At 62.3% G+C, this 46,441-nt stretch carries 46 protein-coding genes, 1 other RNA gene and 1 pseudogene; 14 read left to right on the top strand and 34 right to left on the bottom strand.

Annotated features, from left to right (window positions below):
• The 12 genes and pseudogenes from VHB27_RS04645 to VHB27_RS04590 all read right to left on the bottom strand — a co-directional run.
• A pseudogene (locus tag VHB27_RS04645) lies at window positions 1-870 on the bottom strand (hypothetical protein); the annotation flags it as partial.
• Window positions 860-1,309, bottom strand: coding sequence for a hypothetical protein (locus tag VHB27_RS04640; RefSeq protein ID WP_325597760.1), 450 nt, complete (start codon window positions 1,307-1,309; stop codon window positions 860-862). The pseudogene VHB27_RS04645 and the gene VHB27_RS04640, both read right to left, overlap by 11 nt.
• A 336-nt stretch (window positions 1,310-1,645) precedes the next feature.
• Window positions 1,646-2,893 (bottom strand): AAA family ATPase, encoded by a 1,248-nt coding sequence (locus VHB27_RS04635; protein ID WP_325597759.1) that lies wholly within the window; start codon window positions 2,891-2,893, stop codon window positions 1,646-1,648.
• Window positions 2,893-3,774, bottom strand: coding sequence for a bifunctional DNA primase/polymerase (locus VHB27_RS04630; RefSeq protein WP_325597758.1), 882 nt, complete (start codon window positions 3,772-3,774; stop codon window positions 2,893-2,895). The genes VHB27_RS04635 and VHB27_RS04630 overlap by 1 nt, the downstream gene beginning before the upstream one ends.
• A 269-nt stretch (window positions 3,775-4,043) precedes the next feature.
• Window positions 4,044-4,283 (bottom strand): hypothetical protein, encoded by a 240-nt coding sequence (locus VHB27_RS04625; protein ID WP_325597757.1) that lies wholly within the window; start codon window positions 4,281-4,283, stop codon window positions 4,044-4,046.
• 77 nt (window positions 4,284-4,360) lie between these two features.
• Window positions 4,361-5,077 carry a hypothetical protein gene (locus VHB27_RS04620; RefSeq protein WP_325597756.1) on the bottom strand — a complete coding sequence of 239 codons (717 nt, stop codon included), beginning with the start codon at window positions 5,075-5,077 and terminating at the stop codon, window positions 4,361-4,363.
• Complete coding sequence (locus VHB27_RS04615; RefSeq protein WP_325597755.1) at window positions 5,074-6,255, bottom strand: tyrosine-type recombinase/integrase; 1,182 nt, start codon at window positions 6,253-6,255, stop codon at window positions 5,074-5,076. The genes VHB27_RS04620 and VHB27_RS04615 overlap by 4 nt, the downstream gene beginning before the upstream one ends.
• 287 nt (window positions 6,256-6,542) lie before the next feature.
• Window positions 6,543-6,700: non-coding RNA, 6S RNA (gene ssrS / locus VHB27_RS04610), on the bottom strand.
• A gap of 41 nt (window positions 6,701-6,741) precedes the next feature.
• Entirely contained in the window at window positions 6,742-7,938 is a 1,197-nt protein-coding gene (locus VHB27_RS04605) for a CaiB/BaiF CoA transferase family protein (RefSeq protein ID WP_325597761.1), read from the bottom strand.
• Between the two features lie 96 nt (window positions 7,939-8,034).
• Window positions 8,035-8,808 carry a hypothetical protein gene (locus VHB27_RS04600; RefSeq protein WP_325597754.1) on the bottom strand — a complete coding sequence of 258 codons (774 nt, stop codon included), beginning with the start codon at window positions 8,806-8,808 and terminating at the stop codon, window positions 8,035-8,037.
• Window positions 8,809-8,812: 4 nt separating this feature from the next.
• Window positions 8,813-10,024 carry an OpgC family protein gene (locus VHB27_RS04595; RefSeq protein WP_325597753.1) on the bottom strand — a complete coding sequence of 404 codons (1,212 nt, stop codon included), beginning with the start codon at window positions 10,022-10,024 and terminating at the stop codon, window positions 8,813-8,815.
• Window positions 10,025-10,097: 73 nt separating this feature from the next.
• Window positions 10,098-10,922: a TIGR03619 family F420-dependent LLM class oxidoreductase gene (locus VHB27_RS04590; RefSeq protein ID WP_325597752.1), complete on the bottom strand. Its 825-nt coding sequence runs from the start codon at window positions 10,920-10,922 to the stop codon at window positions 10,098-10,100.
• Window positions 10,923-11,179: 257 nt separating this feature from the next.
• Here VHB27_RS04590 and VHB27_RS04585 point away from each other — a divergent pair, with 257 nt between their 5' ends.
• From VHB27_RS04585 to VHB27_RS04575, 3 genes are all read left to right on the top strand, one after another.
• Window positions 11,180-12,226, top strand: coding sequence for a bifunctional GNAT family N-acetyltransferase/(deoxy)nucleoside triphosphate pyrophosphohydrolase (locus tag VHB27_RS04585; RefSeq protein WP_325597751.1), 1,047 nt, complete (start codon window positions 11,180-11,182; stop codon window positions 12,224-12,226).
• Window positions 12,227-12,240: 14 nt separating this feature from the next.
• Window positions 12,241-13,005 (top strand): competence/damage-inducible protein A, encoded by a 765-nt coding sequence (locus VHB27_RS04580; protein WP_325597750.1) that lies wholly within the window; start codon window positions 12,241-12,243, stop codon window positions 13,003-13,005.
• Window positions 13,006-13,204: 199 nt separating this feature from the next.
• Window positions 13,205-13,816 carry a DUF4412 domain-containing protein gene (locus tag VHB27_RS04575; RefSeq protein ID WP_325597749.1) on the top strand — a complete coding sequence of 204 codons (612 nt, stop codon included), beginning with the start codon at window positions 13,205-13,207 and terminating at the stop codon, window positions 13,814-13,816.
• Between the two features lie 7 nt (window positions 13,817-13,823).
• On the opposite strand, the gene VHB27_RS04570 is transcribed toward VHB27_RS04575, so the two are convergent.
• The 6 genes from VHB27_RS04570 to VHB27_RS04545 all read right to left on the bottom strand — a co-directional run bounded on the left by VHB27_RS04570 (window position 13,824) and on the right by VHB27_RS04545 (window position 20,398).
• Entirely contained in the window at window positions 13,824-14,600 is a 777-nt protein-coding gene (locus VHB27_RS04570) for an ABC transporter permease (RefSeq protein ID WP_325597748.1), read from the bottom strand.
• Window positions 14,597-15,415, bottom strand: coding sequence for an ABC transporter permease (locus VHB27_RS04565; protein ID WP_325597747.1), 819 nt, complete (start codon window positions 15,413-15,415; stop codon window positions 14,597-14,599). Before VHB27_RS04565 ends, VHB27_RS04570 begins: the two co-directional genes overlap by 4 nt.
• Window positions 15,416-15,510: 95 nt before the next feature.
• The gene (locus VHB27_RS04560; protein WP_325597746.1) at window positions 15,511-16,587 is read right to left on the bottom strand and encodes an ABC transporter ATP-binding protein; all 1,077 of its coding nucleotides are present in this window, start codon (window positions 16,585-16,587) and stop codon (window positions 15,511-15,513) included.
• Window positions 16,584-17,678, bottom strand: coding sequence for an ABC transporter substrate-binding protein (locus VHB27_RS04555; RefSeq protein WP_325597745.1), 1,095 nt, complete (start codon window positions 17,676-17,678; stop codon window positions 16,584-16,586). The genes VHB27_RS04560 and VHB27_RS04555 overlap by 4 nt, the downstream gene beginning before the upstream one ends.
• Window positions 17,679-17,680: 2 nt before the next feature.
• On the bottom strand, window positions 17,681-18,997 hold the full coding sequence (locus VHB27_RS04550; protein ID WP_325597744.1) for an NtaA/DmoA family FMN-dependent monooxygenase: 1,317 nt from the start codon (window positions 18,995-18,997) through the stop codon (window positions 17,681-17,683).
• 48 nt (window positions 18,998-19,045) lie between these two features.
• Window positions 19,046-20,398, bottom strand: coding sequence for an NAD(P)/FAD-dependent oxidoreductase (locus VHB27_RS04545; protein WP_325597743.1), 1,353 nt, complete (start codon window positions 20,396-20,398; stop codon window positions 19,046-19,048).
• Window positions 20,399-20,413: 15 nt separating this feature from the next.
• Between VHB27_RS04545 and VHB27_RS04540 the strand changes: the two genes are divergently transcribed.
• A complete protein-coding gene (locus VHB27_RS04540; RefSeq protein WP_325597742.1) occupies window positions 20,414-21,082 on the top strand; it encodes an RraA family protein in 669 nt (222 codons plus the stop codon).
• Here the strand turns inward: VHB27_RS04540 and VHB27_RS04535 are convergent, their stop codons facing one another.
• The 8 genes from VHB27_RS04535 to VHB27_RS04500 are packed head-to-tail and all read right to left on the bottom strand — an operon-like array spanning window position 21,083 to window position 31,261.
• Window positions 21,083-22,060 carry an ABC transporter ATP-binding protein gene (locus VHB27_RS04535; protein WP_325597741.1) on the bottom strand — a complete coding sequence of 326 codons (978 nt, stop codon included), beginning with the start codon at window positions 22,058-22,060 and terminating at the stop codon, window positions 21,083-21,085. It abuts the gene before it with no gap.
• Window positions 22,057-23,022 carry an ABC transporter ATP-binding protein gene (locus VHB27_RS04530; RefSeq protein WP_325597740.1) on the bottom strand — a complete coding sequence of 322 codons (966 nt, stop codon included), beginning with the start codon at window positions 23,020-23,022 and terminating at the stop codon, window positions 22,057-22,059. The genes VHB27_RS04535 and VHB27_RS04530 overlap by 4 nt, the downstream gene beginning before the upstream one ends.
• Window positions 23,019-23,900 (bottom strand): ABC transporter permease, encoded by an 882-nt coding sequence (locus VHB27_RS04525; RefSeq protein ID WP_325597739.1) that lies wholly within the window; start codon window positions 23,898-23,900, stop codon window positions 23,019-23,021. The genes VHB27_RS04530 and VHB27_RS04525 overlap by 4 nt, the downstream gene beginning before the upstream one ends.
• Entirely contained in the window at window positions 23,900-24,850 is a 951-nt protein-coding gene (locus VHB27_RS04520; RefSeq protein ID WP_325597738.1) for an ABC transporter permease, read from the bottom strand. The genes VHB27_RS04525 and VHB27_RS04520 overlap by 1 nt, the downstream gene beginning before the upstream one ends.
• Window positions 24,850-26,436 (bottom strand): ABC transporter substrate-binding protein, encoded by a 1,587-nt coding sequence (locus VHB27_RS04515; protein WP_325597737.1) that lies wholly within the window; start codon window positions 26,434-26,436, stop codon window positions 24,850-24,852. Before VHB27_RS04515 ends, VHB27_RS04520 begins: the two co-directional genes overlap by 1 nt.
• Complete coding sequence (locus tag VHB27_RS04510) at window positions 26,433-28,166, bottom strand: hydantoinase B/oxoprolinase family protein (RefSeq protein WP_325597736.1); 1,734 nt, start codon at window positions 28,164-28,166, stop codon at window positions 26,433-26,435. Before VHB27_RS04510 ends, VHB27_RS04515 begins: the two co-directional genes overlap by 4 nt.
• Entirely contained in the window at window positions 28,166-30,238 is a 2,073-nt protein-coding gene (locus VHB27_RS04505) for a hydantoinase/oxoprolinase family protein (protein ID WP_325597735.1), read from the bottom strand. The genes VHB27_RS04510 and VHB27_RS04505 overlap by 1 nt, the downstream gene beginning before the upstream one ends.
• Window positions 30,239-30,286: 48 nt before the next feature.
• On the bottom strand, window positions 30,287-31,261 hold the full coding sequence (locus VHB27_RS04500; protein ID WP_325597734.1) for an isopenicillin N synthase family dioxygenase: 975 nt from the start codon (window positions 31,259-31,261) through the stop codon (window positions 30,287-30,289).
• A 117-nt stretch (window positions 31,262-31,378) separates the two neighbouring features.
• Between VHB27_RS04500 and rutA the strand changes: the two genes are divergently transcribed.
• Both rutA and VHB27_RS04490 read left to right on the top strand, forming a co-directional pair.
• A complete protein-coding gene (gene rutA, locus VHB27_RS04495) occupies window positions 31,379-32,593 on the top strand; it encodes a pyrimidine utilization protein A (protein ID WP_325597733.1) in 1,215 nt (404 codons plus the stop codon).
• 82 nt (window positions 32,594-32,675) lie between these two features.
• Window positions 32,676-33,323, top strand: coding sequence for a flavin reductase family protein (locus VHB27_RS04490; protein ID WP_325597732.1), 648 nt, complete (start codon window positions 32,676-32,678; stop codon window positions 33,321-33,323).
• Between the two features lie 15 nt (window positions 33,324-33,338).
• Here the strand turns inward: VHB27_RS04490 and VHB27_RS04485 are convergent, their stop codons facing one another.
• Window positions 33,339-34,082 carry an orotate phosphoribosyltransferase gene (locus VHB27_RS04485; protein ID WP_325597731.1) on the bottom strand — a complete coding sequence of 248 codons (744 nt, stop codon included), beginning with the start codon at window positions 34,080-34,082 and terminating at the stop codon, window positions 33,339-33,341.
• 118 nt (window positions 34,083-34,200) lie between these two features.
• Between VHB27_RS04485 and VHB27_RS04480 the strand changes: the two genes are divergently transcribed.
• Genes VHB27_RS04480 through VHB27_RS04470 form a run of 3 tightly spaced genes read left to right on the top strand, consistent with a single transcriptional unit; the run spans window position 34,201 to window position 35,887 of the window.
• Window positions 34,201-34,911 (top strand): biotin--[acetyl-CoA-carboxylase] ligase, encoded by a 711-nt coding sequence (locus VHB27_RS04480; protein WP_325597730.1) that lies wholly within the window; start codon window positions 34,201-34,203, stop codon window positions 34,909-34,911.
• Window positions 34,912-34,964: 53 nt separating this feature from the next.
• Window positions 34,965-35,699 carry a hypothetical protein gene (locus tag VHB27_RS04475; protein WP_325597729.1) on the top strand — a complete coding sequence of 245 codons (735 nt, stop codon included), beginning with the start codon at window positions 34,965-34,967 and terminating at the stop codon, window positions 35,697-35,699.
• Window positions 35,696-35,887, top strand: a complete 192-nt coding sequence (locus VHB27_RS04470; protein ID WP_325597728.1) for a hypothetical protein — start codon at window positions 35,696-35,698, stop codon at window positions 35,885-35,887. Before VHB27_RS04475 ends, VHB27_RS04470 begins: the two co-directional genes overlap by 4 nt.
• On the opposite strand, the gene VHB27_RS04465 is transcribed toward VHB27_RS04470, so the two are convergent.
• The 3 genes from VHB27_RS04465 to VHB27_RS04455 all read right to left on the bottom strand — a co-directional run bounded on the left by VHB27_RS04465 (window position 35,884) and on the right by VHB27_RS04455 (window position 39,263).
• Complete coding sequence (locus tag VHB27_RS04465; RefSeq protein ID WP_325597727.1) at window positions 35,884-37,215, bottom strand: amidase; 1,332 nt, start codon at window positions 37,213-37,215, stop codon at window positions 35,884-35,886. The genes VHB27_RS04470 and VHB27_RS04465 overlap by 4 nt on opposite strands.
• A gap of 104 nt (window positions 37,216-37,319) precedes the next feature.
• Entirely contained in the window at window positions 37,320-38,069 is a 750-nt protein-coding gene (locus VHB27_RS04460) for an alpha/beta fold hydrolase (protein WP_325597726.1), read from the bottom strand.
• Between the two features lie 9 nt (window positions 38,070-38,078).
• Entirely contained in the window at window positions 38,079-39,263 is a 1,185-nt protein-coding gene (locus VHB27_RS04455; RefSeq protein WP_325597725.1) for an alpha-hydroxy acid oxidase, read from the bottom strand.
• A gap of 171 nt (window positions 39,264-39,434) precedes the next feature.
• On the opposite strand from VHB27_RS04455, the gene VHB27_RS04450 reads away from it, so the two are divergent.
• Window positions 39,435-40,766 (top strand): TldD/PmbA family protein, encoded by a 1,332-nt coding sequence (locus VHB27_RS04450; protein ID WP_325597724.1) that lies wholly within the window; start codon window positions 39,435-39,437, stop codon window positions 40,764-40,766.
• A 9-nt stretch (window positions 40,767-40,775) separates the two neighbouring features.
• Here VHB27_RS04450 and VHB27_RS04445 read toward each other — a convergent pair whose 3' ends face one another.
• Window positions 40,776-41,204: a VOC family protein gene (locus VHB27_RS04445; protein ID WP_325597723.1), complete on the bottom strand. Its 429-nt coding sequence runs from the start codon at window positions 41,202-41,204 to the stop codon at window positions 40,776-40,778.
• Between the two features lie 67 nt (window positions 41,205-41,271).
• On the bottom strand, window positions 41,272-42,045 hold the full coding sequence (locus VHB27_RS04440; RefSeq protein WP_325597722.1) for an SDR family NAD(P)-dependent oxidoreductase: 774 nt from the start codon (window positions 42,043-42,045) through the stop codon (window positions 41,272-41,274).
• Between the two features lie 113 nt (window positions 42,046-42,158).
• On the opposite strand from VHB27_RS04440, the gene VHB27_RS04435 reads away from it, so the two are divergent.
• Genes VHB27_RS04435 through VHB27_RS04420 form a run of 4 tightly spaced genes read left to right on the top strand, consistent with a single transcriptional unit; the run spans window position 42,159 to window position 45,147 of the window.
• The gene (locus VHB27_RS04435) at window positions 42,159-42,953 is read left to right on the top strand and encodes a hypothetical protein (protein WP_325597721.1); all 795 of its coding nucleotides are present in this window, start codon (window positions 42,159-42,161) and stop codon (window positions 42,951-42,953) included.
• Window positions 42,954-43,007: 54 nt separating this feature from the next.
• Window positions 43,008-43,208, top strand: a complete 201-nt coding sequence (locus VHB27_RS04430) for a DUF3311 domain-containing protein (protein WP_325597720.1) — start codon at window positions 43,008-43,010, stop codon at window positions 43,206-43,208.
• Window positions 43,205-44,659, top strand: a complete 1,455-nt coding sequence (locus VHB27_RS04425; protein ID WP_325597719.1) for a sodium:solute symporter family protein — start codon at window positions 43,205-43,207, stop codon at window positions 44,657-44,659. The genes VHB27_RS04430 and VHB27_RS04425 overlap by 4 nt, the downstream gene beginning before the upstream one ends.
• Window positions 44,659-45,147 (top strand): flavodoxin family protein, encoded by a 489-nt coding sequence (locus VHB27_RS04420; RefSeq protein WP_325597718.1) that lies wholly within the window; start codon window positions 44,659-44,661, stop codon window positions 45,145-45,147. Before VHB27_RS04425 ends, VHB27_RS04420 begins: the two co-directional genes overlap by 1 nt.
• Window positions 45,148-45,159: 12 nt before the next feature.
• Here VHB27_RS04420 and VHB27_RS04415 read toward each other — a convergent pair whose 3' ends face one another.
• Entirely contained in the window at window positions 45,160-46,014 is an 855-nt protein-coding gene (locus tag VHB27_RS04415; RefSeq protein ID WP_325597717.1) for a transporter substrate-binding domain-containing protein, read from the bottom strand.
• Window positions 46,015-46,059: 45 nt separating this feature from the next.
• A partial coding sequence (locus VHB27_RS04410; RefSeq protein WP_325597716.1) for an RlmE family RNA methyltransferase occupies window positions 46,060-46,441 on the bottom strand: 382 nt, incomplete at its 5' end.

The following is a 46,441-nucleotide window of genomic DNA, read 5'->3' as shown; positions in this document are numbered from 1 at the left end:
CAGCGCGCGGTCGAACAGGTCGGAGATGCCCTCGCGCCACTCTGCCAGGTATTCGCTGGCCGCCGCCTCTGGATCAACCTCCATTCGCGCATCGACAATGCGCTGCGGCAGTGTGCTATTGAAAGTGCGAGACGCGCCGCGCACCACCAGCACGTCGTTGTCGGGCTTTCCATAGTGCTGCCGCCACTTGTTGAACAAGAGGCCCTTCCGCCGGTACGGCGAGCTGATGCCGACCAGGATCGACGTTGGGATCGTCGCCATCGCGGGTTCCAGCGCCGCATAAAGGTCAACATCACTCGATGCCGCGCCGTCATCCCTGAAGAACGCGACCTCGTCGAGGATGGCAACCGCTATGGTGCGACCGCGTATGGCGCGAAAGTTGTTCGTCGATATGACGATCTCGACACAGTTATGCAGTTCCAACGCGTCGTCCGTCTCGCGCGCTACCAGGGACTTCAGGATCGGGATCGAGGCGAAGTAGCCAGTGACGTAGCGGTGGATGATTGCCGCCTGATCGCGGGATGTAGCCAGGCACGCGATCGTCGCGCGCTCGCCCGTGCGCAAGTGCTGCGTGTAGTCCTCCAGGGCGCCGCTGACGGCAATGGCGGCTGCCGTGCTGTCTTTGCCGCCACGACGTCCCACAATGGCCCACAACTCCCGGACCCGTTGGGCCGGCGGGTCGCGCTCGGCCACCTCTCGGAAGGAGGCCACCTCGCCCTCGGTCATGGGTTCAGCCCAGGCCGCCTTCAGGACGGCCCGCCAGAGGTCCCAGGACGGGCCATGGAAGTCGTGCGCCAGCAGGCCGCCTTCAGCCATCAGCGCCGCTGGCGTGCCTGTCGGGGCCGGCGCCGGGGTGGCCTTACGCGGCATCGTCGGTCTCGGTCTGCCGTGGGGCGTGCATTAGGCGGATGGCGGCCAGGGCCTCTTCTGGCGTGAGTTTCCGTGCGGCCGCCGCTTCCAGGCCCAGGCGAGCCAAGCAGCGTCCCAGCGTGTTCGCCAGCTTGTCCGCACGTTCCAGCATATCGATCGTCTCTGCTCCCGAGGCGCGGGCGGCGAGGCGGTCAAGCTGCATGCTCTGCCATTCGAGATTGATGATGCGGTCGATCAGGATCGCCTGTGTGGCACTCGGGGCAGTCCCGCAGTGCGCGATCAGCGTCGCCCGGCGGACACGGAGCGCCTTGCCTTCTCGTGTCCGAGCGTTTGGGATTGCAAGGAATGGGTCTGGGGTGGGGCGCCGCTTGTAGGGCTGAAAGCGCCGTTTCCGGGTAGTCGGCTTGTCTGGCAGGGGAGGTTGATGGTCTGTCGTCATGATGCTGTCAGGCTGTTGGATTGCTGTGCAACATGTATGCGACATGGCTCAATAATTCCACCGAAAACAATATGCTAAGCAATGACAAGGGGACTAAATATCCCTCGGTCAATTGCATTCGCTACCGATGATTGACGAACGGTCGCGAAGCCGAAGGCCGCAGCGTTGATTTTTCGGACGCGAAGCCGAGGCGTTGCCCCCCGTCTCTCACCTCCACCGGGCTGCTTTGCTTTTGCTTCGGATTTTGCCGCCTCTATAGGCGGCCAAAAGCATCCGAAGCACGAAGCAGATTTCAGAACCGTTTACAAAGCGGTCCGAAGCAATCCGAAGCAGCGGTCAACTCTCCCAGACGCACATGCGGTCGAAGTCGATAAAGCCGTTGCGCTTCAATGTGGTTAGCGCATTATTCTCTTTAGGGTATCCGCTTCGTAAGAGTTCTATTCCATCCGAAGCAGTCCGAAGCATACTGTCTGGAAACCACCCCTTTTCGACCAGCTTTTGGCGCAGTGCTTCGCGTGATACAGCGCGACATCCGAAGCAGCCGCCTGGGGGTGTATAAGGTGCCCCGGAGACGGCCAGCAGCCTCCGGAATTCGGCAAGAAACAAAGCCGTTTGGGAATTGAGCTTGTTCTCCTTGGCTCTTCCCATCGGGCGTCCGCTAGCAGTTTCGGAGGTCCAGCGATCGTCTGCCAATCGAATGATGCAGGTCTCGAATTCGGCCCAATTGTCGGGCGTTCGGCGCCTCGCCTTGCCGGGAGCCTCGAACGATAGAGTGAAGGCGGTTTCCCCTGGTGCAGTCTCTCCCTTCTCCAATGGTGACATCAAGCCGACGGCATCGAACCGCCATGCTTTGGTGGCGCTGCCATACTGCTTGCCGGTGTCATGGCCGGTATGGTCGAGCCAAATCTGGCCGATGCGTTTGGTCGTCAGAGCAGACACCAGCGGCAATGTCTCCGACCATGGCACTTCGTCTTTCTGATCGCCGGCAATCAAGCTCATGACATTGTCGAACACGATCAGGTCGACGCCGCCGAGACGCTCCACGAGATCGAGGACAAACTGGTGGCCTGCTTCAGTATTGAGCGGTTGGAGGCGCCCGAAGTCGGGCCAAACCTTGAAGATTTCATCCTCCAGTTCTCGGGAATAGATGATCAGATTTCCGTCTTGGACGGCTGAGGCGCCGCGGCGGATCGCGTCCACGGCACGGGCCTTGATCAATTCGCTTGGCATCTCTCCATCGATGATCAGAACGCGGGCTGCTCTGGTTGATCTCCAGTGCAGGAAGCCGGCGCCGCTGGCGATGCCATATGCGATGGCCTGACCGAGCAGCGTCTTGCCCAGGCCTGTGCGACCCACCAGGAACATACGTGTGGTGGTGGTGACCAGATCGCCAAGGAGGCGGTCGGGCGGCGGAATCGGGCGATCTGCCCACGCTTGTATAGACAGAAAGGTCCGGAGTGCAGGCGACTCCGATGGTTTTCCCGGTGAAGGCGTTTGCTGACGCGCTCGCCAATCAGGATGGGACTCCTGATACCCCTCAGACGGAGGTGGGACGAAATCCCGCCGGGTGTTGCCGTCTGGCATCATCCTGCCCTCTGCACGTCGATCGGCTTTGTGCGACCCAGGACCAGACCGGACTCGACCGTCTTCTCGACGTTCTTCCAATCCTTCACGGTGTCGGGGAGAGCATCCTTGATCCAGGCGAGGGCTGTGGCATCGCTGAACCTGCCCGCGGCCTGGATACCGCCAAGAAGAATGGCAGCCGATCTGACTGCGGTGTGTTTAGAACCTTCACCAGCGGAACGAACAACCCTCAACGCTCGTTCCAGGACTATTTCATGGTCAGGGGCAAGTGATTGGTGTTTACCTCCCCTGAAACCTCCCGACGTCCGGAAGGTTTCGACCTTGGGCGTCGTCAGGATCTCGAACAGCCACTGCGGCCAATCAGCAGGAGGCGAATGGTCGCGGCACGCATAGCCAGACGCGAACCAGAAAACGATGTATCCGCCGTCGCCGCGCGTATCAACACCCATATGGATCGTCGACTGCGTGTTGACGATGCCAGGCCGGTGACGAAAGTAAACATGCAGGCCACCGCTGGCGCTTTCATAGATGCGTGTGGCCGGCAAGCGATCGGCGTTGGCATGCCACCACGCACGCGCGGCCTCATGCTTCTCTATAGTCTTAGCAGGCGCATCGTCGGGCCAGCGGCCGGCATCGATATCAAGAACTGATATTCCTGATGCCGCACCCGTGGTGACCCCGACATGGTGAGCGTTCCGGTGTGCGAATAGCTGCTTAATCTTTTCGGGATCGGTGGTTCCGTCGAGGAGACCGTTGCCACCCTCTTCTTTTGAGATGGAAGGTTGCTTGTTGGCTCCGATGGGGAAGACTGCATATCCGGCATTTCGGGCCAAGTTTAACGCGAGGGTGGTCAGTTCCACGCGGTCGAAGGGGGCGCTCATGCCGCGACCTCCCGCAGGGCTTCGGCCAATCCGGGCAGCCCGGCAGCATCAAGCTGCTGTGCGCGTCGGAGCGCTGTGGCGGTTGCCCGTTGCGCGGCAACTGCTGCAATGTTATCAAAGGGCGTTGTCGTTTGGGTTGATACTGGTTCTCCGAAAGGCGCTGGGACGGTCAGGTCCTGGCGCTTTCGCTTTCCTGACGGAGGCCAACACGGACGCAGCAGCGCTTCGTGCAGCCGATCGGCGACGGCCGCCGAATGGCCGTCGACCACTCAGGCGGCGCCCTTCATTGCCTCGGCTTCACGCTGCTCAATCGACCGCCGGTAGGTGGACTTCCGCATCTGCCACAGCTTTCCGACCTTGAAGGCCGGCAGCATCCGCTGTTCGAGAAGGTAGTTTACGCGCCGCAGAGGAAGGCCGGTATAGACGGCGATCTCGCCGGCGCCATTAAGCATGTCGTCGGCGATCGTGTGAGACTGAATGGCGGTTGACGTTATTGGTTCGGTGGTCATGTCTGCCTCTTAAGTTGAATGGCAGACGGATGTATTGGGTGGGAGTGTCTCGCAGTCTCTGTGTGTGAATATTCCGACTAAGAACGAAGAAACTTCACATTCCCAGGCTGCTGCCGGTTGAGATGGCGAACCTGCTCATACGTAACCGATTCGCCGGTCAAGGCACTTGCGATTGCCGCCGCTTGGTGTGGCATGGCCTCTCCATAGAGCGTCCGCACTATCGTAGATAGTCGTGATGCCGCCTGAAGGCCCGTCAGGTTCTTGCGCGCATTTGGCACGACGGCGGCGAAACACTGAGCTTCTGAGGCCGCCTGTTCGAGAACGTCTGCCTTTGCTCGCATTGAGGCCGCCGCGATGTTCCAGTCTATGCCCCCGGCGCCGGGAGGTAACCTCGCGGTGTCTTCCGCCTCTATACGCAGAGCCCGCGCTCGGCGCAGATAATCTTCCGTCGAGGCGGCAACCTCGGCCTCGACGCGAGCGGGATACAACGTCACGGCAACATGAAGTATTTGCTTGAACAGGAAGATCAGAGCGATGCCTTGACATTCATCTCGATCGTTTTCCGACACGTCGCAGATTTTCGCCAAAATCTGAGCGTTTACCGTGTGAACCCAGCTTCCATCAGGTTTGCGACGGTGTAGTTCACGCCACATACTCTGCAAGCTTGAGTCGTTGGCCAGTCGGTCGATAAGTTGAGCGTTTGCCACATGCTCGGGATGATTTCGATTGGCTTCGATCCAGGATTTGACGGGATCTGGCAGCCAACCAGCGAGGCCAAGTTCCGCTCTGTTCACTTCACCACCGCCAGCTCACCGGCCGCGAACTTCGCGTGGTCGTCCTCCAGGGACGGAAACAGGTGCCCGTAGGTATCGAACGTCATCTGGATCGACGCATGACCCATCAGGACCTGAAGTCGTTTCGGGGTGAAGCCCTGCTCAATGATCCAGGACGCAAAGAAGTGACGAAGCGCGTGCAGCCCGTACTTGGCCACCGGCACGGGATTGCCGTCGTCGTCCCGTTTAGCGGGGTGCGGCTCAAAGACCCCGGCGGCGATCTGGATGGGATCGAACCCGCGGTTGACGATGTTGGCATGTGACTCGGCCTTCCCGTCACCGTTGGGGAACACCAGCCACAGGCGGCCGGGCTGATCGTCGGTTCTCTCGGCGCGAGGGCAGGCGAGTTTCCATTCCCTTAGCGTGTTCAACACCAGGGGAGACATCGGGACGGCGCGATGGCCGGCTTCGGACTTCGGGGATCCGATCTTGTTCCATTGGTCCGCCCGCTGTCGGACGTGGATCACTTTATCGCCAAAGTCCACGTTCTCCCAGGTCAAGCCGCGCAGCTCCGACGCCCGCAGGCCGGCGAAGACGGCCGTCACCAGCAATGGATGCCAGCGACCGGTGGCAGCCTTCAGGATGGCTGCAACTTCAGCCTTTGTCGGAATGTCGCGACCGACCGCCAACTTCCTCTTGTCGCGCCCGGCAATCTTGATCTTGACTTGGCCGATCGCATTTTGCGCCACTAGCCCGCGACGCTGCGCCTCTGCCAGGATGGATTTCAGGCTCCCTAGCACTTTCTTGGCCATTGGCCGGGAGAGCTTATCCAGCAGGTCGTCATGGAACTTCTCACCCATCGGGGCGGAGAGGCGCGCCAGCTTCACATTGCCGATCAGCGGCTTGATATGGAGATCTACGTGGTTCCGATACTTGTCCAGGGTGCTGCGCTCAAGACCCTTGCGTTTACCTCGCTCCAACCATAATCCACCGGCCTCAGCGACCGTGATGCTGTCCCGCTCCGGTGTATGAGTGCCTGAAGCCACCTCATTGCGCGTAGTGGTCTCGAAGTCCGTCGCAGCTTTTTTGGTGGGGAACGTCTTAAGGTGCCGTTTGCCGCTCTGGTCGAAGTAGTCACACACCCAGGCTGTCTTCATCTCGCCGCCAGATTTCCATGACCGCTTGCGTACCGATGACATGACCGCAACCCATCCGCGAACGAGCTTCTTGCATGGGACAAATCCCGGTTAATCCCAAGGAATCCCAGGCATCCGCATATGCTCCTTGCGACAAGGATGCAACATGATAAACTGAATTCGGCGGAATTCCTTACCCTGGTAGGGAATCATAATCCCTTGGTCGGCGGTTCAAATCCGTCCGCCGCTACCATCTAACTGGGTGATTCGCCCCCAGGAAACTAGGGACACGCCCATTTGCGTTCAGTCAATTTATTCGAGCGAACAGGCTACCGACCGAACGAGAAGACTGCGGAGCCACCATGGGCCGTCGACGTTAAACCCTCCCAAGGCCTGCGAGTGCAGGTGGGTGCCAGATACCAAGACCAGGATCCTGACAGCGCCAGCCCCCAAGGGAGTGCTTACTGGCCCCGGGGGTAAAATTGTCTGACGCACCGGGCAGCCCCGCTCCTCGGATATAGACCCCCGGCGGCGCGGGTCAATCGCGATCTACCGTCCGGCCACTATCTTCTTCTCAAACAGCGTCGCGATCTCGGCCGAGGAATAGCCGTGGTCGGCCAGGACCTCGGACGAATGCTCGCCCAGCGTCGGCGCGTGCGCGCGCTTGCTGCCGCTGACTAAGGGCGGCAGGCCGGGGATGTTGGGGGTCGGTACCAAATCCGGCACGCCCGGCTGCTGCAGCCAAGCCATGATGCCGGTGGCTGCGACCTGTTCCTCCTTCAGAAACTCCTCGTAACTGTTGACGCGGCCGTTCATGATGCCCCGAGTGGCCAAGCGTTCCGACAACCAGGCGGTGGTGTGATCGGCGATGCGGGGTCGCAGCAAGGCGTAGAGCTCATCCAGGTTCGCCGCGCGCGTTGCGGACGTGGAGAACCGGGCATCGTCGTGAAGGTCCATGGCCTCGATCGCCTCGCAGAACGGCCGCCAGTCGGACGGCCGCACCATCGTGATATTGATCTGCCCGTCGATCGTGTTGAACACACCGCTTGGCATCGAGGTCCGCTGCGCCGTACCATGCTCCAGGTAATTGGCGATCATCCGTATCACCGACAGCATCGCCCCGCTATGCATCAGGCTGAGGTCGATATAGCGGCCCTTCTTCTCCGCTTGTGCGCGTCGCACATACAGCGAGGTGGCGATAGCCTGGAACCCCAGCAGGCCGGAATACATATCAATCAGCGAGATCGCGATGCGGTGCGGATGGCCGTCATGCTCGCCTTTGTTCTCGGTCACAATACCGATGAACGCCTGCAGTACTGGGTCCATGGCGGGCCGCGACGCCAGTGGGCCTGTCTGCCCAAAGCCGGAGATCGAGTAGTAGATGATCCCCGGTTCCGCCGCGTTGACAGAATCATAGCCGAAGCCGTAGCGCTGGATGGTGCCGGGCCGGAATCCCTCGATGAACACGTCGGCCCCCTTGATCAGGCGCCACAACACCTCCTTCCCTTCCGGCGTCTTCAGGTCCATCGCCAAGCTGCGCTTGCCCAGCGTGCCATATAGTGAAAAGGCCGAATGGTCCTCGTACGTGCGGCCAAGGATACGAGACCAGTCGCCGCCATTATGCGGCGTTTCCACCTTGATGACATCGGCCCCGTGCTGCGCCAGCATCATCGCGCAGGACGGCCCGGCGACGCCGCCGCTCAGGTCAATGACTTTCAGCCCGGCGAAGGCGGACGCGTAATCCATCATGTTTCCCCCGTCCTGTTCCCCTGGTGGTCCGTATATTCGTTCGAACCCATGTTACGGAGGAACCGGCCGAGGGCAAATTTCCACGAGTCCGCTCTAAGGTGCGGCGGCACCTGCAAACACGTAACGCGCGATTGCCTGACCCAGGCACGCGTTCAATAAGGCGACAGTTTTGTCGCGCTGGTCGCGGCTGGCCCGCTCTAGGTCCACCTCGCCACTGTTCACCCAGGTCTGCGTCAACCCAAGGCGCTGGAACAACCCGATGCCGGCATGATCGGCCGTTTGCTGCAAGACCCATTCATACGGATCGACATCGATATTGGCGCGCAGAAAGCGGCTGAATTGCGGGTCGACCAGCACCACATCGGTACGCTTTTCGATAGCGGCGTCGATACCTTGCTCCAGTACGTCGTGCAGCATTTCCGGACGGATGCCGCGCACGGCCTCCACGGTGCCGGTCTGCCACAGCAGTAGGTCGAAGTGACGCTCCGTCAGGTGCTGGCGCAGGATCGTCAGCATGTCGTCGGCAGTCATGTTGCGGCCACCCGCGACCGTGAGGTTGAAGCGGGCGTCCGGCCGCAAGGCGCGGAGTGCCTCCGCCATCCGGAACGGGAAGGAGGCGCCGGGGGTTTTCCCCGCGAACGCTCTGCCTGTCGTCCCGCCTGTCTCGCCGACAGTGGAGCCGGACCCGAGCGCGAGGATTTCCACCGGGCGACTGGCGGCGAGCGCGGCAGCAACGGCTGGTAGCGGAAAGGCCGGCGTGATGTACTCAGACGGCATCTCGCAAGGCAACTTCCCGTCAAGAGCGGGTTGTGCGCATGCGGAGGCAGCCATGAACAACGCAGTCAACGACATGGCCAGCCAACGCATGGCGTCAACCGGTATCAGGCTGTACGGCCTGCGGCAAGCGCGAGTCATGCTGTTCAACAACGCGCCGCTCCACCAGGCGTTCCGCGGAACGTTCCGTCACGCGCTCCTTGGCGTGGCTGGCTCTGTCCTTCACACGGTACCAGGCAGCAAGACCGCCGACTGCGGTCATACCGACGGCGCCGAACAGGTTGATCGCTACCTGCATCGCCGCACGGTCATTGAATTCCAACCCCAGGCGGGCGACGAAGCCCAGGACGATGCCGGCGCAGAATACGGGCAACGAGTGCTGACCTAGTAGCACAAGCACCGAGGCCCAGCGGGTCCGCAGCCAAGCGGCGTGCGGCGGGATCAACCGCACCGCCAACCAGGTCAGCGACAGGATCGATGCCAGGCGGAACGGATGCAGGCCGGTCTTGTCTTCGATCACCAGGAAGCGCAACCAGGAGGCGGAGAACCAGTCCAGGATATGCGGCTGTGGCTCAATGACATAGGCAGTGATGAGACCGATCACGACGACGAAGATGGCCAGGATGTCATAAGGCCATTTCCTTCGTGGCATGCGAGGTGGGGCGCAGGCCATCAGCACGCCCAGGACAAACAGAAACTGCCAGGCGAACGGATCGAAGAACCAGCCCTCGCCGGTCCACTCGTTCAGATTCACATGGGTGATTTGCACCAGCAGATAGGTGGCGAAGGACAGGCCGAACAGTATGTGCGGCCACCGCAGCAGCCAGATCGTCGCAGCAAACAGCACGAGCAGCACGACATAGAGCGGTAGGATGTTCAGCAGGCTCGGTTGGAAGCGCAGGAACACCGCCTCCAGGATGCTGCGATAGGGATCGTCGCCAAGGACGTCTAGCCGGCTTTCCTCCAGGTAGGAGAGCCGATTGAGCGCAGTGGCCGAATACGATACCTGGGCCGAGAACAGGACGAACAGGAAGATGTGAGCGACGTACAGCGTCCAGGCGCGTTTCAGTACATCTGCGGCGGAGGAGACGAAGCCGTGAGTGTGCAGGCGCTTGCCGTATGACAATCCGGCGCCGTAGCCGGCCAGCAGGACGAAAATCTCGGTGGCGTCGCACATCGCGAAGTTGCGCAGGCTGACGTTCGACAGCAGGTCGCCCGGGATGTGATCGGTGAAAATCCACCACAACGCGAGGCCACGAAAGAAATCCACCCGCAAATCCCGCCGAGCGGAATGCCGGATCAAGTCCATGCGCAGGCTCCTTCACCTCGCACGCATATAGGGACGCGGGCAGATGGGGAAGTATCCTGCCCGTGTCAAACTTTTACGTTCGCGCGGCAGCCTCCCTGAACGCGGCGGCGGTGGCCAGGTAGGTATCCAGGTCCCGATCTTCCGGCGCGACCAGGATATGCTGGATACCAGCATCGGCATAAGCTTTCAGCGCGTCGCCCATGGTTTGGACATTGGCGGCGCTGCAACCGACGCGGATGGAGATGGTAAAGTCGGCGCCGGACCGCTCCGCCCGTAGCCGCTTGACCCAGCCGGCGGCCTTGTCGGGGGCGATCCGGCTGCCGTGCCAGCCATCGTGGCGCAGCGCCCGTCTGACAGCGGCGTCCGACGCACCTCCGACCCAAATCGGGATTGGCGCGACGGGCAGTGGTTGGGAGCGCATGGCGTCGATCTTCGCAGGAATCCATTTGGCGGCAAAACTGACTGGATCCTGACTCCAGGCCGCCTTCATCATGGCGATGCCCTCGTCCATCCGCCGGCCGCGCTGCTCGAACGGCACGCCTAGGGCGGCGAACTCAGCTTCCAGCCAGCCAACGCCGGCGCCCAGGATTAGTCGGCCGCCGGACAGGTTCTGCAGCGTCGCCAGCTCCTTCGCCAGCGGCAGGGGATGGCGCAGCGGCAGCACCAGGACAGAGGTGCCCAGCCGCACTTTGCTGGTAACCGCTGCAGCCCAGGTGAGCGTCAGGACTGGATCCCAGAAATTCGGGGAAGGCGGATAGGGGCTATCCTTGGGGACAATGATGTGTTCGCTGACCCAGACATCGTCGAACCCAAGCGTTTCAGCTTCAATAGCGGTGCGGCGGATGGAATCGGGGCCGGCCTTGCGGCCGATGTGCGGCAGATGGATGCCGAGTTTCATGGTCGGGTCCCTCCTAGGGACATGCTTCACCGGTTTTCGTTTGGTTGTCGATGGCGGGATGGGATAGCCACCGGTTCCGCAGCAATCGTCCCCGATATCGCCTCCGTGGCAGACAAGTAACGCCCTCGGCAAATCGCCCCTCGCGCCCGCATCCCAACGGTAACCTGCGGCTCGCGGAACATAAGGGGACTTGCACGCTTCGCACCCCCTTTGCCACCCTGCCGCCCCTTGCCACGGCCGGATCCATGACCACAGAGATGACCATCGCCCCCGCCAAACCCAAGCGTGCGCGCGCCACGCGGCGCAAGGCCGAGGCGGGCGGCTTTAAACCGCTGAAAACCGAGCGCCTGACTCTTCGACCGCTGCGGCCCGCAGATGCCGAGTCGATGCACCGTCTGGTCAACGACTGGGAGGTCACGCGCACCCTCGCCGAACTCCCCTACCCCTACCCGCGCGACCTCGCCGACGAATGGATCGCTTCCACCGCCAAGCAACTCGCCGCAGGTACCGGTTACCACCTCGCCATCACGGGCCATGAGGGCAAGAAGGAGACCCTAGTCGGCGTCGTCGGCCTGCGCATCGACCCGGCGGAGCGGGTCGGGCGCATTGGCTACTGGGTTGGCCGCGCCTATTGGCGGCACGGTGTCGCGACCGAGGCCGCCAGTCGACTGGTGAGTTGGGCCTTCGCAAACCTGCCGGTTGATCGCATCACTGCCGAGGTCGCCGAGGGCAATGACGCCTCGGTCATCGTGCTGGGACGCATTGGCTTCCGCCCCGCCGGCCATGCCACCCGCCAATCTTTGCTGCACGAGGCGCCGCACGAGGTTGCACTGTTCGAGGCCACGCGCGACGACATCTTTGGCAAGCTCGAAGCGCCACCCGACGCCGCGACCATACCCGGCGCCAAGACCCTGCTGCTGGTCGTCGCCTGCGCCCTGGTCGATGTCGATGGCCGTGTCCTGCTGGCACGTCGGCCGGAGGGGAAGAAAATGGCTGGCCTCTGGGAGTTCCCGGGCGGCAAGCTTAATCCTGGCGAAATGCCGGAGGCCGCCCTGATCCGCGAGTTGAAGGAGGAACTGGGCATCGACGTTACCGCGGCCTGTCTTGCCCCTTTCGCGTTTGCATCGCACGATTACGGCAGTTTTCACCTTCTCATGCCGCTGTTCATCTGCCGCCGCTGGAAAGGCATCCCCACCACTCGGGAGGGTCAGACGCTCGCCTGGGTGCGGGCGGCAAAACTCGCCGAGTATGAAATGCCCCCTGCGGATAAGCCGTTGATCCCACTGCTGCGCGAGTTCCTGTAAGGGAGACGAGGACGATGGCCGCCCCAAACCCCACCGCTTGCCTGCTGGTGATCGGCAATGAGGTGCTGTCCGGCCGCACCCGTGATGCCAATATCCAGTTCCTGGCGACGGGCCTGGGCAATCTGGGGATTCCGTTGCGAGAAGTGCGGGTGATCCCCGACGTGCATCAGACGATCATCGACACGGTCAACGAGGTGCGGAAGAAGTTCGATTACGTTTTCACCACCGGCGGCATTGGTCCGACCCACGATGACATCACCAGCGAATGCGTGGCTGCCGCATTCGGCGTGCCGTGGGAGCCACATCCGGTGGCATGGCCGCGCATGGAGGCCAGCTACAAGCCCGGCGACTTCAACGCCGCCCGCCAGCGCATGGCGACCATGCCGCGTGGTGCAGCGCTGATCGAGAATTCGATCTCGGTCGCTCCTGGGTTTCAGATGGAAAATGTCTACGTCATGGCCGGAGTCCCGCGGGTCATGCAGTCGATGTTCGAATGGCTGGCGCCTCGGCTGCAAGGTGGGACGAAGATCGAGATGCGTGTGGTCCATGCGATCGGCCTGCCCGAAGGCGTGATAGCCGACGGCCTGGCGGCGATCCAGGCGCGATACCCCGACCTGGATATCGGCAGCTATCCGTTCTACCGGGCAACCGGCAACGGTGTGGCGTTGGTCGCCAAGGGGCCGGACGTCGCGGCGGCCGAACGCGCGGTGGCGGAGATCACGCAGTTGATTGTCAGCCTGGGCAGGACTCCGATCCAGGGCGAACCGCCGGATGTCTGATACCGAACCTCGCCGGGTTCGATTTCGTCACGGTCGGCTGCCCTGGTCCTTTATGGATTCAACGATATCAGCCTGTTAAAGTTGTCTAAGGTTAGCACGAAGCTGGCCGTGAAGAGGAAGATCACGATTGCCTGACCTATGCGCTCGTCTTTCTCATATCAAAATCGTAACGTATCGTCAGTACAACAGGCCGAAAGAGATGGATTTGATGCTCAAGCACCTGATCAAGATCGCGGTCGCCCTTCTGATCGCCTGTCCGGTCGCCGCCCTGGCGCAGCCGCTTATCCAGCCCACACGTGACGTCGTCGTTACCTACCGAATCAGCGGGCAAGGCATGGTCCCACCCGGCCAGCCGTCGGTCGAAACCATCAGGATCGGTTTCGCCGCGCACGCCCAGAGGACCTATGTCGAACCGGTCGGGCAACCGTACCGGATGATCGCCGACCGCGCCTCCGGCCATATGACCATGATCATGCTCCAGCAGCACATGTACATGGAAATGCCGTACGACCAGAGCAAGGTGATGAACTTCTCGACCGAGAATGCGAAGTTTCAACGGAAAGGAATGAAGACGATCGCCGGCCTGTCCTGCACGGAATACGATGTACAAAGCCCACGACATAACGGCACTGCCTGCTTGACCGATGACGGTGTGCTGTTGCAGGCAGAAGGTCAGGATGCGAACCACGATGGATCGATGGAGGCGACGGTCGTTTCATATGGGCCGATTCCTGACAACGCTTTCGCGCCGCCGCCTGATTTCCAGAAAATGGACATGGCGCGCATGGGAGGCGCCATGCACCGGCAATAGTTTGGCGTCAGCTCGCCTTCCGTCGCCCGACTCTGGCCCACAGCAGCGGCAGGACGGTGACGACGATCGTCAGCGTCGACACCGCCGCGATCGTCGGGTCGATGTCGTACCGCAAGTCCTCCCACATCCTGCGCGGCAGCGTGACCGCATTCGCGCCGGACAGGAACAGCGACACGATCAGCTCATCGAACGAGGTAATGAACGCGAAGAGCGCCCCCACTAGGATGCCCGGCCGGATGAGCGGCAGCGTCACCTGCCGAAACGTCCCCCAGGGTGTGGCGCCGAGCGAGAGGGCCGCCATTTCGAGCCGGCGGTCGAAACCGGCGAGGCTGGTGCCGACGCTGGTCACGACGAAGGGCACCGCCAGGCAAGTATGTGCCAGCACCAGCCCTGCTGGTGTCCCGACCAGGCCGTACCGCGCGAATGCATAGTAAAGTCCGATCGCCACCACGATCACCGGCATGACCAGCGGTGACAGTATCAGGCCGATGGCCAGGGTGCGTGCCCATTTCGGCAACCGTCCCAGACCCAGCGTGGCTGCGGTTCCCAAGATCGTGGACAGGACGACGGTCGAGACCGCGACTTCTATGCTGATCCGGGTAGCGGACAGCCAATCACGCGACCCCAGATAGGCGCGATACCACCGTAATCCCAGCGCTGGCGGCGGAAAGGTCAGGTAGCTGGCCTGGGAAAACGACAGCAGAATTACCACCAGGATCGGCGCGATCATAACCACCAGGATGATCGGTACGAACAGGCGCAGCAGGCGATCGCCGGGACTCATCGCTCGATAGACCGGAAGGCGGTGCCAACGCCGAAGAGCTTCTGGAACAGTGCCATGATCGCCAGCGTCGTCGCGAGCAGCGCCGCCGACAGGCAGGCGGCGTAGGGCCAATTCAACTGATCCACCTGATTCGCGATCAGCATGGCAACGGTCATATCCCGTGGCCCTCCGAGCAGGGCGGGCGTGATGTAGAAGCCGAGGGAAAGAACGAACACCAGCAGTACGCCAGCTGCGACTCCCGGCATCGATAACGGCAATGTCACCTGCCGGAATGCCCCGGCTGGCGTCGCACCCAGACCAAGCGCTGCTCGGCGTAGCGATGGATCGATCTGCCGCAGCGCGTTGGCGATCGGCAGGATCATGTAAGGCAGCAGGATGTGGATCATCGCGATATAGACGGCGATGGAAGTGTTCAGGATTCGCAGTGGATGGGCGATCACGCCGGCAGCGATCAGCGCCTCATTCAGCAATCCTCGGCGTCCGAGCAGGACCATCCAGGCATAGCTGCGGACGAGGATGGAGGTCCAGAACGGCAGCAGCACCACGATCAGCGCGTTCAGTGCCGTCCTGCCCGGCCGGAGGAGGTAGAGCGCGACCGGATACCCCAGCACCAGACAGCCGAACGTGACGATGACCGCGGTGCGCAACGTCGTGAGAAAGACGTTCTGAAACACGGTGTCCACACTCAGCGCGGCGTAGTTCGCGAGCGTCCAGTGAGGCTCAGAAACACTGCGCAGCAGCATCGCTAACACCGGCAGAGTATAGAACACCAACATGAACAGCAGCAGGGGCGCGGTCAGTAGCAGGGGCGTCATGAGCCGGGGCCGAAGCTTCGTGACAGGTCGTCGGGCGGGAGCAGCGATTGGGAAAGCGCCGGTCTCGCTGGACACGGTCAGTGACGACGTTCCTTTCACACAATCACCGTATCCGCGGCGCCCCACACCAGCTCAATCGTTTCGCCAACAGACCGGCGACGGATTCCCGAACCTGACGGCTCCTTAACCACCAGACTGGTGCCATCGGCTGCTCGCAGCAGGTATCGGCAGCGTTCGCCGACGAAAACGGCATCGGTGATGGTGGCGATGAGGCGGTTGGACAGTGGTGTGGCTAGTGTATCGGCAAAATGCAAACGCTCCGGCCGCATGCTTATCGTGACTGCATCGCCCGTCGTGGGCCGGTCGCTGGCGACTGCGCGAACCATCGCGCCGGCACAGTCGGTCACGACGATGTCGTTTGGCTCGAAACCATGTACGACGCCGGATAGGAAGTTCGATTCGCCCAGAAAGGACGCCACGAATTTGCTGGAGGGACGATCGTAGAGATCTTCAGGTCGGCCAAGCTGGGCGATGCGCCCTTCGTTCATCACTGCGATACGATCGGACATGGTGAGTGCCTCTTCCTGATCGTGCGTGACATAGACGAAGGTGATTCCCAACTCTGCATGCAGGCGCCGCATTTCGAGTTGCAGGCTCTCGCGAAGCTGCTTGTCGAGGGCGCCAAGCGGTTCATCCATCAATAGCAGCCTGGGGTTGAAGACGATGGCGCGTGCCAAGGCGACACGCTGTTGCTGGCCGCCCGATAGTTGCTTGGGATACCGTTCTGCATAGCCGGGCAGGCGCACGAGGTCCAGTACCTCGGCCACGCGGGATCTCTGCTCCGTCTTGACGATTGCGCGCTGCTTCAACGGGAATGCGATATTCTCTGCCACCGTCATATGTGGGAAGAGCGCGTAGTTTTGGAACACCATTCCAATATTGCGCTTATGTGGGGACACGCCAACGACCGAGTGCCCATCGATGGCAATGTCGCCGTTGCTGGGATCCTCGAACCCAGCGATCATCATCAGTGTCGTCGTCTTGCCCGAGCCGCTGGGACCAAGAAGCGTCAGGAATTCACCGGCGCCGATGTCGAGCGAGACTCCCCGCACGGCACCGACGGTCCCGTAATCCTTTTCAACCGACCATAGGGAGACAGTGGCTCCCTTCATCCCAGCAGCCACTTATTGAACCGGGCGACGGCGACGTCACGGTTATCGACCCACCATTGATAATCGTACTTGACAAGTTGAGATCGGATATCCGGCGCACTGGGCAGCACCTTCATCTGGTCCTCGGTCATGTAGTTGGCGGACTTATCGTTGACGAACCCATATGGAATCAGTGACGACAGCCGGGCCTGGGGAACAGCCATGGTGGAGAAGGCAATGAACTTCATGGCGTTCTCACGGTTCTTCGCGCCTTTGGGCACGGCCCAGCAGTCGCGCTTCGACAGTCCCTGCGGCCAACTGACCGTGGCGGGGACGCCGGCTTTTTCCAGCGCCGCGATACGGCCGTTCCAGGCACTGGTGAGTACGACTTCCTTGTCGGTCAGCAATTGCGGCGGTACGGCACCAGTGTCCCACCACTTGACGATACTGTCCTTGATCTTGTCATAGCTGGCGAAAGCCTTATCGAGGTCCAACGGATACAACTTGTCCGGCGGCACGCCGGCGGCGAGCAACGCGAACTCCAATTCCGGATTGTTGCCGGCGCCGGAACCGATCAATGAACGGTCGCCAGGGAATTTTTTGGTATCCCAGAAATCCGCCCAGCCATTCGGCACCTTCCCGCCGAACGCATCGGTGCGATATGCCATGACCTGAGCCCAGACGAGCATCTCTAGGCCCCATTTGAACCGGAATTCCTCGCCTACGTTGGGGTCCACCAGATCGTAGTCGATCGGCTCGAAGTAATCACCCTTCTTCTGCAATCCCAGGACCGAGAAGCGGCTGAGTTGCGCCAAATCCCATTCTACGGTGTTGGTGTCCACCATGGCCTTGATCTTCGTGAAGTCGGAACCCGCGAAGTCGTTGATCTTGATCCCGGACATCTTTTCGAACGGTTCGAAATACGCCTTCTTCTGGCAATCCTGCATGAAACCGCCGAACGTGGCGATGCGAAGTTCACCGGTGCCCTTCAGTTTTTCCGGAATCGGCGGGATGTCCGGTAGGGCGGCCCTCGCCCGCGTGTTCAGGAACGGCATAGCCAATGCCGAAACGACCACCGCTCGGCGGCTCATTCTTGTCGCGCCATTGGACATGCTCAGTACTCCAGCAAATTGTCGCGGAATTGCTTATGGGCATAAGCTGTCCGGATCAGGCCGCGATCCTGCAAGGCGGGGACCAGACCATCCTCGATCTCTGCCAGCGTGCGGCGATTGACGTTAGGCATGGAGAATAGAAACCCGTCACCGCCCACCTCGGCCATGACCTCGCCCATCTGCGCCGCTACGCTCTCGATCGTGCCGACCAATTCGCAGGACAGTGCGGTCACGTTGTGCTCGTTCATGGTCTGTCGCAGCGTCCGGCCCTTCGCCATCGCCTTGAGCTGCTCCAGCGTCTGCTGGTGGCCGTTGGTGGTCAGGCTGTCGGGGATGGGCGCGTCAAGGTCCATCTTGCCGAAATCGATGTTCATGACCTTGCCGACATGAGCCAGGCGCTGCGCCAGCGTCGCCTCGGCGCGCAGTTTGCGCAGGCGTAGCCGCTCCTGTGCTTCGGCGTCCGTTTCGCCGAAGATCGGGTTGACCAGGAACAGCACTTTGCAGTCGTCAGGATTGCGTCCGCATGCGGCCATACGGCGGCGCACGTCGTCGCGGTAAGCCTTCATCCCATCGACGCCTTTCGGATGTGCAACGATCGTGTCGGCATGGCGTGCCGCGAACTCCCGCCCACGTGGCGAGCCGCCCGCCTGGGCAATCACCGGCTGTCCCTGCGGCGCCGGGCCTGAGTTCAGCGGACCGCGAGTCCTAAAGAACTTGCCTTCATGATTGACCGCGTGGACCTTGGTCGGATCAACCAGCACCCCCGACTTCCGATCCGCGATGATGGCGCCAGGCTGCCACGAAGCCCATAGTTTCGAGACGACATCGATATACTCGTCCGCCATATCGTAACGCAGATCATGCTCCGGCATGCCGCTCATGCCGAAGTTCATCGCCGCAAAGTCGGAGCTGCCGGTGACCATGTTCCATCCGGCTCGGCCACCGCTGACTTGATCGAGCGTCGCCATCAGCCGGGCCAGCAGGTACGGTGGGTAAGCGTAGGTGCCGAAGGTCGGGACGATGCCGATCCGCGAGGTCACCTGTGTCATTAGCGCCGCGACAACAGACGGATCCTGGCGCGGCACTGCGATACCGTTCTTCAGATAGACCTCGGTTGACCCGCCATAGCTTTCGCCGACATAGGATGAATCTTCGAGCAGGATGTAGTCAAAGCAGGCACGCTCTAGGGATCGCGCCATGTCCAGGAACAACTCCGGCTGTTCCCATGTCGTGCCGATATGGCCGGTCCACGGCTCGCCCCAGGCCTGCACGCTGGACCCTTGCAGGAACCAGGCGAGGTGAAACGGTTTGGCCGACATGCCCCTGTGCCTCCGTCTGTTTGGATGGAGTGTAGCAAGAACCGTGCCTCAGAGTCCCAGCATATCCCTAATCCGGCCGTAGGCCACCCGCGCGGCAACCCCCGAGCGCCAAAGGCCATGAAACGGCACTTTGCTGATCGCCGTAACCGGCATGTCGATCTCACCACCCAGCACGCGGTCCGCAAGCTGTGGTCCCATCGCGGTGCTCATGGCCACGCCACGGCCGTTGTAGCCGAGGCAGACTAGGACAGCCGGGTCAGGCTCGTGGATATGGGGATAATGGTCGGGCGTGTACGCTAACTGGCCACTCCACCCATGAGTCCACTTGAATCTCTGCAATTCGGGCCACAAGCGCACAGCGTAGTTGGTCAGGTAGCGCAACGCGTCCGGAGCGCTGACGTCCCGCTGCACGCTGCGGCCTCCAATCAGCAGCCGATTGTCAAGGCTGAAACGATAATAGACGGTGATGCTGCCGATCTCATACAAAGACGAACGGATCGGCATCAGTCGGTCCACCAATTCCCGCGGCAACGGTTCAGTCGCGGCGATGGCGCTGTACAGCGGCACCAGGCTGCGCCGTAGTCCGGGCCAGAGGTCATCGGTGTAGCCGTTGGTCGCGAGGACCAATTTCTCAGCCGTGACGGTCCCGGTTTGTGTCTCCACCCGCCACAGCGGGCCCAATTTGCGCAAGGCAATGACCTTTGTATCGCCATGGATTACTGCCCCCGCTTGGGCAGCGGCCTGCGCCAGGCCTCTTGCGTAGCCGAGCGGGTTCACCTGTCCACCCCGTTTGTCCAGCATGGCGGCGTGATAGCGTCGGGTCCCAGTGGCTGCAGAGATCGCGGTCTGGTCCAGTACCGAAACGGGTGCGTCACGTCGGATCCATTGTTCGGCCAAGGCCGCGACCTCCTGCGCGCCTCGTGCGGTGATGGCGGAGCGCAATGTGCCGGATTGCAGTGCATCGCACGCGATTTGGTGACGTTCGACCAGCCGGAACACAAGGTTTGGTGCCTCACTGGATAGGGTGACCATCCGCCCGCCAAGATCGGTTCCGAAATCCTTCAGCACCGTATCGGGATCGTGTTTCAGTCCTGGGTTGACTTGCCCGCCATTCCGCCCGGAGGCACCCCAACCCGGCTGGTTTGCTTCCAGGACAACTGTATCGACGCGTTTCTCCGCCAGATGCAGCGCGGTGGACAGGCCGGTGAAGCCCGCACCGATGATGACGACGCTGGTATGTCGATCACCATCCAGCGGCGGCGTGGGGTGGGCCGGACGTGCGGTATCGGCATACAGGCTGCGGGGGAGCGGATGCATCGTGATAGTGAAACGGGGCGCGAAATGGTTGGCAACCACCTTCTTGCCGGGTAGCCGACCGTATGGCTGAAATAGCAGCCCCATGTTCCGGAGCCTTGCATGTTCACCGTCCGCCCACTACCGCCCCAGATCGATCCGGCCCTTCTGGCATTGCTGGCCAAAGCCGAACCGGCCACAATCGGGCATTTCCGGCATACCGGTTTTGTCGATCCAGCGATCAAGGCATTGCAAAAGGATGTCCGGATCGCCGGCACGGCCGTGACCGTGCAATCGGCGGGACCTGATTCGACGATCGTACACTTCGCTCTGGGTCAGATCCGGCCCGGTGACATCATGGTGATCGATCGCTGTGGCGACCATAAGCACGCCATCACCGGCGGTGCCGTCATCTATGCGGCGAAGCACGCCGGTGTTGCCGGCGTCGTCATCGACGGCATGGCCACCGACTTTCAGGAACTGCGGGAGTTCGGCGTACCTGTCTGGTGCCGCGGCACAACGCCGGTGACCGGCAAGATGCTGGGCTTGGGAGGCGGGTTTTGCATCCCCGTTTCCTGTGGTGGTGTTGCGGTCAATCCTGGCGACGCGATCGTTGCTGACGAAAATGGCGTCCTGGTTCTGCCGCCTGCCGATATCGAGCGCGATGCAAATCGCGCGATCGCAATGCAGAAGGAAGAGAAGGAGGTCACGTTCAAGCGGATCGAAGCAGGGGAGAAAATCGGAGATATTTCTGGCGCCACCAAACTGATCCTGTCGAAGTTGGCACCCTGATCATCCGACCATAAGGCACGCTGCCTCATGCCCGCCAGGCCCCGCCGTCGCCAGCTTAGGATCGGTCGTTTCACATGCATTGACTGCCCGAGCGCAGCGGCGACGGAACTTGCAGCCGGTGAGGATTGGGCCGGATTCGACGGGCAGGATTGTACGCTTGCGATCCCGCCGTTCCAGCCCGCGTGGAACGGCGTCCAGCAGTGCCTGGGTATAAGGGTGACGTGGTGCCGTCAGCACTTGGTCGGGCGTGCCGCTTTCGACAATGCGACCGCTGTACATCACCGCGATGGCGTCGCAGACTCGCGCGACCACGGCAAGGTCGTGGCTGATCAGTACGATTGTCAGGCCCAGGTTTTCGTTGAGCTCTCGCAGCAGGTTGATGATCTGGCCTTGCAGCGACACGTCCAGCGAGGAAACTGGCTCATCGGCCAGCAAAAGCGACGGTTCCATCGCGAGCGCGCGTGCGATCCCGACTCGCTGGCGTTGGCCGCCGGACAGAGCGTGGGGGTAGCGGCTGAGAAGCTGGATATCCAGCCCTACTTGTTCCATCAATGCGGCGACGCGCGTGTCCTGGCAATCACCTTTCAAACCGCGAGCGGCAACCGCTTCGCGTAGGATAGTGCGAATGCGCTTGCGCGGGTTCAGCGAGGAGCCAGTGTCCTGGAAGACCATCTGGACACCCTGCCGGTAGTTGAGCCAGGCGTCGCCGGCAAGCCCGCTCATATCGGTGCCGTCATATTCGATCGTTCCGCCCGTAGGCGGCAACAAGCCCACCAGCATTTGCGCCAATGTGGACTTGCCGCAGCCGCTCTCGCCGACGAGGCCCAGGATACTGCCCCGTTGGATGCTCAACGACACCCCATCCACCGCCGTCACCACGCGGTCGACCCCCTTCAGCCGCTCGATTAACGTGCGGCGCAGACGATAGGTTTTGCGCAAGGCGTTCAGCTGCATCAGCGGGGGAGCGTCAGCTTTCATGCCGGGACCGCCTCTTTGGCGAAGTGACAAACCGCCATCTGACGATTATGCCAGACGATCGGTGGCGTTTCGTTGTGACAGATCGCCTCGGCTCGGTCGCAACGTGGGGCGAACGGACATCCGGGTGGCAAGGCGCCGATACGTGGCGGCAGCCCAGGGATGGTCGGCATGGCGCCGTGGCTGCCGTCGAGGCGCGGGATGCAGCGCAGAAGCTGCCGCGTATACGGATGCCGAGGCGCGGCGAACAGGTCGTGTACTTCCCCGGTCTCCACGATGCGGCCGGCATACATGACGATCACTCGTGAGGAGATCTCCGCCACCAGTTCGAGGTTGTGGGAAATGAACAGGATAGCGATACTGAATTCAGTGCGGATCCGGTCCAGTAGATCCATCACCTGAGCCTGCACGGTTACGTCCAGTGCCGTGGTCGGCTCGTCTGCAATCAGCAGGCTTGGATTGCAAGATACAGCGAGCGCGATCATCACCCTCTGTCGCATCCCGCCGGAGAGTTCGTGCGGATAAGCCAGTAGTCGTTGCTTCGGATAGGGGATGCCGACCAATGTCAGCAGTTCCTCCGCCCGTGCCATTGCTGCACCATGAGACAAAGGTTGATGCGCCCTGATCATGTCGATCATCTGACGACCGATGCTGATAGCCGGGTTCAGGGCCGACAGCGGATCCTGGAAGATCATACCGATCTGGCTGCCGCGCAGCGCGTTGAAGGCGCGCTGCGGCATCTCCATCAGGTCCTGACCCTTGAAACGGATCGCCCCGCTGCTGATCCGGCCGCCCGTCGGCAGCAGGCGCATCAGCGCCAGCGCCGACATGCTTTTGCCGGAGCCGGATTCGCCGACCAGCCCGACCACCTCTCCAGGAGCAATACGCAGGTCGACGCCACGCACCACTTCTCGTTCGCCGAAGGCAACGTGCAGCGCATCAATGCGGAGAAGTTCCTCTGTCATGCCGTCAAGGCCTGCGTCGTGTGCCGCGGATCAAGGGCGTCGCGCAGCCCATCGCCCAAAAGGTTGAACGCGATCACGGACACCGAGATCGCGGCGCCGGGAAACACCGACAGCCACCATTCGCCGCTGAACAGATAGTTTCGCGCGTCGGCCAGCATGTTGCCCCAGCTTGGCGCCGGCGGCTGCACACCCAGGCCGACGAAGCTGACAGACGCCTCGATGATGATGCCGATCGCCAGCAGCAGAGTTGCCTGCACGATGACGGGCGACAGGCAGTTGGGCAGCACGTCGGACACCATGATCCGCACGGATCCCACGCCCTGCAAGCGCCGCGCGGCGACGTAGTTGGCGCGGGACTCACCCAATGCGCCGGTGTGGACGATGCGTGCGATCGTGGGGATGTAGAGAACACCAAGCAAGACCAGGAGCTTGACCTCGTTGCCGAAGGTCAGGCCGAGGACGGTGAACGGTCCGACACCGAGGATGCCGACCAGCGCGATCGCCCAGATCAGTAACGGGATTGCGGCCATGGCATCGAGCGTGCGCATGACGATCTGTTCCAGCCAACCGCCGTTGAAGAAGCCGGCAAGCAACCCCAGGGTGATACCGCCTGCCAGGCCGACCACCACCGCCAAGGCCGACACCTCCAGCGAGGCCCTGCCTCCCCAGATCACGCGGGAGAGCACGTCGCGCCCGGATTGGTCGGTGCCGAACCAATGATCGGGCGATGGCTCTGCCAACGTGTTGATCATGTCGACGTCTGTCGGATTGTACGGCGCGATCCATGGCGCCGCGAGCCCGTTCGCGACGATCAGCAGCACCAGGATCGCGCCAGCCAACCCGCCCGGCCCCCCGAACATGTGAACCAGGCGCCGCATCACTTGCTCACTGCCGTCAAGCGAGGATTCAATGACATGTTGGTCATATCCGCCACGAGATTGGCGACGATGAAGATGAAGGTGAAGACCATCACGATCCCCTGCACCAGGGTGAAGTCGCGCTGTTGGATTGCAGTCAGCAGCGCATAGGACAGGCCGGAAATATTGAACACGGATTCAATGATCAAGGCCCAACCGAACATGTAGCCGAACGACATTCCGGCCACGGTGATCACCGGCACCAATGCATTACGCAGCGCGTAGATCAACACAGTCCGCCGCGGCAGTCCCGCCGCCCGGGCTGTACGCATGTAGTCCAGCCCCAGCACTTCCAGCAGGCTGGAGCGTGTCATGCGGCTGAGCACCGCCATGTAGAAAATGCCCAGACAAAACACTGGCAGCGCGATCGAATCGAGATGCGCGCCGATGCCGGCGGACCAGGGCTGGAATCCGCCGGGTGGAAACCAGTCGTGATCGACAGCCAGAAGCATGATCAGCAACAGGGCCGCCCAGAAACCCGGAATGGAGACGCCCAGCACGGCGACCAGCCGAACCGCGTAGTCCAGGATGGTGTCGCGCAGAAGTGCCGATATGGTTCCGAACGCAATCGACAGGATCAGCGCTAGGACAAAGGCCTCGACTACCAGCTCGAGTGTTACCGGCAATGTCGAAACGATGTCCGGCCCAACCGGCCGCCCGGTGATGAATGACGTCCCCAGCGTGCCACGAATGAAGATTCCATCGAGCCAACTGACGTATTGCGCGACGATTGGCTTATCGAGCCCGTGATCGTGCTCGAACTGCTTGATCTGCGCCTGCGTCACATCGGTCCCCAGGACTATCCGAGCAGGGCTGTCCGGGATGGCGCGGGTGAGCGCGAACAGAACGGCGCTGACAAACACCAGCGACAACAGAGAGAAACCGATGCGGCGCAGAAGGACAGTCAGCATCAGGCTAGCGACACGTCGTGGACGTTGATCGTCAGCCCACGGCTGGGCTTGAAGTTCTTCACCCGGTCGCGCCAGAGATTTGCTGCCGCGAAATAGCCGATCCAGGTGAAATACGCTTCATCGGCCAGATGCTGCATCAACTTGGCATAGACCGGCTTCAGCTTCGCTTCATCGGTTTCTGCGAAGGCGATTTTCAGCGCGGCGGCAACTTCGGGGTCCGTCTGGTTCCCGAACGTTTTCGACATGAAGTTGTTGGCGGTAAAACTGGCCATCAGGAAGTAGGTCGGTTCACCCGGAGACATGAAGTTCGCCAACCCCGCCGTATAGTCGCCGCCCATGATCTTGGCTTGGGTCACGGGGAAGGAGTTCGGCTTCAGGTTCACCTTGATGCCCAGCTTGGCGAGTTCTGCTTGAATGAATACGCCGGCGTCCTTGACGTCCAGCAGGTAGGGTTCGGCATTCATGACGATATCGAACTCCGCCCCTTTGGCATATTTCGATTTCGCCAGATATTGCTTTGCAAGTTCCGGATTGTAAGCGGTGCTTTCGTCGGCGGCCTTATCATACCACCAGCTTGAGGCAGGGGCTGGGATACCGGATTTTTCCACCAGGCCGTAATAGATCCTGTCGCAGATGGTCTTGCGGTCAACCGCATGCTGAATGGCCTTGCGGAAGTTCACATCGTCGAACGGCGGCCGCGTGGGATTCTGGAACATGACACACCAACCGCCCCAGGTCGGAATCGATCCTCCTTGGATTCCCGGACGCTTTTTCAGCTGATTGAACTCCCGCGGCGGCGGTTCGCCGATGATATCGCATTGGCCGCTGAGCAGGTACGCAACGCGCGTCGCATCCTCCGGGACGATCTTGATGACCAATCGATCCCAATGCGGCAGCCCCTTCTGCCAGTAATGCGGATTGCGGGTCAGGCTGACGTAGTCATTGGGCTTCCACTCCTCGAACACGCCAGGTCCGGTGCCGACATTCTTGGGCGTCGACCGGAAATACTCCTGCCCGTATTTCTCACGCGATCCGTTGGGCCATGTGCCGCAGAACTTGGTTAGGAAGTACATCCAGGGATTGAACGGCTCCTTCATGTGGACATGCACGCGATGCGGTCCGTCCGTCTCGACATGGTCGATATACTTGAACACCAACCCGCGGCTGTTTTTCTTCGACGGGTCGATGGTGAATTCGATGGAGTATTTGATATCGGCCGAGGTCATCGGCGTGCCGTCCGAGAACGGTACGTCGTCCCGCAGATCAAAGGTATAGATCAGCTTGTCAGCGGAAATGTCGGGGAATGTCTTGGCCAGTTGCGGGCGGAGCTTCCCTTCGATGTCGAATTCCATCAGATTCTCCCAGATATTCTGGCTGATGATCTCGGTATCGTGGCTTGACATGTTGATCGGGTCGCAGGTGACCGGGTTGTTGGACAGGCCGACGGTCAGCGTGCCGCCAGAATCCGCTCGGGCGGTCTTGATCCAGTTCGAGGACAGAACGGCCGAGGCGGCCGCCAGCAGCCCGGTGCGGCGGGTCAGCAGACCTTTGGGCGCGCTGAACACCGGGAAGTCTTCATCACTCATCTTGCAGCCTTTCTCAACTCGATCGTCATGGCATGATCAACTGTCCCATCCGCCTTCAACGACACCCCATAAACGGTGCGCGCTCGGCTGGACGAAATCTTGCCCTGGCGGACGTCATCGACGACCGCGGCGGCATCGCGCTCAAACGGGTCGCCATAGCCGCCAGAGCCAGGCATCTCACCGCGCAGTAGGTCGCCCTTTTTCATACGACCAACGAATTTCGACGGCATGGTCTGCGATTCCGGCGTGCCTGGGTTCATGACGATATGGCCCGGTGCGCCGTCATGGCCGCCGAACAGGCCATAAGGTGGATGCTTCTGCCGATCGGACCGCAACTGGACCAAGGCGTCATCCGCAAGCAAGCGGTACTCCCGGACGAGTCCCAATGCCCCGCGGTACTTGCCCGCGCCATCCGTGTCGGGCAGGAATGCGTATCGCTCGATCCGCACCGGGCTTTCCGCCTCCAGCACCTCCACGGGCACGTTTGCGACGTTGCCCAGACACCAGGGGCCACCATCCTGACCATCCAGGTCAGGACCGCCGCCGCCGCCGGTGATGTTGTGGAACTCCAGCATCAAAAACGGCTTAGCGTCCTTGGGATAGCCAGCGAGGACCAGGGCGAACTCGCTGCCGCCGACGCAGGCCGGCACCCGGTCCGGCAGGATCTGCGCCAACGCGCCGGAGACGGCCGTGCGCACCCGATACCCACCCAGACCCCGCGCCCCCACCGGGGCCGGGAACCGCGGATTGAGGAAACACCCTTCCGGCACGATCGCCCGCACGCAGCGGTCAAACCCGGCGTTCGCCGGGATGTTGGGGTCCATCACCGTCCGAAGTACGGCATACGCAAGACCGACGGTGAAGTACAGATTCGGGTTCAGCGCCCCGCTGGTCTGCGGGGAAGTGCCGGTGAAGTCGATCTCGATCGACTCCTCCTCGATCGTGATCTTCACTTGCAGCCGCACGTCGGGTCCACCGGCCCCGTCATCGTCGATCCAATCGCTGAACGTGCCCACGCCCTTCGGCAAGGCGCGGATATTCGCGCGCGTCAGCCGTTCGGCGTGGTCGATCAGGTCGGCCATATAGGTCTCGATCGTCCTGGTCCCGTAATCGGCCAGCATGCGGCGGAATTCCACCTCGGCAGCGTTCAGGCTGGCGATCTGGGATTGGATATCGCCCAACACCCGATCAGACACGCGGACGTTGGTTTTGATGATCCGCAGCAGCGTGTCGTTCGGCACCCCGCGATCCAGGATCTTCATCGGCGGGATACGCAACCCCTCCTGGTAGATCTCACTGCTGTCGGCAGCGTTGCCGCCCGGCACGCGCCCACCCATGTCGGTATGGTGGATGATGATCGACAGGAAGGCGATGCGCCGTCCCTGATCGAACACCGGCTTGAACATGAAGATGTCGTTCAGGTGCGACGCGCCCGAATACGGGTCGTTGTTGCACAGGATATCACCCGGATTGATGTCGTCGCCGAACTGGTCCAGGCAACCCTTCAGCGCCGGCATCGTCGCCCCCAGATGCCCCGGCAGCGCCAGTCCCTGCGCCACCATCTGCCCCTGCCCGTCCAGCACCGATGCCGAGAAATCCAGGTTGTTCTTCACCACTACCGACCGTGAGGTACGGATCACCAGCACGATCATGTTGTCGGCGATAGTGACCAGCGCGTTCTTGATCAGCTCCCGCTTGACGGGATCGATGACCATCGGATCGATCTCCATCAGCCGGCCCTCCGCATCACAATGTTGCCGCCGGTGTCCTTCTCGGCTGTCCAGCCGGGCCGGACGACCGAAGTCGAATCGTATTCCTCGACGATCAGCGGTCCCGGCTGCGGCGAAAGGCCCAGCGCCGCTCGCCCGATCACCGATGTTTCATGCCAGCCCAGTTCCGGACCAAAATAGACGCGGCGAGCCTTCGCGGCACCTCCGGTCTCCCGATCGCGGTGCAGGTCGGACGGGACGCGCGGCCTCTCCGGCAGTCCGCGTCCCAGCACTTTTAGTGTCACGAATTGTGGCCGCTCACCCGGCGAATCATAGCCATAGATCTGCCGATAAGCGGCCGCGAAGTCCGCCGCGCACCGCTCCAGCGTATCGGCGGGCGCCAATCGCACCGGCAATGTCGTGGTTTGGCCGGCGTATCGGATCTCGGCCATCGGCACGATCTCCTGCCGGTCCGGCGGGAATCCACCATCGGACAGCAATGCACGGGCCTTGTCCCGCATCGGCGCCAGCACGGCTTCCAGCGCCGCGGGATCGGCGTCGGCGATCGGCTTGTAATAGCCCTGGATCACTTGATGCTCGACATCGGTGAACAGCATGCCCAGGGCTGAAAACACGCCGGCCACCGGTGGCACGATCACCGTTTCCATACGCAGATCCTCGGCTAGCTTGGTGCCGTGGACGCCGCCATTGCCGCCGATCGCGAACAGCCGAAAGCGCGACGGATCCTGACCGCGTTCGGACGACACGCCGGACAGCGCGCGTATCATGTTGGAATTGGCGATCAGGAAGATGCCATAGGCAGTATCGAGTGTGGACAGACCGATCCGCGCCGCCAACGCACCGATCGCCGCCTCGGCCTTCGCCGGGTTCACGGCTAGGTCGCCGCCGACCAGCGCGGTCGGGCTGATATAGCCCAGCAGCAGGTTCGCGTCGGTGACGGTCGGTTCGATACCGCCACGATCGTAGCAGACCGGCCCCGGGACCGCCCCGGCACTCCTGGGCCCGACAAGGATGCCGCCCGCCGCGTCGGACGCGGCGATGCTGCCGCCACCGGCCCCTACCTCGGCGATATCGATGCTGGGGGCCTGCACGGCATAGCCCGAACCTTGGATCAGCCGGTGCCCCATGGCTGCCGCGCCACCGACCTCGGTTTCTGTGGCAATGGCGAAGATGCCGTTCTGGATTATGGCGGATTTCGCCGTGGTGCCACCGACATCCAGCACCATGAGATCCCCCAGCCCATTCTTGATTGCCAGCCGCTGTGCACCCACCACACCGGCGGCAGGGCCGGATTCGATGATCGTTATCGGGTTGACCGCCGCCACGGTCCCCGGTACCGACCCGCCGCTCGACTGCATCAGCGTCAGCGGTGCCGTGATGCCCATCGCGGTCAAGCGGCGCTGCAGGGCGCTGATATACCGTTCCGCCACCGGCCGAACATAGGCGTTCACCACGGTGGTCGAGGTCCGTTCATATTCCTGGATCTGCGGCAGCAACTGGCTGGACGCGCTGACCGGCAGATGCGGCATCAACCGTTGCAGGTAGTCGGCGGCGAAGGCCTCGTTCTCGCCGTTGGCATAGGCGTTGATGAAGCAGACGGCGACGGCTTCGACGTCCTCTGCCAGGATCGCCTTGGCGATCGCGTCCAGTTCCGTCGTTTCAGGGTGATGCAGCACCGACCCATCCGCGGCCACGCGTTCCCGCACCTCGAACCGCAACCGCCGTTCAGCCAGCGGTTCGGGTTTGCGGGCGCGCGCGTCATACAATCTTGCCGTCCGGAAACGACCCAGTTCCAGCACGTCGCGAAACCCGGTCGTGGTGACCAGGGCGATCCGGCTGCCCTTGCGTTCGATGATCGTGTTCGTAACGACCGTAGTGCCGTGCAGGAACTCGCTGATCGCCGATGCCGCGATGCCGGTTTCGGCCAGCAACTCTCGCACGCCGCTTTCAATCGCCTCGGAATAGTCCGGTGGCGAGGACAGCAGCTTCTTGGTGCGAATGCCGCCGTCATCGTCCAGCAGGACGATGTCGGTGAAAGTGCCGCCGATATCGACGCCAAGGCGGTATGCCACGTCGTCCGATCTCCTTACCGATCGGACGTTTCCTCTCCCGAACCCTTGTCAGGCCGCCGCTTCTTCCTGGTGGCGGTAGTTCATTTTGACGAACCAGGCGTAGTATTCGCCGAATGTCCGTGTTGGGTAACGCGGCGGGTTGTCGACGCCGCTGCAACCCGGCAGGCATTCGATGACGGTATCCGTGTTCGGATCATAGAAGAACGGGATCGCATACCGGGCTGCAGGGGACCGATTCACCGCGCGATGTGGTGTCGAGCGAAACCGTTTGTTCGTCCATTGACACAGGATGTCACCAGTATTCACCAGGAAGGTGCCGGGCATCGGCGGCGCGGCGATCCATTTTTTGGTGACCGTCAAAATCTCCAGCCCCGGTACGGCCGATTGCGGCAGGAATGTCATGAATCCGCTATCCGTGTGCGGGGCGATGCCGAACTGGTTCTCCTCGGCTTCGACGGGCGGATAATGCGACAGGCGCAGGTTGATGTGAGCCCCCTCGAACCGCTGGCGGAAGAAGCCGTTCGGCAGGCCCAGTGCCAAGTCGTACAGCGGCAGCAGGGACTGTGCGAGTTGCTCCATGCGCGTCCAGTAAGCCAGCACGTTCTCGCGGAAGCCCGGCAGGTTGGTGGGCCACTGATTCAGCCCTCGCCACGGCTTCCGGGCGATCACGTCAGGGTCGTCCGGCACACGCTCGCGCCGTATGAACAACGCTTCGTTCAGGTCGTGGCGGGTGTTCTTATTTACCTCGCTGCTGCGCATTTTCGCGCCGCCCATCGGCAGGTAGCCGATTTGGTCCTTGTTGATCAGCAGCTTCATCTTCTCTTCCATGGGTTGTGCATGGAAGCGGGCGGTCTCCACGAATGTCTGGTCGATCAGGGACTGCGGAACACCATGGTTGGTGATGAAGTAGAAGCCGATGTTTTCGCTGGCCCAGCGAAGCTGCTCCGCCAAGGCATGATCGGCACCGGGCTTCCCTGCTAGATAGGGTGCCAGGTCGAGGATCGGGATGGTTTCTTCCAGCATCGGTTGCGTGCTCCCCTCCTACTGGAAGCTTGCTCTTCGGAGGGATGGCAGGCAAGTGCCGTGCCATGGGCGTCCCTAAGCTCGGCCGTGGCAACGCCGTGGGGTCACGCCCAGAATTTGAGCATCCTTGCCCGCTCAGGGCGTCATCTGGGTCACCAGTTCCCTGACATCTTGAACGCACACCGACCGATCATGGCACACCGCCTGCATCGCGCCAGATCAATATCCGTTATCCGAGACGAGGCGTCGACCATGGACCTGGGCGTTTTCATTCCGATTGCGAACAATGGCTGGCTGATTTCCACTGCTTCGCCGCAATATGGCGCCAGTTTCACGCTGAACCGCGAGATCACGTTGCTGGCTGAGAAATACGGCTTCGAGTTCGCCCTTTCGATGGTCAAGCTACGCGGCTTCGGCGGCAAGTCGGAGTTCTGGGACCACGCGCTGGAAAGCTTCACGCTGATGGCCGGTCTGGCGGCGGTGACTAACCGGATCAAGCTCTATGCCTCCACAGCGGTGCTGACGCTGCCGCCGGCGATCGTGGCGCGCATGGCGTCCACGATCGACAGCATCGCGCCAGGCCGGTTCGGGGTGAACATCGTCTCCGGCTGGGCCGAGGCGGAATATTCGCAGATGGGCTTGTGGCCCGGCGCGGAGCATTACGCACGTCGCTACGAATACAGTGCGGAATACGTGACAGTGATGAGGGAACTGTGGTCGAAAGGCCGATCCGACTTCAAAGGCGCCTGGTTCAAGATGGACGATTGTCGGCTGAGTCCTCGACCCTCGATCATGCCATCGATCGTTTCGGCCGGTCAGAGCGACATAGGCATGAAATTCGCCGCCGAATACGCTGATTTCAACTTCTGCCTGGGCGAGGGCGTCAACACGCCAACTAAATGTGCCGATACAGTCGGGCGGTTGATGGAAGCGGTAAGGGCCCAATCGGGCAGCAAGACGGGCGCCTATGCGCTATTCATGGTGATTGCGGATGAAACCGACTCTGCCGCGCAGGCGAAATGGGACTCCTACAAGGCCGGCAAGGATCTCGACGCGTTGAAGTGGTTGGGCGACCAGGCTGGCGCCGACGACAAGGCAGATCCTGGGGGCACGGCAGCCAGCATGGTCAATCCGGCCTCGGCGGTGAATTTCAACATGGGCACCGTCGTCGGGTCCTATGCCACGGTGGCTGCCCTGCTGGACGAACTGGAAGCGGTCGAGGGGATCGCGGGAGTGATGCTAACCTTCGATGATTTCGTCCTGGGCATGCAGGCCTTCGGCGAGCGCATCCAGCCGCTGATGAAGAGCAGGCGGCACGTGATGGCAAGCTGACCCCGTCCGCTTGCCGTGACCCGGAGGAGGCGATAGTAAAGCTGACAAGGCGAAACCCGGCCCAACGTATCGAGATTTGTCCATGATCTTCGACTTTTCCGCGACTGCATCGCGCGATATCTACAAGTTGCTGGTATCGACGGTTCAGCCGCGCCCCATCGCCTGGGTCACGACGCAGGACGTCGATGGGACGATCAATGCCGCGCCGTTCTCGTTTTTCAACGCAGTCTCGGGCGATCCACCGGTCGTGGCCATCGGCATCGGCGGGCGCGGGCCGGGCGACGTCAAGGACACCGGCGGCAACATTCGCCGCACCGGCCAGTTCGTGGTGAACCTCGTCAGCCATGAGTTGGCGGAACAGATGAACATCACTGCCATCGACTTTCCCAAAGGCGTGGACGAGCTGAAGGAAGCGAAGCTGACGACGACCCCGTCGGTGCACGTCAAGCCGCCGCGCATCACCGAGGCCCCAGTCGCCCTGGAATGTGAGCGACTGGTGATCGTCGATGTCGGCGTCGACCGTTCGGTCGTGCTGGGCAAGGTGGTGGCGATCTATGTGCGAGACGACTGCGTGTTGGATGCGGAGCGCTGCTATATCGACACGCCGAAGCTGGACCTGATCGGCCGCATGCATGGCGCCGGCTGGTATTCCCGCGTCACCGACCGTTTCGAGATGCCCCGCATCAGCGTCGAGGAATGGGCCGTCCGGAAGCCAAAAGCGGCGGAGTAGTGCCGCTCGCGCGGCTCATTCCTCCGCAGCGGCCTTGCGCGCCATGGCTTCCTCGGCCGAGGTGATCCCGCCATGCGCACCTGACCACGCAACGGGGTTCTCCAGGAACCGCCGCACCTCGGACAGGGCCGCGTCGGAAAAATATGGCCGGTCCTTGCAGGCCTCCAGCACGTCCCACCAGGTGCACAGGCTGTGCAACGCGATGTCCATCTTCGCCAGCGTCTCGAACGCGCCGGGAAAGACGCCATAGAAGAATACCACGAAAGTGTGATTGACGACCGCTCCCGCGTCCCGCAACGCATTGGCGAAGCGGATCTTGGACGCGCCGTCGGTCGTCAGGTCCTCCACCAGCAGCGTGCGCCGGCCGACCGGGACATCGCCTTCGATCAGTGCATTGGCGCCGAACCCCTTCGGTTTCTTGCGCACATAGGACATCGGTAGCGACATGCGGTCCGCGATCCAGGCAGCGAACGGAATGCCGGCGGTCTCCCCGCCCGCCACGGTCTCGATCGATTCATAGCCCACATGGCGATGAACCTTCTCGACCGCCAGGGCGCAGATCTTGGACCGCGCCTGGGGGAAATAGATGATGCGGCGGCAGTCGATATAGACGGGGGATTTCCAGCCGGACGTGAATGTATAGGGCTCCTCCGGCCGGAAATTCACCGCCTTGATCTCCAGCAGGATACGCGCAGTGGTCAGGGCGGCATCGCGGTCCCACTCGGTCGCGGCGGAGGAGGGCAGGGCGGGTTTGGCCATCGGGCTAAGATCCTTGTCGTTCATCCGGTGATAGCCGATTTCCGCCAGGTTTGAACATGGCTGCGGCGGCCGCCAACGCCGAATATGGCTTCGGCGGAGATCGTGTATAATCGGTCCGATGACCTCAGGCTTCACCATCCGTCACTACGACACAATCGGCTCGACGAACGACGAGCTCCGCCGCCTCGCGGCCGAGGGGGCCGGCGATGGCACCGTCGTCCATGCCGACGAACAGACCAGTGGGCGCGGCCGTATGGCGCGAAGCTGGTTCAGCCCGCCTGGCAATCTCTACATGTCCATCCTGATGCGCACCGGCCTGCCAACGCAGCGTTCCTCGGAATTGGGGTTCCTGACCGCGATCGCGGTTGCCGAGACGGTCCGGGCGCTGGTGCCGGCGAAGGTCCCCGTCGTGCTGAAATGGCCGAACGACGTGCTGGCGGCGGAGGCCAAGATCTCCGGCATCCTGGTGGAGCAGGCGGAGGCGGCGGTGATCGTCGGCATCGGTCTGAACATCCTGGAAGCCCCTTCCTCCACCGGCTATCGCACCACGACCGTTGCGGCGCAGGGCGGCATCGCGACGGTCGACGGCGCTCGAGACCTGCTACTGACCCGTTTCCGGCGGCTGGCCGATCTGTGGACCGAGCAGGGATTTGGACCGATCCGGCAAGCTTGGCTGGGCTTGTCCTATCCGGTCGGGGCAGAGATCAAGTTCACTGGCGCCGAGGGGCCCATCGCTGGCCAGTTCGCCGGCCTGGACACCGACGGCGCGTTGCTGCTCAACACGCCTGAGGGGCAGCTCCGGTTCCTGGCGGGAGACGTCAGCGTCTAGCCCTTCAGCCAGCGGGCAAACTGGTGTATTCTGCGGGACAAGGGAGAACGACCATGCCCATGTCCGCGCGTCAGGCGGCGTTCCGTGCCGATTTCCGCACCCGTATCGCTCCGGCCTATGTCGGGCTGGTGCATGTGGCCCTGATCTATGCCCTGGGCGGCGCCGCGATCTGGTATTGCGTGCGGCAGGTCCACGTGCCTGCCTGGTATGAGTTCCTGGTGATCCCGATCGCGTTCTGCATCTCGAACGTGTTCGAATGGTGGATCCATAAATATGTGATGCACCGGCCGGTGAAGTACCTGATGGGCATCTACAGCCGGCACACGCTGGCGCACCATCAATTCTTCACCAATGTCGAGCCGACCATCGACAACCTGCGCGACTTCCGGATCGTGTTCTTTCCGCCGTACGCGCTGGTGGCGTTCATGGCGCTGTCTCTGGCACCGGCGGCGATCCTGGGCGCGTTGGGCTTGCCCAATGCCGGCTGGCTGCTGCTGATCACCAATGTCGCGCTCTATTTGAACTATGAGCTGTTCCACCTGTGCTGCCACGTGAAGGACGACCGGATCGTCAAGCACATCCCGCTGGTGAACTCGATCCGCCGCCATCACATCGCCCATCATGACCAGGCGATCATGATGGGGCGGAATTTCAACCTGACCTATCCGGTGGCGGACTGGTTCTTCGGCACGTCGGACCTGGAATGCGGGCTGCTGAAGCACATCTTCAACGGGTATGACACGCGCACGGTCCGCTCCGACCTGCGGCGCACGATAGCCGCCGAATGAGCGTGCCGCGCGCGCGGATCAAATCCGGCAAAGCCAGTCTGATCGGCGGGATCGTGGTGGGGATCGCGACCTTTTGCCTATGGGTGGTGATCGCACGTGATGTTGGCGCCGACACGCCGGCCTGGATCGCGGCCGGCGCGGTCGTCGCGATTGCCGTCGGTGGCTGGATTCGGCTCGCGGACCTCTAGCCGCACAGCTCCCGCAGGGCCGCTTTCGGATGGGCGTCAATCGCCGGCGCTAATATGCGCGCGAGGTCGAGCAGCCGCCTGTCGCTCATGCGCGGGCCGATCAGCTGGATGCCGACCGGCAGGTTCCTTGGGCCACGGCCGACCGGGATCGCCACACAGGGAACGTGCAGCAAGGTCCACATCCGCTGGAAGATCGCGTTGCCGGTTGTATGCAGACCCTCGGGTGCTTCGCCGGGGGCGCTGGGGGTCAGGATGACGTCCAACTCCGGACCGAACAGGCGATCGAACGCCGGCCGGCAGGAATCCGCCAGGGCGTAGCTGGCCAGTAGCCTCTCGGGTGTTACACCGCGGGCGTTCTCCACCTTGCGCCGCAGGTCGGGTGCAAGAATCGCGTAGGACGACAGGTATTCAGGCAGGAAGGACCGGCCGCCCTCGGTCTCCACGATATCGGCATGCGCGTCCTGAAGGTCATTGAACGGCGCCGGGAGTTCGAACTCTTCCACGATTGCGCCGGCGTCGCGCAGACGTTGGGCGGCGGTCATCAAGCTGACCTCGCCGGCCGGTTCGATTGCGTGCCAAGCCGGGCTGCGACACAGGCCGACGCGCACGCCCTTGGGGCTGGACGGCACCGGAGCTTGCGATTTTGGCAACCGGAACGCCTCGGCCACCAGGATCAGGTCGTCGACGCAGCGGCCATACCAGCCGACCGTGTCCAGCGTGATCGAGGACATCCGCACGCCCTCACGTGACACCAGATGCCCGGTCGGCTTCAGGGCGTAGATGCCATTGAACGCCGCAGGACGGATATGGGATCCGCCGGTCTGGGTGCCGAACGCCAGCGGCACCTGGAAATCACCGACCGCCGCGCCCGACCCTGAAGAGGAGCCGCCGGGCGTATGAGCCGGATTGAACGGATTACGCGATAGTGCCTTCCGGCCGCCCGAGGCGAACTCCACCGTATCGGTCTTGCCTAGAATCAGGGCGCCCGAGGATCGCACGATGCCGACGCAGGCGGCATCCCGGTTGGTGTGGACAGCCGGGTAGATCGGCGAATTCTGCGTCGTCGGCATGTCGAACGTGTCGATGATGTCCTTCACGCCCCAGGGCAAGCCGTGCAGCCTTGTCTTGGGCCCGTCTGCGACTGCCAGCTTGTCCAACTCCCGCGCGTTTCGGATCACCAGGTCCGTATCGACAAACAGCCATGCATGGATTGCAGGATCCCGAGCGGCGATGCGAGCGAGGCAGGATCGAGCCAGTTCTTCAACCGAGAGTTTTCGGTCCGCGATCAGGTTGGCGGCTTCGGTGGCGGTGAGTTGATATGGCTCCATGGTCCAGACGGCTCCTGGATGTTTCGCCGACCGATGCAATGCACGCGCCAAAGGCGTGGGTTCGCTGCATGGCTGACGCTGGAGACGAACTGGCGGCAGGTTGATCAGCCGGGCCGATGCTTGGCCAGGAAGCGACGGATGTGGGCCAGCGCCTCTGTCACCTGCTCCGGCGTTTCCTTCCACGGGTAGATGCTCACTTCCGCGTTCGGCGCCAGCCGGGCAGCTTCCATGGCGACGGCGTAGGGATGCGCCGGCACGTCGTCGGGAAGGATCAACACCGGTGTCTGGCAGTTGCGGACGAAATCACGCGTTACGGTGAAAACGAAATCCGGATTGGACCCATACATCTTCTTCAGGAACGCATCCACCATGTCCATGGTGAGGTCGTGCCGCCGCTCCACCAGAGGTGGCCCCCAGCCGGCGATATTGTTATTGTAGAACAAGTCCGGCATCTCCGGCCGGAACCCGCTGGGCTGGGCCAGCACCGCGGCGACGATCCGCTTGGGGGCTCGCTTCAGCAAGTTCCAGATGAAGGGACCGCCGATGCAGAACCCCATGACCAGGAATTTGTCGATCCCCAGATAGTCCATCAGCCCAAGCTGGTCGTCGGCATAGGCGTCCCAGGGGCGATCGATCTCTAGCGGCCCGGTCGATTGTCCACCCTTCGCGTTGCGCAGGTCCATAGTGATACAGCGGTACTGGTCACTCAGCACCTCCATGCAATTGAATGGCGGAAACCCCGTCAGATAGGAAATGTCCGAATTCAGGCCGCCGCCGGGAATCAGCAAGAGAGGAAAACCCGAGCCAGCTTCTTCGTAGTGAATGCGGACGGGGCCTCGTTCGTAGAACGGCATTGCTTCCTCCTAGCTGGCCATCAGTCGGTTGCTCTCATGGTCTCTGAAGAAGATATCGGTGGAAATCTCATCCACCCGGTTGCAGCCGGTATAAGCCATGGTCTTGTCCATCTCGGTCTGGATGATACCAACGGCCTTCGACGCCCCGGCTTCCCCGCCGACCGCTGTTCCATACAGCGTTGCACGACCGGTCAGGACGCATTTGGCGCCCAGCGCCACGGCCTTCACGATGTCCGAACCGCGGCGGACACCGGAATCCAGGATGACCGTTGCCTTGTCGCCCACTGCCTCGGCGATTTCGGGCAGCATGTCGATCGTTGCCGCGGCGCTGTCCATGTTGCGCCCGCCATGGTTCGACACGATCAGCCCGTCGACGCCATAGCTGATCGCCTTCAGCGCGTCATCCACCCGATTGATGCCTTTCAGCATGAGGATCCCCGGCCATTTGTCCCGGAAAATCTTGATGTCGTCCCAGTTCAGCGAATCTTGACGCATCACTTCCTTCGTATGTGCGTCGTTGCCGATCGGCCGGCGATAGGGTTCGGGGTAGTTCTCGTTCCGTGGCATGCCGATCGTCGTCAGGTATTTCATCAACACCGAGCTGAACCATACAGGATGGCGCATGATATCGACGGTGAACCGCATCGTCGGATGGAACGGCAGCAGGAATCCGTTCTTGGCGTTGTATTCCCGGTTCGGCGGCACGATCGTGTCGGTCGTTACGATCAGCGCCTCGAACCCGTTGTTCTTTGCCCGCTCGATCAACTGGTATGACAATTCGCGCTGCTTCCAGACATAGAGCTGGAACCACAGTCGAAAATTCGCGTCCCGGGCGATCTTCTCCATGGATGTCATGGCGCCGGTCGCCAGGGTGAAAGGAATTTTCGCCTTCGCCGCCGCTTTGGCCAACTCCAGCTCACCCTCATGCCAGCACAGCCCGGCCGCGCCGGTGGGGGCGATCGCCATCGGCAGCGCGATCTCCTTGCCGAACAGCGTCGTCTTCGTCGTCCGGCCCGAGACGTCGACCAGCGCGCGATGCCGCAGCTTGATCTTCTCGAATCCCGCCCGATTGTTCCGCAACGCCAACTCGTCTTCCGTTGCCCGGTCGACAAACTCGAACACCGCTTTCGGCAGACGCCGCTTGGCCGCCGCGCGGAGGTCGAAGACATTGTAGCAGTTATCCAACGCTGCCATCGATTTCCCCCTGGTTTCCCGGCAGCATGAGGCGCGTCATCCGCTTGTCAAGGATGGCGGGGCCGGGGACTTGTCAACCGAGGTCCTGGCACCCCTTATAGCAACTGAGGCGATGTATCCGTCATGGCCCGCTTGGGCCAAGGCAGGGAACGCCGTGATTGAGGAGTTGCGATGACCGATACCCTGTCCGTCCTGGGCGACCTGATCGGAAAGGCGCGTGCCGCCGGAGCGGACCAGGCGGATGCCGTGCTTGTCTCAGGCGCATCGCTGTCGGTGTCGGTTCGTCAAGGCAGGACCGAACACCTGGAACGCTCGGACGGCCGGGATCTGGGTCTGCGCGTGTTCGTGGGCACCCGATCGGCCATCGTGTCATCAAGCTCACTGGATTTCGCGGGCTTCCCGGCCCTCGCCGAACGCGCCGTCGCCATGGCGAAAGTGGTACCGGAGGACAAATTCGCCGGCCTCGCCGAAACCTGGACGCCTCCTGAAGCGGGTGATCTGGACCTGGCAGACCCGTACGAACCGGAGCCGGAGTTGCTGACCGAACGCGCCCGTGCTGCCGAGGCGGCCGCCTTCGCGGTCAAGGGCATCACCAATTCCGAAGGCGGTGAAGCCGGATATGGCCGGACCGAGATTACCCTGGTGACCTCGGCCGGCTTCGCGGGCAAGCGGGGCGGCACCAGCCATTCGATTTCGGCCACGGCGCTGGCCGGAACCGGTACCGAGATGCAGCGCGACTACGACTATCATGGCGCGGTCTATTTCTCCGACCTCGATTCGCCCGAGGCGATCGGCCGCAGCGCGGCGGAGCGTGCGCTGGCGCGCCTGGGGCCGGTGCGGCCGAAGACCGGCAAGATGTCCGTGATCTACGACCCGCGCGTCGCCGGTTCCCTGCTGGGGCACTTCGCCGGTGCAATCAACGGTGCCAGCGTGGCGCGCGGCGTCAGTTTCCTGAAGGACAAGCTGCATCAGCGGATCTTTGCCGCCGGGATCAACATCCATGACGATCCACGCCGGGTGCGAGGCTCCCGCTCGCGTTTGTTCGATGGGGAGGGCGTGCCGACCCGTACCCGTGCACTGATCGAGGACGGCGTTGTCACCACCTGGCTTCTCGACAGTCGCTCCGCTCGGCAGCTTGGCATGACATCAACGGGCAGCGCCGTGCGCGGCACAGGCGGGCCGCCGTCGCCGTCGGCCTCGAACCTGTACCTGGCGGCGGGCCGTCTGACGCCGGCGGCGCTGATGGCCGACATCAAGGAGGGCGTCTACGTCACGGAGATGATCGGCATGGGGATCAATGGCGTCACCGGTGACTATTCGCGCGGCGCGGCGGGATTCATGATCCGCGACGGCGCGCTGGCCGAACCCATCGCCGAGTTCACCATCGCCGGCAACCTGATCGCGATGTTCGCCAACCTGACGCCGGCGAACGACCTGGTCTTCAGACGGGGGACGGACTCACCGACGGTCCGGGTCGAGGGGATGACCGTCGCCGGGGCTTGACACCGCCGTTCACCCCGCCGCGTGGCGTTCGCCGTATTTCATGCCCTCCAGCTTGATCCCGTCGGGATCCAGGAAGAAAACGGCATAATAATCATCGTAATACTCCCCGGCAGGATCGACAATTTCGGCTTTTAACTCGTTGCGTAGGAAGGCGTCGAGCTCGTCGACGTCCTTTCGGCTCCGCAGTCGAAAGGCGTAGTGATGCAGCCCGACTTCGCCGGTATGGTGCTTGCGGTGCCTGTCGCCGGCATCGGCCGGTGCGATCCAGAACAGCGTGATGCCATTCTTCCAACCGATGGTGCTGCCGTAATCGGCTTCGACCTCGAAGCCCAGGAAATCAAGGAGCCTGGCGTAGAATGCTTTGGATTTTTCGTAGTCGCTGACCCGGATGGAGATGTGATCGATACCGACGACGCGTGACTGCGGTGAACGTGCCATTGCGACTTGCCTCCTGCATCGGTGACGGGAACGCGGGGGAATGGACGCGGTTCAGTGCGCCTCTTGGTCAGAACAGGGAATAGCCTCCATCGATCACGAACGTATCCCCAGTGTGATATTTAGATGCCGAACTCATCAAATACACCGCAATCCCGCCGAAATCGTCCCCCTCACCCCAGCGGCGCATCGGCACGCGCGGCAGCACCTTTTTCTGGAATCCCTCGGTATTGACCGCGTTTGCCGTCATGTTCGTCTCGATCCAGCCCGGAAGGATCGCATGCGCCCGCACGCCGTACCGGGCGAACTCGACTGCCATTGCGCGGACCATGGAGATCATGCCGCCCTTGGTGGCGGCGTAATGTTCCGATCGGGGCGCGGCCTCGATCGCCGCCAGCGACGCCGTGCCCACCAGGACGCCACCACTACCCCGCTCCACCATATGCCGGGCGGCGGCGCGAAACGTGTAGAACGCGCCGTCGAGGTTGATGCGGGTCACACGATGCCACTCCGCACTGCTCATTTCGAGGAACGTGTGGCCTCCGCGCCCCGAGACGCCGGCATTGGCAAAGCAGCCATCGATGCGGCCGAAACGATCCAGGGTGCGGGCGAACGCGGACTCGACCGCAGCCTCATCGCCGACATCGCATTCCAGCGCCATCACTTCTTGGCCGAAGGCGCCGATCTCCGATGCCGCAGCGGCATTCTTGGCGGCGTTGGTGCCCCAGATAGCGAGTTTCGCGCCGGCTTGGGCCATCGCTTTCGCCATGCCCAAGCCGATGCCGCTGTTGCCGCCGGTCACCAGCGCGACCTTGCCGGTCAGATCGAAGGGGGGATAAGGCATCGAACGTCTCCTGCCAGCATTTCCGCCAGTCATATCGCGCCCCAGCGATCCGGAAAAGTTGGCAGAACTCGGTAACGCTGATAGCGTTGGTTACAAAAGAGGAGACCGACCCAATGATCCTCACGGCCGACAGCACCGTCGCCCACGCCAACAACCGCCGCAAGACAGCCAATGGGTGGCACACCACCTTTATCGGACAGAACCGCAACACGCTGAAGGAAGGCGACGCGGTACCCTCCGGCGAGGGCCTTTACCCGATGGCCTTCCTGGTCGAGAAGGAAGCCGGTGCAATCGTCAAACCGCATTTCCACCAGGCGGATCAGTATCAGGTGATCGTAGAAGGCTCCGGCCGTCTGGGTATCCATGATGTCGCCAGCGTCGCGATCCATTATACCGATGCCTATTCCGCCTACGGTCCGATCGTCGCAGCCGATGAAGGCGTGGCATGGTTTACCCTGCGCAACACCTGGGACCCTGGCGCCCGCTACATGCCCGCTGCCCGGCAGCAGTTGCGGGAGGCGCGAGCGAAGCATCAGCACCGGGAGGCGACCTGCGGTCCCTTGCCGCCGTTGTCGAGCGAGGATCTCGCCGCGCTGACCGAAACCAACGGCGTCGCGGTCATCGCCGAGACCACGGACGGTCTCGGTTCCTGGCGCTATGCCGTTCCGGCGCTCGGGTCCGTCACCGGGCCGGATCCGGCGGTGGGCGGAGGACAGTTCTGGCTGGTGGCGGCCGGTTCGGTCTCGGTCGCCGGCAGCGCACTGCTCCCGTCGCAATCCTGTATTTTTGTTGCGCCCGATGATACTGGACCGAGAATCATTGCCGGACCTGGCGGCGCCGACCTGATTTGCATGCAATTTCCTGCGCACGCAGCCAATGATCGTCAAAATAGCAAAACTTTATCGTGACTACGGCGTTAATTTATCATTTACTCCCGCTCGAATCCGGGGGCGGGGACAATCATGGGTGCGATACGATATCTGGCAATACTACCGTTCATTGGCATCCTAGGCGGTGTTCCCCTCTTTAACCGCGTGGATCCGTTGATCCTCGGGATGCCCCTGCTTCTAGCCTGGGTAGTGCTATGGATCGTGCTGACTGCGGCGATCATGGGAATCATCTACCTATGTGACCCCGCCAACCGGACCGAGGACCGCCCATGAACGCGGCCCTTATCATCATCACCCTGACCGTCGTAGGCGTGTTGATCCTTGGTCTGCTGGCGCGCCGCGGCAAGGACATGGACCTGGAGCAATGGTCGGTCGGCGGCCGCGGCTTCGGAACGGTCCTGGTCTTCGTGCTGATGGCTGGTGAGATCTATACGACCTTCACCTTCCTTGGCGGCAGCGGCTTCGCCTACGGCCATGGCGCCGCAGCATACTATATTCTTGGCTACGGGTGCCTCGCCTATATCATCTCATACTGGCTGCTGCCGTCGATCTGGCGCTATGCCCGTCAGCACCGGCTGATCACCCAGCCGGATTTTTTCGCCCGCAAGTATGATAGCCCGGCGCTGGGCGTTCTGGTGGCGGTGGTCGGAATCGTTGCATTGCTTCCCTATCTGGTACTGCAGTTCAAGGGCCTGGGCATCATCGTCGACACGGCCGCATACGGTGTCGTCTCACCGTCCGTCGCGATCTGGATCGGCGCCGCGATCGTCACCGCTTACGTCACCGTCTCGGGCGTCTATGGATCAGCCTGGACGGCAGTGGCGAAGGACATACTTATTCTGGCCGTCGTGCTGTTCCTGGGGATCTATCTCCCATGGCATTATTACGGTGGATACCATGCGATGTTTTCGGCCATCGATGCGGCGAAGCCCGGTTTCCTGGCCTTGCAGCCGAAGGGTGAGAGCGTCGCTTGGTTCGACTCGACGGTGCTACTGACGGCGTTGGGCTTCTATATGTGGCCGCATACCTTCGGCTCGTTGTTTACTGCTAGGCAGGAAGGGGTGTTCCGCCGCAACGCCGTAATGATGCCGCTGTACCAGCTGATCCTGCTGTTCGTTTTCTTCGTCGGCTTCGCTGCCATCCTGCAGGTGCCGGGCTTGAAGGGGCCGGAGATCGACTTATCGCTGCTGCGCCTGTCGGTGAAGACCTTCGATCCCTGGTTCGTCGGCGTGATCGGTGCTGCAGGCGTGCTGACCGCGCTAGTGCCGGGATCGATGATCCTGATCGCCGCGTCCACCCTGCTGGCCAACAACGTGATCCGAGCGGTCAACCCGAACCTGTCGGTGGCGGGGGTTTCCCGGCTGGCACGGCTGCTGGTGCCGGTGCTGGCGCTGGTATCGGTGTGGTTCACGCTGCGTGGCGGGGCGACGATCGTGGCATTGCTGCTGATGGGCTATGCGTTCGTGACGCAATTGTTTCCTGTCCTGATCGCCAGCCTGCTGCCGTACAACCCTGTCAGCAAGCAGGGCGCGTTTGCGGGCATATGCGTGGGGGTCGCGACGGTGGCTGCAACGTCGCTGACCCACACGACGATCGCCTCACTATTCCCCGGTTTGCCCCAGGCGCTGCGGGACCTGAATATCGGGATCGTTGCATTGGTCTTGAACATTGTCGCCCTGTTGCTGGTCAGCGCCGTGACCCGCCGGCCTGCCGCCTACGCCTGATGCGCCTGCTGATCGTCTGGCACTCTCTTACCGGCGGGACACGCCAGATGGCGGAAGCGGCAGCCGAAGGTGCCCGTGGCGAGCCAGCCGTCGAGCTATGCCTTCGAGCCGCGCGGGATGCTGGCCCGGAGGACGTGCTGAACGCCGACGGCTACCTGTTCGCCACTCCCGAGAACTTGGCGGCGCTGGCCGGCATAATGAAGGACTTCTTCGACCGGACCTATTACGCGGCGCTGGATCGGGTGAATGGCCGTCCCTACGCCAGCCTGATCTGTGCCGGCAGCGACGGCGAGAATGCTGCGCGTCAGATCGCAAGGATCGCCACGGGCTGGCGGCTCCGCCCGGTGGCGGAGCCGCTGATCGTCCGGACACAGGCACAGACCCCCGAGGCGATCCTGGCCCCCAAGCTCATTGGTGCCGGCGACCTCGCCCGATGCCGAGAGGTCGGCGCGGCGCTGGCCGCCGGCATGGCGGCGGGGATTTTCTGATCGCGACCTTTCTCAGAAGGTAAGATCGGGCGGGATATCGCCAGGCTGGATGTTCGCGAGCGGCAGGCTGGATATGATCCAGTTCCGCATCGTCCCCAGACTTTGGTTATACGCCAGCCAGTTGTTCACGAAGATGCGGAACCGGGAATCGGGATCAGGCCGCAGGCCCGCGCAGGTCGGTTGCGCACTGATCGGAGTCGGAACGACGATCGTGCCGATCTTCGGGTTCTTCTTCACCGTTGCGAGTGAGTTCATCGCCACCTGTACCGAACAGTCGGCCCTGCCCGACAGCATGGCCAGTGGAATGTCGCTGAAATTCTCCAATGCAACCAAAGTCGCCTTCGGCAGCATGTGCCGGGCGAAAATGTCCTGCGTGGAGCCGATATCGACGGCGACACGGACGCCGGGCTTGTTGAAATCCGCCCAGGTCTTGCCCTCGACTCCAGGCCTCACCACCATCGTGAAGGTGTTGTTCATGATCGGTTGGGTGAACTGCACCGTCAGGGCGCGGGACGGCAGCGGCGACAGGCCAAACATGATGTCGATCTTCTTGGACTGCAGGTCCAGCACCGAGTTGCCCCAGGTCGTTTCCGAGATCTCAAGCTCGGCGCCCAGCGACTGCGCCAAGTCCTGACCCATGCTGACACAGAAGCCCGACCATTTTCCGGTGACGACGTCCTTCTTGTAATAGGGTTCGGTCCCGACGATACCGGCGATCCGCAGCTTCTTGGTTCGGCGAACGCTATCGAACGTGTTTTCGGTGGCAGGCGGCTGAGCCTGGGCCTGCGCCTCGGAGACCGTCGTCAGCCCGGCAGCGACGAACGATCCCGCTCCTAGCAGCGATGCGACATCCCGTCTTGAAACCATCGTATGTTCTCTTTCAGCAGGTGAGGTCGAAGCCAGGGCCGTACGTCATCGGGTGTTGGCACTGCCCCGAAACCCCGTCGCCACGACATACAACTCGGACGACTCTTTTCGGCTGGCCGGCGGCTTGGCATGCCGAACCACGGTGAAGTCCCGCCTCAGCACGTCGAGGATCTGTTTCTCGCTGCCGCCCTGGAACACTTTCGCGACGAATGCGCCGCCCGGGGTCAACACCCGCACCGCAAAATCCAATGCCATCTCGGCCAGCCCGACGATCCTGATGTGGTCCGTCGCCGCATGGCCGGTTGTGTTCGGCGCCATATCCGACAGCACAAGGTCCGCGGCCCCGCCCAGCGCCTGCGTCAGCTTCTCCGGCATGTCGGGGTCGGTGAAATCGCCCTGGATGATGGTCGCCCCGCGCACCGGCTCG

The organism is Rhodopila sp. (assembly GCF_035548235.1).
In the GTDB taxonomy this organism is placed as follows: domain Bacteria; phylum Pseudomonadota; class Alphaproteobacteria; order Acetobacterales; family Acetobacteraceae; genus Rhodopila.
This window is presented reverse-complemented; position numbering and strand designations above follow the sequence as displayed.

What these genes read in the sequence shown, in the direction of transcription:
- VHB27_RS04445 (WP_325597723.1), bottom strand. Translation starts at nt 41,204, where the DNA reads ATGGCACGTTCACCGCAGTCACGCGTCGTCGGTATCGATCACATCTCC.
- VHB27_RS04605 (WP_325597761.1), bottom strand. Translation starts at nt 7,938, where the DNA reads ATGGATTACGCGTCCGCCTTCGCCGGGCTGAAAGTCATTGACCTGAGC.
- VHB27_RS04545 (WP_325597743.1), bottom strand. Translation starts at nt 20,398, where the DNA reads ATGGGGCTGCTATTTCAGCCATACGGTCGGCTACCCGGCAAGAAGGTG.
- VHB27_RS04580 (WP_325597750.1), top strand. Translation starts at nt 12,241, where the DNA reads ATGGCCGCCCCAAACCCCACCGCTTGCCTGCTGGTGATCGGCAATGAG.
- VHB27_RS04420 (WP_325597718.1), top strand. Translation starts at nt 44,659, where the DNA reads ATGCGCCTGCTGATCGTCTGGCACTCTCTTACCGGCGGGACACGCCAG.
- VHB27_RS04600 (WP_325597754.1), bottom strand. Translation starts at nt 8,808, where the DNA reads ATGCGTTGGCTGGCCATGTCGTTGACTGCGTTGTTCATGGCTGCCTCC.
- VHB27_RS04485 (WP_325597731.1), bottom strand. Translation starts at nt 34,082, where the DNA reads ATGGCCAAACCCGCCCTGCCCTCCTCCGCCGCGACCGAGTGGGACCGC.
- VHB27_RS04455 (WP_325597725.1), bottom strand. Translation starts at nt 39,263, where the DNA reads ATGGCAGCGTTGGATAACTGCTACAATGTCTTCGACCTCCGCGCGGCG.
- VHB27_RS04460 (WP_325597726.1), bottom strand. Translation starts at nt 38,069, where the DNA reads ATGCCGTTCTACGAACGAGGCCCCGTCCGCATTCACTACGAAGAAGCT.
- VHB27_RS04550 (WP_325597744.1), bottom strand. Translation starts at nt 18,997, where the DNA reads ATGTCGGCCAAACCGTTTCACCTCGCCTGGTTCCTGCAAGGGTCCAGC.
- VHB27_RS04425 (WP_325597719.1), top strand. Translation starts at nt 43,205, where the DNA reads ATGAACGCGGCCCTTATCATCATCACCCTGACCGTCGTAGGCGTGTTG.
- VHB27_RS04585 (WP_325597751.1), top strand. Translation starts at nt 11,180, where the DNA reads ATGACCATCGCCCCCGCCAAACCCAAGCGTGCGCGCGCCACGCGGCGC.
- VHB27_RS04515 (WP_325597737.1), bottom strand. Translation starts at nt 26,436, where the DNA reads ATGAGTGATGAAGACTTCCCGGTGTTCAGCGCGCCCAAAGGTCTGCTG.
- VHB27_RS04615 (WP_325597755.1), bottom strand. Translation starts at nt 6,255, where the DNA reads ATGTCATCGGTACGCAAGCGGTCATGGAAATCTGGCGGCGAGATGAAG.
- VHB27_RS04630 (WP_325597758.1), bottom strand. Translation starts at nt 3,774, where the DNA reads ATGAGCGCCCCCTTCGACCGCGTGGAACTGACCACCCTCGCGTTAAAC.
- VHB27_RS04465 (WP_325597727.1), bottom strand. Translation starts at nt 37,215, where the DNA reads ATGGAGCCATATCAACTCACCGCCACCGAAGCCGCCAACCTGATCGCG.
- VHB27_RS04450 (WP_325597724.1), top strand. Translation starts at nt 39,435, where the DNA reads ATGACCGATACCCTGTCCGTCCTGGGCGACCTGATCGGAAAGGCGCGT.
- VHB27_RS04525 (WP_325597739.1), bottom strand. Translation starts at nt 23,900, where the DNA reads ATGCGGCGCCTGGTTCACATGTTCGGGGGGCCGGGCGGGTTGGCTGGC.
- VHB27_RS04530 (WP_325597740.1), bottom strand. Translation starts at nt 23,022, where the DNA reads ATGACAGAGGAACTTCTCCGCATTGATGCGCTGCACGTTGCCTTCGGC.
- VHB27_RS04560 (WP_325597746.1), bottom strand. Translation starts at nt 16,587, where the DNA reads ATGAAGGGAGCCACTGTCTCCCTATGGTCGGTTGAAAAGGATTACGGG.
- VHB27_RS04490 (WP_325597732.1), top strand. Translation starts at nt 32,676, where the DNA reads ATGATCTTCGACTTTTCCGCGACTGCATCGCGCGATATCTACAAGTTG.
- VHB27_RS04640 (WP_325597760.1), bottom strand. Translation starts at nt 1,309, where the DNA reads ATGACGACAGACCATCAACCTCCCCTGCCAGACAAGCCGACTACCCGG.
- VHB27_RS04510 (WP_325597736.1), bottom strand. Translation starts at nt 28,166, where the DNA reads ATGGAGATCGATCCGATGGTCATCGATCCCGTCAAGCGGGAGCTGATC.
- VHB27_RS04625 (WP_325597757.1), bottom strand. Translation starts at nt 4,283, where the DNA reads ATGACCACCGAACCAATAACGTCAACCGCCATTCAGTCTCACACGATC.
- VHB27_RS04570 (WP_325597748.1), bottom strand. Translation starts at nt 14,600, where the DNA reads ATGAGTCCCGGCGATCGCCTGCTGCGCCTGTTCGTACCGATCATCCTG.
- VHB27_RS04540 (WP_325597742.1), top strand. Translation starts at nt 20,414, where the DNA reads ATGTTCACCGTCCGCCCACTACCGCCCCAGATCGATCCGGCCCTTCTG.
- VHB27_RS04430 (WP_325597720.1), top strand. Translation starts at nt 43,008, where the DNA reads ATGGGTGCGATACGATATCTGGCAATACTACCGTTCATTGGCATCCTA.
- VHB27_RS04565 (WP_325597747.1), bottom strand. Translation starts at nt 15,415, where the DNA reads ATGACGCCCCTGCTACTGACCGCGCCCCTGCTGCTGTTCATGTTGGTG.
- VHB27_RS04480 (WP_325597730.1), top strand. Translation starts at nt 34,201, where the DNA reads ATGACCTCAGGCTTCACCATCCGTCACTACGACACAATCGGCTCGACG.
- VHB27_RS04475 (WP_325597729.1), top strand. Translation starts at nt 34,965, where the DNA reads ATGCCCATGTCCGCGCGTCAGGCGGCGTTCCGTGCCGATTTCCGCACC.
- VHB27_RS04435 (WP_325597721.1), top strand. Translation starts at nt 42,159, where the DNA reads ATGATCCTCACGGCCGACAGCACCGTCGCCCACGCCAACAACCGCCGC.
- VHB27_RS04590 (WP_325597752.1), bottom strand. Translation starts at nt 10,922, where the DNA reads ATGAAACTCGGCATCCATCTGCCGCACATCGGCCGCAAGGCCGGCCCC.
- VHB27_RS04415 (WP_325597717.1), bottom strand. Translation starts at nt 46,014, where the DNA reads ATGGTTTCAAGACGGGATGTCGCATCGCTGCTAGGAGCGGGATCGTTC.
- VHB27_RS04520 (WP_325597738.1), bottom strand. Translation starts at nt 24,850, where the DNA reads ATGCTGACTGTCCTTCTGCGCCGCATCGGTTTCTCTCTGTTGTCGCTG.
- VHB27_RS04470 (WP_325597728.1), top strand. Translation starts at nt 35,696, where the DNA reads ATGAGCGTGCCGCGCGCGCGGATCAAATCCGGCAAAGCCAGTCTGATC.
- VHB27_RS04555 (WP_325597745.1), bottom strand. Translation starts at nt 17,678, where the DNA reads ATGTCCAATGGCGCGACAAGAATGAGCCGCCGAGCGGTGGTCGTTTCG.
- VHB27_RS04535 (WP_325597741.1), bottom strand. Translation starts at nt 22,060, where the DNA reads ATGAAAGCTGACGCTCCCCCGCTGATGCAGCTGAACGCCTTGCGCAAA.
- VHB27_RS04440 (WP_325597722.1), bottom strand. Translation starts at nt 42,045, where the DNA reads ATGCCTTATCCCCCCTTCGATCTGACCGGCAAGGTCGCGCTGGTGACC.
- VHB27_RS04595 (WP_325597753.1), bottom strand. Translation starts at nt 10,024, where the DNA reads ATGGACTTGATCCGGCATTCCGCTCGGCGGGATTTGCGGGTGGATTTC.
- VHB27_RS04575 (WP_325597749.1), top strand. Translation starts at nt 13,205, where the DNA reads ATGGATTTGATGCTCAAGCACCTGATCAAGATCGCGGTCGCCCTTCTG.
- VHB27_RS04635 (WP_325597759.1), bottom strand. Translation starts at nt 2,893, where the DNA reads ATGCCAGACGGCAACACCCGGCGGGATTTCGTCCCACCTCCGTCTGAG.
- VHB27_RS04500 (WP_325597734.1), bottom strand. Translation starts at nt 31,261, where the DNA reads ATGCTGGAAGAAACCATCCCGATCCTCGACCTGGCACCCTATCTAGCA.